This window comes from Bacillus sp. PPSBB_11, assembly GCF_038023285.1.
GTDB lineage: Bacteria > Bacillota > Bacilli > Bacillales > Bacillaceae > Bacillus > Bacillus altitudinis.
The window spans coordinates 2878763-2936433 of record NZ_CP150633.1 but is presented as its reverse complement, the minus strand read 5'-3'; the positions used below and the strand labels follow the sequence as shown (position 1 = coordinate 2936433).

Sequence of the window (57671 nt, the reverse complement as noted above, 5' to 3'; positions counted from 1 at the left end):
ATGCAGGAATGATTGGATTTTTTAAAGATAAGCCGGGTAATTCGATGTTTAGCATGATAGCGCCACCTCCTCCGCTTTAAAAACAGGTCCATCCAGACAAACTTTAACGTACGGTTTCTCGTGCTGATCGGTATGACAGACACAAGCAAAGCATGCACCGATTCCGCAGCCCATTCGTTCTTCCATTGAAATATAGACAGGCTTATCGGGATAAGAGTCTTTTAGTGCTTTTAACATAGGTGTCGGTCCACAGGAAAGCAAGACATCAAAGTCCAGCTCATTCTCTTCAATGACATTTGTCACGAAACCTTTCGAGCCATATGTTCCATCAACGGTTGCGATAAATGTATCTCCGAGCGCTTGAAACATCTCCTCATAAAATACATCCTTTTTCGATTGAAAACCGAGAACATGTTTTACGATGACGCCTTTTTTCGTTAACCGCTTAGACAGTTCATATAACGGAGGCACACCGATTCCTCCACCGACTAATAATGCGGTCTGTCCGGCCTGAACGACTGTAGGGTCATAGCCGTTTCCAAGCGGTCCTAACACATCGACTGACTCTCCCGCCCGCTTTTGGGAAAGGAGCTTTGTGCCCTCTCCCTCTGCGCGGTAAATGATGGTTGCTTCTTGCGTTTCGGCATGAATGTTGGCAATACTGATCGGTCTTCTCAGCAGCGGTGTCATGGATTCACTGACCTTTATATGAAGAAACTGTCCAGCTGTTTGAAAGGATTCAACAAGATCACCTTTTAATGTCATTTCGTAAATATGATCAGCGATCTCTCGGTTTGAGACGACCGTCAAGTATGCTTTTTTCATATCGTTACTGTCACCTCAGCATTCGTTTTCACTTCTGGCATTTCATCTGCTCTAAATGTCATGCTCTCTAGCACTCTTAAAATCGCTTCCGCTGTATCTAGTGACGTTAAGCAAGCGACACCATTTTCAACAGATTCACGTCTAATTCTAAAGCCGTCTCTTGCCGGCTGTTTTCCTTTTGTTAAGGTGTTGATGACAAATTGGGCTTCACCATTTCGAATGACATCCAGCAGATTCTTTCCTTCTTCTCCTATTTTGCCGACAACACTTGATGGAATGGAGGCTTGTTTTAAGTAATTCGCTGTTCCTTCTGTTGCTAAAATATGATAGCCGATGGAATGGAATCTTCTTGCAATCTCAAGTCCTTCTTCTTTATCTTTATCAGCCACTGTCAGGAGAACCGTTCCGTCTTTTGGAATTTGAATGCCTGATGCAATCAACCCTTTGTAGAGGGCTTTTTCGATTGTGACATCTTTCCCCATGACTTCACCTGTTGATTTCATTTCAGGCCCTAGTGTAATATCTACTCTTCTTAGTTTTGCAAAAGAGAAGACTGGAACTTTCACATATACGCCTTCTTGCTCAACATGAAGCCCTTCTTGGTAGCCATAGTTTTTCAGTTTTTCTCCTAAAATAACCTTTGTAGCTAAGTTCGCCATTGGAATGCCTGTAATTTTACTTAAGAATGGGACAGTCCGGCTTGAGCGCGGATTCACTTCAAGTACGTACACTTCTCCTTTTGATAGAACAAATTGAATGTTCAAAAGCCCAATGATGTTAAGGCCTTTTGCGAGTTTAATCGTGTATTCTGCGATTTTCGCTTTGATGTCCTCTGACAAAGTTTGCGGCGGGTAGACCGCAATGGAGTCTCCAGAGTGAACTCCGGCTCTTTCAATGTGTTCCATAATGCCTGGTATGACAACCGTTTCTCCGTCAGACACAGCATCTACTTCAATTTCTTTTCCTGTCAAATACTTGTCAATGAGCACTGGGTGCTGCGGATTGACTTTCACCGCATTCTCCATGTAGTGAAGGAGCTCAGCTTCTTGATACACAATTTCCATTGCACGGCCGCCTAATACATAGGAAGGACGGACAAGCACGGGGTAACCTATTTGATTCGCAATCGCTACTGCCTCTGGCACAGACGTTGCTGTCTTACCTTTTGGCTGCGGCACACCGAGAGTTTCTAATGTTTGTTCAAACTTGTCACGGTTTTCCGCGCGGTCAAGGTCTTCAAGCGATGTTCCAAGTATCTTAACCCCTCTATTTGATAATTCATCTGCTAAGTTAATCGCTGTTTGTCCGCCAAACTGAACAACGACACCTTCTGGTTGTTCAAGGTCGATGATGTGCATCACATCTTCTACAGTGAGTGGTTCAAAGTAGAGCTTATCTGAAATACTAAAGTCTGTTGAGACGGTTTCAGGGTTGTTGTTAATAATAATGGCTTCATAGCCTGCTTGTTTGATTGCCCACACTGAATGAACGGTCGCATAATCAAATTCAACCCCTTGTCCGATTCTGATTGGACCTGAGCCTAGCACGATGACACTTTTCTTATCTGTTCGTTCGGATTCATTTTCATCTTCATATGTGCTGTAGAAATATGGTGTTTCTGATTCAAATTCTGCCGCACATGTGTCCACCATCTTATACACAGGAACGATGCCTGCTTCTGTTCTTAGGTTATAGACATCTGCCTCATTCATATTCCATTCGCGGCTAATATAAATATCTGAGAAACCTTTTTCTTTCGCTTCTTTTAAAACGTCTACATTGCCTTTGTTTTCTTTTAGTGTCTTTTCAAATGCGATAATGCCTTCCAGCTTATGAAGGAAGAAATAATCAATTTTCGAGAATTCATGAATCTGTTCGACGGTATAGCCTCTTCTTAGCGCCTCAGCGATATAAAACAGACGCTCATCTCCTGCTTTGATAATCCGCTTTTCAAGCACTTCGTTTGTAATGTCCGCTTCGTCTTTTAATTCAATGTGATGCACATCCGCTTCAAGTGAACGAACAGCCTTTAAAAGAGACTCTTCTAATGTGCGGCCAATCGCCATGACTTCACCCGTTGCTTTCATTTGTGTTCCAAGTCGTCTGTTGGCAGATTCAAACTTATCAAACGGCCAGCGCGGGATTTTTGAAACGATATAGTCGAGTGCTGGTTCGAACGCTGCATATGTTTTACCTGTGACTGGGTTCATCATTTCATCAAGTGTTAGGCCGACTGCGATTTTCGCTGCAAGTTTTGCAATTGGATATCCAGTTGCTTTAGACGCAAGAGCAGAAGAACGGCTCACGCGGGGGTTTACTTCGATAATATAGTATTGGAAGCTGTCTGGATCAATCGCCAGCTGTACGTTACATCCGCCTTCAATGCCAAGTGCACGAATCAACTTGAGTGACACATTACGAAGCAGCTGATATTCACGATCACTTAGCGTTTGACTTGGAGCCACAACGATACTGTCACCTGTGTGGATGCCGACAGGATCAAAGTTTTCCATGTTACAAACCACAATGGCATGATCTCCGCTGTCACGCATGACCTCATATTCAATTTCTTTAAAGCCTGCGATACTTTTTTCAAGCAAACATTGTGTCACCGGACTTAACTTCAGTCCATTCTCGACGATTTCTTTTAATTCTTGCTCATTTGTACAAATTCCGCCGCCTGTTCCGCCTAGTGTATAGGCTGGTCTAACAATGACCGGGAAACCGATTTGATCTGTGAATGCCATCGCTTCTTCAAGGTTATGGATAATTTCACTTTCTGGTACAGGTTCATTTAATTCATTCATTAGATTACGGAATAAATCTCTGTCCTCTGCTTTTTGAATAGCTGACAGCTTGGTGCCTAGTACTTCAACACCACATTCAGCGAGTACACCAAGATCTGATAATTCAACAGCAAGGTTCAATCCAGTTTGACCGCCAAGTGTCGGCAAAATCGCATCAGGACGTTCTTTTCGAATGATTCGTGTTAAAAATTCTGGTGTCAGTGGTTCGATGTATACCTTATCGGCCATTTCTGTATCCGTCATGATCGTCGCAGGGTTAGAGTTCACAAGAACGACTTCATAGCCCTCTTCTTTTAGCGCTAAGCAAGCCTGTGTGCCTGCATAGTCAAACTCCGCTGCCTGACCGATGATGATTGGACCTGAACCGATCACTAAAATCTTTTTGATATCTACGCGTTTTGGCATACTTCTTCCCCTTCTTTCTCAGTTGTATGAATCATGTCCATGAACTCGTCAAATAAGTAGTTCGCATCTTCTGGACCCGGTGATGCTTCTGGGTGATACTGGACAGTGAATGCTGGTGCTTCTTTATGTTTTAATCCTTCAATGGTGTTGTCATTTAGCGCAATATGTGTGACTTCAAGCACGTCTTCATTAATGGCGCTAACCGTGTAGCCATGATTTTGAGACGTCAAGGTTACCTTGCCAGTTGCTAGTTCTTTGACTGGATGGTTGGATCCTCTATGCCCAAATTTCATTTTTTCTGTACTTGCGCCGCACGCAAGCGCGAATAACTGGTGTCCTAGGCAAATACCAAAGAGTGGTACCTTTCCAATCAACTGCTGAATCATTTCAACTGCTTCTGGTACATCGACTGGGTCTCCAGGTCCGTTTGAAAGCATGATGCCGTCTGGTTTTAACTGTAATACTTCATCTGCCGTGATATTGTATGGCACCACAATGACATCACAGTCTCGCTTATTGAGCTCGCGCAAAATGCCATGCTTCATGCCGAAATCGACAAGCACAATTCTTTTTCCTCTTCCTGGGCTTGGATACGCATTTTTCACAGATACTTGGCTTACTTGATCTGTTGGTAGCTGCATCGTTTGAAGGCGGCTCACAACGTCTTCTACTTGTTCATCCGGTCCTGCAAAAGCTCCTCTTAATGTACCTGCACTTCGAATCATGCGCGTGAGCTTGCGTGTATCAATGCCGCTAAGACCCGGGATATTTTTCATTTTTAAATACTCATCAAGTGAGTATGAAGAGCGCCAGTTTGAAGGCTTTTCACAAAGCTCTTTCACGATCAGCCCTTTCACAAACGGTGTGATCGATTCAAAATCATCACGGTTAATGCCGTAGTTGCCGATCAGCGGGTAAGTGAGTGTGACAATTTGTCCACAGTACGACGGGTCAGACAAAATTTCTTGATAGCCTGTCATCCCTGTGTTAAAGACGACTTCTCCGACTGACGGTTCTAAGCTACCAAAGCCTGTTCCTTCGAATACTGTTCCGTTTTCTAGCACTAAGCGTCTCTTCATTTTACTAGTCTCCCCTCTTCATAAACGACTTTCCCAGATGCAAGTGTCATGACCGGCCATCCTGATACAGTCAATTTGTCAAACGGTGTATTTTGTCCTTTAGATAAGAAGCTTTTTTTGTCAATTGCCATTTCTTTGTTTAAATCAATCAGTGTGATATCAGCGATTTGACCTTCTTCCAGCTTTCCGTATGGAAGAGCAAAGGCTTCTGCTGGTTTGATGGTCATATAATCAACAAGTTCTTTTAATGTCCATTCCCCTGTTTTCACAAAACGTGTGTATAGAAGCGGGAACGCTGTTTCAAGTCCGACAATCCCAAAAGGTGCCCTCTGCATCGTTTCGTTTTTTTCTTCTTCTGTATGCGGTGCATGGTCTGTGGCAATAAAATCAATCGTGCCATCTAAAAGTCCCTCGATCAGTGCCTCGCGATCTTCTGCTCCTCTGAGCGGCGGATTCATTTTATAGTTTGTGTCAAGACCTGGGATGTCTGCATCACATAAGAGAAGGTGATGTGGCGAGACCTCAGCCGTCACACGAATGCCTGCTTTTTTTGCATCGCGTACCACTCGGACGGATTCCTTTGTGCTGATATGGCATACATGATAATGACAATTCGCTGCTTCTGCTAAGAGGACATCTCTTGCAATATGCACCGATTCACAAATTGACGGTATCCCGTTTAACCCATTTGCTTTTGAAAAGTCTCCTTCATGAACGCATCCTCCATAAATGAGTGAGTTATCTTCACAGTGCGCCACTATGGCTTGATCAAGGCTTGCTGCCTTTTTCATTGCTTCGTACATCATGCCTGCGGTTTGAATACCTACACCGTCATCCGTAAAGGCAAAAGCGCCCGCTTCTTTTAACGCTGCAAAGTCTGTCATCTCTTCGCCAATTTGTCTCGTCGTGATGGAAGCGTATGGCAGTACTCTTACAGATGAGGTCTCTTTGATTCGATTCATCAGCCATTCCATTTGTTCTTTTGTATCTGGAACTGGCCGTGTATTTGGCATCGCTGCAATGGTCGTATACCCGCCTCTTGCTGCTGCCTTAGAACCTGTTTCAATGGTTTCTTTTTTCTCGCCGCCTGGCTCTCTTAAATGCACATGCAGATCAATCAAACCTGGTGATACAAATAGCCCTGCTGCATCAATGACTTCTTCTCCGTCTTCTCTTTCTAAGTGACCCATTGCTTGAATCACTTTTCCTTCTACCCTAATATCCTGCTGCACTCTTTCCCCTGTGCTTGTTAAGATAAAACCGTTTTTAATGAGATATGACATAGACAGAATCTCTCCCTTTTTGATGTAGTCTGCTATTTTGAAAAGCTCTTTTTAACACAGCCATTCGGATATACACACCATTTTCCATTTGTTTAAAAATCCTTGACTGTTTTGACTCTACTAATGAATCATCTATTTCAACACCTCTATTTACTGGTGCTGGATGCATAATAATCGCTCTTTCTTTCATTTTGCTTGCCCTGTCTACTGTTAATCCATAAGTCGATAAGTAACCCTCATTGCCCATCTTTTCTGAGTGCCTTTCGTGCTGAATTCTCAGCAGCATCACCACGTCAGACCGCTTCATGGCTTCGTCCACTTCGACATACGTTCCATGAGGGTTTTGTTCATCTTGGAAGGATGCTGGTCCTGAAAAGAGCACTGTCGCTCCTAGTCTTGCGAGGACTTCAGCATTGGACCTTGCCACCCTGCTATGTTTGATATCACCATGAATCGAGATCGTTAAGCCTTCAAAACCGCCAAACTCTTCGAAGATCGTCATCAAATCCAGCAATGATTGGGTAGGATGCTGACCGCAGCCATCTCCCGCATTAATGATTGGAATCCCGACCTTCCCAATCAGCTCTTTGTAATATTCGTCGGTACTGTCTCTGATGACACATGCCTTGACTCCGATGGATTCAAGTGTTTTCACTGTATCGTAAAGGGTCTCTCCCTTTTGAACAGAGGTACTTGCTCCGTCTAGGTTCAGCACATTCATTCCAAGTTTCTTCTCTGCCACCTCAAAGCTAAAACGCGTTCTTGTACTTGGTTCAAAGAAGAGGTTCGCTACAAATTCACCTGCTAAACCATGTTCCTGTTTCCCTTTTTTCAATGCACATGCTTCTTCAATCAGCTGTAAAATTTCTTCCTTTGACAAGCTGCTCATTGTCGATAAATCATTCATTTTTTCTGCCCCCTCTAGTTTTTCATCACTTTCAGGTTCAAAAAAACCCTAAGCCTAGGCAGCTTAGGGTTCTCCAAAAGAAGCAGGGGTGCTTTCGCACGTTCTGCTCCGTTTAGAACCCTTGTCAGCCTCACTGGACTTCTTTTAAAAGGTTTTCGGTATTCGATTCATTTGACTCATCATCTTCTGCCTTCTGATGCGGCAGAATCAGGTTTAACAGGACGCCAGTAATGGCAGCGAGTGCCATTCCTGACAGCGTCAGATTGATTTGTTTCACCTCAATGAATGCCCCGCCAATTCCAATGACTAAGATGACTGATGCGATAATGAGATTGCGCTTTTCTTCAAAGTTCACTTTATGATCAATCAGGATTCGCAGTCCGCTTGAGGCTATGATTCCAAAGAGCAGGAACGAAACGCCCCCCATAACCGCGGACGGTACTGTACTGATTAATGCTGAAATTTTCCCAACAAAGCCGAAGCAGATCGCAAACACCGCTGCTCCGCCGATGACGAAGATACTGAACACTCTTGTGATCGCAAGGACGCCAATGTTCTCTCCATAAGTCGTTGTTGGAGGTCCGCCAATGAGTGATGCAAAGATCGTCGCTGCACTGTCTCCTAAAATGGAGCGATGAAGACCTGGTTTTTTAATAAAATCTTGTCCAACAACTTTGCTTAACACGACTTGATGGCCGATGTGCTCAGACATCGTCACAAAGGCAACCGGCACCATCACTGTGAGAATGCTTAAGGTCACAGAAGGTGTATAGTCGACAAATGGCACAACAAAGTCTGGTACAGCAAACCATTTTGCGTCAATGACCGGCTGGAAGTTCACAATGCCTTGTGTTAAAGCAAAAAGGTAGCCGCTGATAATGCCGATTAAGACTGGAATCAAGCTAAGGAATCCTCTTAGGAAAATCATACTAATAATGGTGACAGCGAGTGTGAAGCCTGCAACCATTAAGTGCTTCAGGCTGTAAACAAGCTCCTTTGCATTCGGATCCACGTACATCGCCATGTTAACAGCTGTTCCAGCGAGTCCGAGTCCGATGACCATAATGACGGGTCCTACAACGACAGGCGGCAGAAGCTTCATTAGCCAGCCTGTGCCGAGCCATTTGATAAATAATGCGATGAGTGCATATGCCACACCCGCCATAAAGGCACCTACCATTGCGGCTCCAGGGCCGCCGGTGGCTTTTACATTCAAGATAGGGGCGATAAAGGCAAAGGACGATCCAAGATACGCCGGAATTTGCCCTCTTGTGATGATTAAGTACACAATGGTTCCAACCCCGCTTGAGATGAGCGCAACGGCTGGGCTCATATCAATGATCTTTGGTACAAGAATGGTTGCACCAAACATGGCAAACAAGTGCTGCAGGCTGAGTGAAAGCCATGTGAACGGTTTTGGGATATCTCGAATGCCTAAATTGGCTTTTTGCTGACTCATGATTTTCCTCCTAGATGTGTCCTTTTTCATTAAAAAAGCCTCTTTGCGAGTATGCGCAAAGAGGCCTAGAAAAACCGTACACGTCACTTTAGTCGTGTGCTCGGTGTCTCTGTTATTGCCCTCTTTGCAAACTCTCTGGAATGCATTTAAAAAGGTTATTTTTCATATATAGCGACAAGGTCGTTTTGATCTACTTCATTGAGCTGAACCATGACTGTCTCTGCTTTTGATGTCGGGATGTTTTTCCCGATATAATCTGCCCGAATCGGCAGCTCCCGGTGTCCCCGGTCGACTAGAACAGCCAGCTGAATGGAAGATGGTCTTCCTACATCCACAAGCGCATCCATAGCTGCTCTCACCGTTCTACCTGTGAACAGCACATCATCAACGACAATGAGTGTTTTGTCATTAATGTCAGCTGGGATGTCTGCACCCTTGACAAGCGGGTCTTGGTTCTCTGTCTTTTTTGTCAGGTCATCACGGTATAGCGTAATATCAAGTTCACCCACAGTCACTGGGTTTCCTTCAATTTGCTCGATGCGCTCTGCAAGGCGCTTTGCAAGATGAATACCTCTTGTCTTGATCCCGGCTAGGATGACATCCTTCATCCCTTTGTTGCGCTCAATCATTTCATGTGCAATACGGGTAAGCGCTCGTCTTATCGCTTGTTCATCAAGAATGACTGCTTTTTGTTCCATCTTTTACACCTCTTTTTGACAAATAAAAAGCCCCTTCTGCAAAGGGCAGAGAGGGGCGCTCATTTGTGCATACTCGTGCACAAATTGATCCGTTATCCTTCTCAGCCTCTCTGGACTGTTTTAAAGAATCTCAATTTCTTCGTTTATTATTTCAAAAAAAGAACGGTCTGTCAATCGTTATTTCTTAATGAATCGATAAAGCCTCTCATATCAGCTGGAATTGGAGCTGTAAACTCCATATATTCTCCTGTTCTAGGGTGATCAAATCCTAACACGCCTGCATGTAGCAGTTGTCCATTGAAATCAACCGTTTTTCTCGGGCCATATTTTGGATCTCCTGCAAGCGGATAGCCAATGTATTTCATATGAACACGAATTTGGTGGGTTCTTCCTGTTTCAAGGCGGCATTCTACAACGGTAAAGTCTTTAAAGCGCTCCATCACATCAAAATGAGTGACTGCCTGCTTTGCATTTTCTTTTGTGACCGTCATGCTTTGGCGATCTTTTTTGTCTCGACCAATTGGTGCATCAATCGTTCCAGTATCATGCTGAATGATGCCATGAACAACGGCTGTGTATTTTCTAGTGACCGTTTTCGCCACCAGCTGATTGACGAGTGATTCATGCGCCATATCATTTTTTGCGACCATTAAAAGCCCTGACGTATCTTTATCAATTCGGTGGACAATTCCAGGGCGCATGACACCATTAATGCCTGACAAATCATTGCAATGAGCCATGAGGCCATTGACAAGAGTACCTGTCACATGTCCTGGTGCTGGATGAACGACCATTCCTCTTGGCTTATTGACCACTAGTACATCTTCATCCTCATAATAAATATCAAGATCCATTGATTCCGCTTCTACATCTAGTGCTTCTGGATCTGGAATCTCTACTTTGATTTGATCTCCAGCTTGTACTTTATAATTGGCCTTCACTTGTTTTCCATTTACTTCGATGAGCCCATCTTTCACCCACTGCTGGACTTGAGTTCTTGACCATTCTGGTTCAGTTGTGCTTAAAAATTTATCAAGCCGTTCACTCGTTTGTTCTTCTGAAACGGCAATGTTTACTTGATTCATGTAGTTGACTCCTTATTTTTCTTTCCATCTAACAGCATTTGAATAAAGAGCAGAATGACCCCCACACATAGAGAGGAATCTGCGATATTAAAGATTGGATAATGATAATCCCCAAATACGAAATGAGCAAAATCAACCACTTCTTGACGGAAAATACGGTCAATAAAGTTTCCAATCGCTCCGCCAAGCATTAAGGCAAGCGCTACGCCAAGTAGCTTGTCCTTTTGTCCATGTTTTTGCAAATAATAAACAATTCCTGCAATAACAACGAGTGTGATCACATAGAAAAACCACATTTGTCCTTGGAGAATCCCCCATGCGGCTCCTGAATTTCGGTGGGATGTGATGTAAAAGAAGCCATCAATCACAGGAATAGAATCACCGAGCATCATATGTTTGACAATGAGCCATTTTGTTAATTGATCTAAACAAATTATCACGAATGCGATTATGTAATAGAACACACACGTTCCTCCATCTTCATACTTTGGTCTTTAAGCATTTTATCAAGAAAACAGGATGGAGTAAAGAAACTTTAGTTGACAGACAAAAACCTCCCTACATGTGGAAGGCTTCAAAATGAGAATCGTTTGATTCATAAGGATAAGGGGTGAATGCTTTTTTCTCGTATTGCTTATGATATAAAAAGTCGTCAGTCGTACGAGCAGTCGGAAGAATACTCATTTGTTCAATGGGCATTGTATGCCCAGTCGCCTCACATATGCCATAAGTTCCTTGTTCAATTTTTGCAATCGCGAGCGAAACATCTTGCAGTTCTTCTTTGATGTGATAAAGAAGCGTGGTCGTTTTTGCTTGATCGAAAGTGACATGTTCAGCGGGTGAACGCAATGATGCATATTCAAACAGTTTCGATTGCAGTTCTTCTCTCATTTGAAGGAGTTCCATGTAAATCGTCTCTAGATCGCCATTCATGTCGCTGATTCAACTCCTGCCCTGTCGTGATAATCATATTGTTGCCCCGCCTGTTCACTTTAAAGCCATAAGATTTTTCCTTTCGTTCTAAACGCTGTCATTTTCTCTATATCAAAAACGCCCCGCTATATGCGGGGCGCTAGTTGGTGATATCACGCTGTTAATTCTGGTAATATTTCTCCACGATTTCAGCATTTTTGAGCGACAATGTTGGGTATTTTGGATTTGCGCCAACATCTTTTGAAATAATGCGGGAGCGTTCGCACAGTTCGCCTTCTGCTTTTTGAACAACAATACGTCCTGATGTGTATTCAGGCGCTGATGCGTCTGCATGTTTCTCATCTTCTACTGTTAATTCAGAAATGATGAAGAGCTGCTTCACATCTTCTTTAATGGATGCAAGAAGATTTTTCACTTCCTCTGTTGCATAAAGGGTCACACTTGCTTCAAGTGAACGTCCGATGACTTTCTCATTACGCGCAATTTCCAGCGCTTTTAGCACATCGTCACGTACTTCCATAAAGCGGTCAAACTTCACTTCTGTCGCTTCTGCTTGAGGAACAGCTACACCTTCTGGCATATCTGTTAACTGAACACTTGGCTCTTCAACAAAGCTTAAGTGGCTCCATAGTTCATCTGCTGTATGCGGAAGAATTGGTGCTGTCAGCTTCACTAACGCCATTAATGTTTCATAGAAGACCGTTTGCATGCTGCGGCGGTCTGGATGATCCGCATGCTCAATGTATACCACATCTTTTGCAAAATCGAGATAGAAAGAGCTAAGCTCGATCGTACAGAAGTTGTGGATGGCATGATAGACAACCGCAAATTCGTAATCATCATAAGCTTTTTTCACTTTATCAATTAATTTGTTTAATTTGATTAAGATATATTGATCCACTTCGCGAAGCTCTTCGACTGGTACTGCATTGACTGCTGGATCAAAGTCAAACAGGTTACCATGCAAGAAGCGGAACGTGTTACGGATTTTACGATAAACTTCTGCGACTTGTTTTAAAATGTCGTCAGACACTGGATGATCGGCTTGATAGTTGACAGAAGATACCCAAAGTCTAAGAATCTCCGCACCAAGCTGCTTCGCCACTTTCGTCGGATCGATCGTATTGCCTAATGATTTACTCATTTTGCGTCCTTCTTTATCAAGCGTAAAGCCATGGCTGAGAACACCTTTATATGGCGCCTTTCCTGTGACAGCAACTGCTGTAGATAAAGATGAGTTAAACCAGCCGCGATATTGATCAGAACCTTCAAGGTAAAGGTCTGCCGGACGAACAAGGTCATCTCGTTCTTCTAATACCGCTTGGTGAGAAGAACCAGAATCAAACCATACATCCATGATATCTTGCTCTTTTGTAAATTCACCGTTCGGGCTGCCTGGATGTGTAAAGCCTTCAGGCAATAATTCTTTTGCTTCTTTTTCAAACCAAATATTTGAGCCATGTTCTCTAAATAATTGAGAAACGTGCTGAATCGTTTCATCTGTGATGATTGGCTCACCATTTTCAGCATAGAAGACTGGGATTGGAACGCCCCATACACGCTGTCTTGAAATGCACCAGTCACCTCTGTCACGCACCATATTGAACAGGCGCGTTTCGCCCCAAGCTGGAACCCATTTCGTTTCTTTAATATTATCTAATAGCGCTTCTCTGAAATCTTTAATGGAAGCAAACCACTGAGCAGTTGCACGATAAATTGTTGGTTTTTTCGTTCTCCAGTCATGCGGATAGGAGTGCGTGATAAAGTCGAGTTTTTTTAATGCGCCTTTTGCTTCAAGCTGTTCTGTGATGGCTTTATTGGCATCCTCGTAGAATAGTCCTTCAAAACCAGGTGCTTCTTCTGTCATCACACCTTTTTCATCTACTGGACATAACACATCAAGACCGTACTTCATACTTACGATAAAGTCATCTTCCCCGTGACCTGGCGCTGTGTGAACACAGCCTGTTCCTGCATCTGTTGTGACGTGATCGCCAAGCATCACAAGAGAATCTCTATCGTAAATTGGATGTGCTGCAACGACCTTATCTAATTCTTTACCTTTTAACGTTTTCACAACTTCGTACTCTTCAAAGCCAAGTGTTTTTGCCACTTGTTCAACTAGCTCAGATGCGATGACATATCGCTCAGCACCCACTTGAAGCACGCTGTACTCTAGGTTTGGATGAACACAAATGCCAAGGTTTGCAGGAAGTGTCCAAGGTGTTGTTGTCCAGATGATGAACTGTTCGCCGTTTTCAAGTACGCCTTTGCCATCTTTCACTTTAAATGATACGTAAATCGATGGTGAACGTTTGTCCTTGTATTCAATTTCTGCTTCAGCAAGTGCTGATTCACTTGATGGAGACCAGTTAACAGGCTTAAGACCTTTGTAAATATAGCCTCTTTTCGCCATTTCACCAAATACAAGGATTTGCTGCGCTTCGTATTCAGGCTTCAATGTCACATATGGATTGTCCCAGTCTGCTCTTACGCCCAAACGTTTAAACTGATTGCGCTGACCTTCGATTTGTTTCCAAGCATACTCCTCACATAGTTTACGGAATTCTGCTGTCGACATTTCTTTGCGTTTGACTTTTTTATTTTTCGTAAGGGCTGTTTCAATCGGTAAGCCATGTGTATCCCAGCCCGGTACGTACGGTGCATGGAATCCATTCATTGATTTAAAACGGACAATAAAATCTTTGAGGATTTTATTGAGTGCGTGCCCCATATGAATGTCACCATTCGCATATGGAGGTCCATCATGCAAAATAAAGGTTGGGCGTCCTTTTGTCCGTTCTAAAACCATTTGATAGATGTCTTTTTCTGCCCATTCCTCTTGGATTTCAGGCTCTTTGTTCGGCAAGTTCCCTCTCATCGGGAATTCTGTTTTTGGCATTAATAAGGTGTCTTTGTAGTTCATACCTATTCCTCCACATGCAAATTCGTATTAAAAAACAATAAAAAAAGCCCTCTCATCCCATAAGGGACGAGAAGGCTTGTCTCGCGGTACCACCCTTTTAGACAAGCGCTTTGAAATTGCCGCTTATCCACTCTAAAATCGTAACGTGATCTGACGCCTTTTCTTACTCATTCATTTCAGAAAAGGAACTAAAGGGGTGATCTCATTGCAGCGTTTCGTAATGTCAGGCTTCCACCGTCCCTGATTCGCTTTATTACGCATGTAACCGCTGCGAGTGTCCCTTTCAAACGTTTATCTCTTGTTAATTTATGATGGTATTATATGCAACATGAGCACGTCATGTCAAGGTGATGCGCTTATTCTTTTTCGTCAAAGACAGCGTCAACTTCATATTCCAGCAAATGATCCCAATCATCATTTTTCAGAAGATCAAGCTGAGCTTCGATGAGCATTTGGAAACGAGTTCTAAAGACTTTCGACTGTTTCTTGAGCTCTTCGATTTCCATTGCAATCTTTCTTGATTTTGATAACGCTTCGTTGATAATACGGTCTGCATTTTTCTCAGCTTCACGAATGATCAATTTCGCTTCTTTATCAGAATGACGCTTCACGTCTTCTGCTGCTTCTTGCGCCACAAGAATGGATTTGTTTAATGTTTCTTCAATTGTTGCAAAATGGCCTAGTCTTTCATCAAGCTCGTTGACTTTGTCTTCAAGCTCGTTCTTTTTGCGAAGTACGATCTCGTAATCTTTACGTACTTGGCTTAAAAACTCATTTACTTCATCTTCGTCATAGCCGCGAAAACTTTTTGTGAACGTTTTATTATGAATATCATTAGGTGTTAATGGCAATTTTGCCACCTCCAGATTCAAATTCGTTATGTCAGAAGCTCAAATGTTACTTTGAATTTATCTTTTTTCGTCTTCCCATCAATTGTTTTTAAGCTAAAGCGGCCAAATCCCCTGACAGAGAGCTGATCACCTTCACCAATTGTAAAGGAAGGGTCTTCAGTGACTTTCCAGTTTACTTTGACAAGACCATTTTTGACCAAAAGCTGTGCTTTTTGCCGAGACTGACGGCTGACAGCAGCACATACAGCGTCAAGCCGCAGTGAAGAAATCGTATCTTCTTTGATATCGGTTTTGCTGATGACTGGCTGAAGATCTGTCTTGCTGATTTCCTCTAATGAAACAGATGCTCTGCCGACATGCGTCAGCTGAGCCCGAACAAAATCGGCAACATCGCTTGTACAAATAAATTGCACGTTGTCCTCTGAAAACAACAAATCACCGAATTTTTGACGCTTCAGGCCTGTCCCAATGAGCGAACCGAGAAGGTTGGGGTGTTCTATCGAAATAAACTTTTTCGCATAGTTCACCTGAAAATAAGTCAGTTCAAAATCCTGTATGGTCGGTGCTAAATAGTCAGGATAGATCAAAGCCCTTTTCCGCTCTGCTTCCTCATACCCGCCAAAAAACATGAGACCCAGTTCATCAGAATGCTGAATCACGGACTGGGTAATGAACTGCTCACGCGGATCAAGAAAGTCTGTTAATTTCATTCGATATTGATCGAGTGCGATGTTTTTCCAGCCTAATACTTGGTCGACAAATGGCTGTTCGTCTTTTCTAAAATGTTGATAAATATCGCTCATTTTGTTCCCCTTTTATGTAAAAGAGCCTGGCAGATGCCAAGCCCGGCAGCCTGTTTACATGAATCGTACAATCATATTATAAAGACCAGTTAGTCCATACGATGATGCGAAACGAATTACAAGCAATGCCACAATCGGCGAGATGTCAATCATGCCAATTGGCGGAATAATTTTACGGAATGGTTCTAAATACGGTTCGCAAATGTTTGTCAAGAAGCGGCCAATCGATGTTTCTCTTGCAGATGGCACCCATGACATAAAGATGTAAATAATGATCGCGAATGAGTAAATCGTTAAGACCGTACCCAAAATATTAAAAATGAAATTTAGAATAATTATGATTTACCACCTCTGAGGTTCTTCCTCTGTCAATAGCTCTGATATTGTGCCAGATACATCCACATTATCAGGTGTGCAGAGGAATATATTCGAGCCAATACGCTGAATGTCTCCACCGATTGCATAAACCGTTCCGCTTAAGAAGTCGATGATTCGCTTTGCTTGATCGTGCTGAATGCGCTGCAAATTGACGACGACTGCACGCCGATTTTTAATATGATCTGCAATCTCTTGAGCCTCTGCATAAACACGTGGCTCACTTAACACCACTTTAGAGGATTTTTGCACGCTTTGCAAGCTGACGACATTTTGTTTTCCTGCCTGAGGACGCTCTTGAAATGCTGCTTTATCTTTTGTGTTTTTTTCTTCTTGTACTGGTTCTCTTTCTTCATCAATATATTCGTACTCATACTCTTCATCATCGAGTGTGAAGAAGCTTTTAAACTTATTTTTTATGCTCATGTCACGCACCTCCTGTTTCATTTCCAACAAGTGAAGAGCCAATCCGAACAAATGTCGCACCTTCTTCAATTGCGATTTCAAAATCGTTTGACATGCCCATCGATAAATGCTGACAAGGTGCATTTACTTGGTTCAGTTTTTTTACCTCTTGTTGAAGGCTTTTTAATGTTTTAAAACAGTTTCGTATCACAGTATGATCATCTGTAAATGGAGCCATCGTCATGAGTCCAGCAATTTCAATATGTTTGAAATCAGCGAGCTGTTTGACAAATGGAATCACGTCTTCGCTTTGTAAGCCGTGTTTTGACTCCTCAAGTGATGTGTTCACCTGTACAAAACAGCGAACCGTGTGATCCGCTCTTTTTTCAATTTCATTCGCAAGGGACATTCTGTCTAGCGAATGTAAGTAGTCAATGGTCTGAATGACAGATTTCACTTTTCGCGTCTGTAAACTGCCGATGAAGTGCCAGCTAATGTTTTCATCGGTTATAGCTGCCTGTTTTTCAAGTAACCCTTGGTCACGATTTTCACCAAGGTGCAAAATTCCGGCATCCTTTGCTTCTAATGCTCGTTCAATCGAGACATATTTTGTGACAGCGACAACCGATACATCGTCTGGATGTCTACCTGCTCTTTTACATGCTTCGTTGATTTGTTCATTTATTTGTCTGAGATTCTCTCGTACATTCAATTGCAGTTATGCCTCCTTAAACCCGACAAAAGACATCATACGTCCTGTTTTCCCTTGATCACGCCGATGTGAGAAGAAATGCTGCTCATTGCAACTTGTGCACATCGAACTGACATGTATGTTTTCTTCTTTTAATCCTGCATGAAGTAATACGTTTTTGTTTAGTGTTTTTAAGTCAATTTTGTATTGTCCTTGTGACATCTCGGAATACACATCCTCTGTTGAAAAAGGAAGCTGTTTCACTTGATCTATGACAACATCATCTACTATGTAGCAGCAGCTGCCAATGGATGGTCCAATGACGACTTGTATATGATCGGCATCAGCGCCTTCTTGGCGAACCCATGCATGAACCATGTTGGCGCCAATTTGTTTGACGGTTCCTTTCCAGCCGGCATGAGCCGTTCCAATCAGCCCAGATTGCGGCGCTAGAAAATAAAGCGGAACACAGTCAGCGAAACAAAGAGCGAGCATGATGTTTGGTTCAGAGGTGTATAAACCATCTGTTCTAGAGAGCGCCTCATCATACTGAAGACTTCCTCTTCCCTTTTGTTCCTTTGTGACTTTCATGATGCGATCCTCGTGTGTTTGGTCAGCAAACACCCAATTAGAGAGCGGCACAGCAGTAGCATCTGCAATGACTTGACGATTCATTTGGACACTAGAAGCATCATCTCCTACATGGAGTCCAGTGTTCATTGATTGATATGGAGAAAGACTAAAGCCGCCATTTTTTGTCGTAAAACCGGCCAATATCTCTTTTCCAGAACATGTCATGTTCGTCCAATCATGGATCAGCATTGCATAAGGTGATTTCTGCTGAAAGGGGTCATATTTGTCTATCAAAGCTGCCTCCCACCTTTCATTCATCTCTCTTTATATCGCTCCTAATATCGCTCCTATTTTACCACAAGACGTGCAAAGACAGTTAGTGGGATTCATTAAATATTACACTCAAATGTGCCCTTTCTACAGGTTTTTTTTCAAATTGATATGAAAACGTAATCTTTTTACCCGAAAAAGACATTGATTGCTGAGAATGGAGAGCTTGTTTCAAGGAAAATTTGATCTATTGATTGAGGAGTTTACACGAATTAAGAAGACAATCGGACAAGTATCACATCTTCGCCAATTTTTACTATATTTCGCCACGGGACAATCATTTCCTCTTCTTTTCCGAAAAATCCCATCATTTTACCTGTACCGCCTATGATAATCGCTTGTATTTTACCGCTCGTGACATTAATATCGATGTCTCCAATGGTACCTAATTTTTTTCCGCTGGACACATCGACGACATCTTTGATTTGGAATTCAGAAATACTGATCATCTGTCCTTCCCCGCCTTTCGTTTTCTACTATAATATGTATGATGGAAAAGCAGGGAAGCAGACCAATAGTTTCTCTTATCTACAATTTACTTAAGTGAGGACGGCCGTTTTGCCACATGACTTCGACTGGACATTCAAAAAAGGAAGAAAGCAAGTCACTTGTCATCATCTGCTTTGTCTCCCCTTTATGAAAAACAGTACCTTCTTTTAATAATAAGGTGTGCTGAAAAATCGGGAGAATCTCTTCTGCGTGGTGGGTTGTATAGAGCAATGTGGGCGCATCTGGTTTTGATGCAATCAATGAGATCGTCTCCAGAACTTGTTCTCTTGCTAAAAAATCAAGACCTGTCACAGGTTCATCTAAGATCAGAAGCTTCGGATCATTCATTAAAGCTCTTGCGATCAGCACTTTTTGTTTCTCCCCTTGCGACAGGGTTTCATACGTGCGATTGGCATATTGAAATGAGCCAAATGTTTTTAATAAATCAATTGCCTTCTCTCTTATCTCATCTGTCGGTGTTTCATAAAGTCCGATGGAAGCAAATGCCCCGCTCAAAACAATTTCAAATGCATTGTCATCTCTGTGCAGCTTCTTTTCAAGACCAGCAGAGATGAGACCAATTTTCTTCCTTAGTTTTTCACCAAGCGCTTCCTTGCCAAACACATGACCTAACACCGTCATCTCACCTGACGTTGGAAAATAATATGAGCAAAGCATATTTAATAAAGCGGTTTTTCCCGCACCATTCAATCCATAAAGCACCCAGTGTTCCTGGTTTTTCACCTGCCAGTCAATAGAACGAAGCAGCCATTTTCCATTTCGTTTTAAAGAAACATCCTTCAAGTCAAGCGACACGATCTTTTCCCCCTGAATAAAAATTCTGAATAAACAAATAATAACGTCTACAGCATATCGCAAATGTTTCAATCAGTAAACCTAACGCAAAAAAGCTGCTCCCTATTAAGGAACAGCTTTTTTGCATGGTTACGAAATTTCAATTCGTACGCCCTCTTTAATGTCAGGAAACGTATGCGGGGATGCAAAGACAGCTCCCGGTAATACATCATCAAACGGCTCTTGGAAGTAGATCGAAATATGGCCGAGTTCCTTAAAGTTGTCATTTGCTTTATTGCCTAAAGCAGTAATGGTATAAGTTTGGTCGCCCACTTGAATCGTTCCGCCTAATTTCAGCGGCTCTTCTTCTAAGTGTTCAAACTCATGAATGACAGACATATCTCTTAATTCCTGCGGCGCTGCTGGTCCAAATAAAACAATCAGCTTATCTTCTTTAAACTGCGGGACTAAGATCCCAATTTCTTTTACGACAGATTGTGTTACCATGTATCTCGATTCCTCCTTTAATACGTTTAATACATACCGAAGCTGGCAACGTATGCGATCACAACAGATAGAACGCCTGTAATGAGACGGCTATACAAAACTGCTGGTACCCCATATTGTACCGTTTCCGGCTTCGCTTCACCAAGTGATAGCCCCACCGGGATAAAGTCACACCCTACTTGACCGTTGATCGCAAACAGTGCTGGAAGAGCAAATTGAGGCGGAATATTCCCTAGTGCAATTTGACTACCAATGAGAACACCGATGACTTGTGCAATGACTGCCCCAGGTCCTAAGACAGGCGATAGGAACGGTAAGGTACAGACAACAACGAGCAGTAAGAGCCCCCATAAAGATCCTGCCAAAGGTGAAAGGAAATGGGCAATCAGATCACCGATTTTTGTATAATTGATAATTCCAATTAACATACTGACAAAGGCCATGAATGGAATAATGTTTTTAAGGAGCATATCAACTGAATCACGACCAGCTTGATAGAATGTGCCGGTTACTTTCCCGATTCCTCTTGAGAATCTCATGAGGAAATTCCCTTTTTCTTGACGTTCGATATTTTCCTCTTTCAGTTTTGAATAGGTTTCTTTGAAATTCTCTTTGTCAATTGGGCCGCTGCTTTCTTGACCTTCTACAGTCCCTTCACTATCAGATGCTTCCGCAAAGGAAATATCTTTTTCTGTGACACCTGATACGAAGATATCCTCTGTAATGTGTTTTGCAAGCGGTCCAGAAGGAGAGGATGCCAGCACATCGACAGTTGGAATGCGTTTCATTGGATAAAGTCCGATTCGCGCTGTTCCTCCGCAGTCAATGACAACACACATCATTTCATCTTCTGGTATAGAATTTTTAAAACCATCACATGCTTCTGTCCCTGTCATTTCTGCAATTTTACGTGCAACTGGGTGAATGCCTCCTCCTGTAATGGAAACGACCTTTCTTCTTTTACCGGTTGGTTCAAGCTCTAATCCTTTTCCCCATCCGCCAGCACCTTTTGCAACAAATACTTTGTGGTTTGTCATGTCTAACCCTCCCCTATTGTGAATTCGCTTTCATTTTTCCTGCTAAGTATTTTGTGATCCATTCCGTAATGATTCCGCGAAGTAAAATGACAACGATCCCGACTAAGAAGTAACGAACAGCCAGCTCTGACATAGAGTATCCAGCTTCTTTAATCCCGTTCGCAATTCCTAAGTAGACAAACAGTTCTCCTGCGTTGGCATACGGGAACAGCGATGTCACCGGATGAACAAATGAAACAGCTGAATCATAGAATGCTGGTTTTTGTTTTTCAGGTAAGAAGCGGCCAAACGTATAAGCCATTGGGTTTGTCAAAATAAGAACGGATAAGATCGGCATTAACGTATAGCGCAAAATGGTATATTTCGCTGCAAACTGAATCGCTCTATTCACTCGCTCTTCTCCAATAAACTTCATGACAGCATAAGTGAAAGTAAGTAACACAACAAGCGTTGGAACGATACCTGTAACAAGACCCATGAATTGCTTTCCGCCGGCTTCAAACATCCCGATAAAGTGCTCTCCAAACCATTGAATCCATTCCATGTTTCATCTCCCCTTTCTTAGTTCACATTTGTTATATTTTTTTTAGAAATCGAGACAAGCGCCTGCTCCGCTGCCATGGAGAGTGCTTGCATGACAGCTGGTCCCCTTTTGCGCTTTTTCAATGTTTGTTTCATCATGTGATGCTCATCAAGCACAGCCCCCACATGTTTTCCTTCATAGGAAGGCAGTTCCTTAAATTTAGACAAAATCGAGACGCCACCCAGCACATGACACTTTTGAATGATGTATGATTCATCGACAATGATGAGCGCAATGGCTCCAGGGCCAAATTTGCGCCGCTCCATTCCTGAAAACAAGTGATAGCCTTGTTTCCCTTTATAGTCGTCAATCAGTGAATCCATGCTTTTGCGGTAGTACTTGATTTGAATAAACGATAAACCATACTGCACAATCAGAATGATACAAAGTACGATTGCTAATTTTTCCATAGCCTCACGTCCTTATGATTGAAATAAGTGATCTTGTAATGAACGCAGCTTCCAGACCGTTGTGTTTGAATCAAGTTCTACATCATCATGAGATAGGAATTGCCCCAATTTGATATCTTTTTTCGCTACCACTTTTCCGCTGATTAAGCCAATTGGGATGTGGCCGTTCGCTTTCATGTCTTGATGTGTTTCAAGTACACCTCTTACGGAGTATCCGCCAATACCATCAAGTGTTTCTCCTGCTTTAATATCTCTTTTCGCCACAGCGACAGTTTCTGATACTGGTACACCAATTGGATGGATTGAAGAATCGTGTTGTAAGACTGCTTTTGCGATCGTCACTGGTGTTTCAAGGCTTGCTAAGTGGAAAGGACGATACAGTGTGTAGTGAGGACCTTTTCCAACTTTTAAGTAACGAAGCTCTTCATCTACTGGCTCAAGATCACTCTTGACGATGACAAAGACACCTGGTGCCAGTCCGTTTACATATTCAACGACTCCGAAGTTATCCAGTACGCCGCCTTGCTGTTTTTGATTTAATTTATCTGCTACATTTTCTAAATTCGCTTCTACTCCGTGCATGCCGACTTTATCAGGCAAAAGTCCTGTTGCATTACTTAATAGGTTCATTTCTGCCATCGTTTTTGTTCCGTCTTGGAATGCTGCCAGCATGTGGGCACTCATATGTTTACTATCTGCTTCAGCTTTACACGTATCTGGGTTTGCTTCTGGGAAGAATGGGTTGTTCTTACCTTTCCCAGCAACCAATACTTCAAGCCCCATTGTTTTTGCAAATTCATATAGTTCTAGCGTTGCTGCTGGTTCATCTCCAGCTGATCCAGAGTAAACAAGTCCTGCATTCGTGAATAATTTATGCATGACCAAACCGATCGTAATATCGACTTCTACATTTAAAAGAACGAGATGTTTTTTTGAATTAAGCGCTTCCAAAGAAATGTTTGCTCCGACCTCTGGAACACCTGTTGCATCCACAACGACTTCCACGGAATCTGATTGAATCACTTCTCTGTAATCATTTGTGACGACCATTTGATGTGGTTTCGCATGTTGCTTGTAAAAATTCGCTGCTTTCTCAGCTGCACTAAGATGAATATCACAAACACCTGCGACAATCATGCCTGGAATTTTAGAAATTTGTGAAATGAGTCCAAACCCCATTTGGCCTGCCCCGATTATCCCAACTTTGATTGGATCTCCGCTGCGTTCTCGTGCTAACAATTGTTGATAAATTGACATCTAAATCATCCTTTCAGGTTTTCTTGCTTCACAATAGATTGCTAGAAAAATAATCTGAAACTTTTAACAAATGTTATAAAAATTAACAAAAATCTGTTTCTTGTAACATTTGTTATTTTATTTATCATTTGTTATGAACTTAGTTTATATGATGTGTCAACTTTGTGTCAAGATAAAATCGATAAAATTTTCAATCTTTTTGAGTCTAAAGACTCAAAAAAACTACCTAATCGGCTTAGGTAGTTACTTTAATAGGGCATCTCCGGTTTGTTCATCTGTAATTAACACATGAATTAATCCACCTTCTAACGCTGCCCTGATCGCTTCAATTTTTTCTTCTCCTCCAGCGACACCAATCACAAGCGGGATCTCTTTCAGTTTTTGAGGACTGATCCCCATCACCCGGTCGTTCCACGGATGCGGATACACTTCACCTTTATGATCAATAAAGTTATAACAAATGTCACCCGCGACATCTTTCGCTTGCAGGATATCTTCCTCACCACTTGTCATATAGGATTTCACCATCGTTGAATGTTGCGGAACCCCGCCTATTCCTACGACCGCGATATTTGATGATTCTCCTAATTCAATGACTTTTTTGATCGACGGCTGTCTAATGAGTACATCTTTCGCTTCTTTCGTATCAAGCATGACAGGCACATGTAAAAACTCACATTTGGATTTGAGTGCTTCTGAGCATCTTCCAATAATATAGTTGGCATGAATATCAACATCTTCATTTCCGACGCCTCCGACTAGCGGAACAAATGTCACAGACGGAAAATGCTGAACAGACGTAAGCGCTTTCGCCATTTCATGCAAGGTTGTCCCTGATGAAAAACCGATGACTTGTCCATCCTTCATGACTTTTAATAAAAAGCCCGCAGCCGCAGCTCCTATTCGACTTTTTGTTGTTTCTTGACTGAGAGATTCCACACACACGACTTCTCGCAGCCCGTATTTTCGCTCTATTTTTCTTTCTAACGAACCATATTGTTGATTCACTTCATCATGAATAATGATTTCCACGATTCCTGCTTCACGTGCTTTTGCCAAATATTTCGATATGAGCGAACGGCTAACCCCAACAGCTTCTGCAATTTTAGATTGAGTGGCGCCTTCTTCATAGTACATATGCGCAACCTTAATGAGCAGCCTTCTTTCATCATGGAATGTCATAATAACCCTTCTTTCCGCTTCTCTATTCCCTCACAAATGATATTTCAAATAACATTTGTTAAAAACAGATTAAATGAAAAAAATAACAGAGTCAATACTAGAGATGGGTTCTCTAAAAAGAATGAAAAAAGCCGCACATTAGCGGCGGCTTTAAAAAATATTTTTATTCATTTGTTTGATTGCTGCTTTTTCAAGCCTTGATACTTGTGCTTGAGAAATGCCGATTTCTTCTGCCACTTCCATTTGTGTTTTGCCTTGGAAGAAGCGTTTGCGAAGGATCATTTTTTCTCGATCATTCAATCTGCGCATTCCCTCTTTTAAGGCCAATTCTTCTACCCATTGTGTATCTTTGTTCCGTTCATCACTAATTTGATCCATCACATAAATCGGATCTCCTCCGTCATTATAAATCGGTTCAAACAAAGAAACAGGATCTTGAATGGCATCTAGGGCAAAAACAATTTCCTCATGAGGGACTTCTAACACTTTGGCAATGTCTTCTGCCGTTGGTTCCTTGCTTGTCTCACTAATCAGTCTCTCACGGACTTGAAGCGCCTTATAGGCAATATCTCTTAGTGAACGAGACACCCGGATAGGGTTGTTATCGCGCAAGTATCGACGGATTTCTCCTATGATCATAGGGACCGCATAAGTTGAAAATCTGACATTGTGGCTTAAATCAAAATTATCAATTGATTTCATTAATCCGATACAGCCTACTTGGAAGAGATCATCAACATACTCGCCTCTGTTGTTAAAACGCTGAATCACACTTAAAACCAACCGCAAATTGCCATTGACTAGCTTTTCTCTTGCTGTATCGTCACCTTCATCTTGCAGCTGTCTGAATAATTTTCTCATCTCGTCGTTTTTCAGAACAGGCAGTTTGGAGGTGTCGACTCCGCAGATTTCCACTTTATTTCTGGACACTTTTTTCCCTCCCTACAGGAGCTGTTGTACAAAGTTCAGTATCTCCGTGGGATGGAAAAATATGCACGGTCTATGACGAGAAAGATGTGAAAAAATGGTGATCCCTTTGACAGTACAGGGATAAAGCTTTCAAAAAAATTTTTTTAGACCATCTTATTAAATTCTTTTTGCAATCGTTTAATAATTCTTTTTTCGAGCCTTGAAATATAGGACTGAGAAATACCAAGCATGTCGGCAACATCTTTTTGTGTTTTTTCTTCACCGCCAACTAAACCGAACCTCAGTTCCATGATCTGTTTTTCACGATCGTTTAATTGTTCTAACGCTTTTTTCAGTAATTTTTTATCGACATTTGCTTCAATATCCCGGGTGATAATATCATCATCTGTCCCAAGTACATCTGATAAAAGCAATTCATTGCCGTCCCAGTCAATGTTAAGCGGCTCATCAAACGATACTTCTGAACGGATTTTATTATTTCGACGCAAATACATCAAAATCTCATTTTCAATACATCTAGACGCATATGTGGCCAGTTTGATCTTTTTTTCTGGATTAAACGTATTTACTGCCTTTATGAGGCCTATCGTTCCGATACTAATCAAATCCTCAATGTTAATGCCTGTGTTTTCAAATTTTCTTGCGATATAAACGACCAATCGCAAGTTTCTTTCAATCAAAATGGCTCGTGCTGTTTGATCACCTTTTGGTAATTTAACGAGCAATTCTTGTTCTTCATCCTTTGATAATGGCGGAGGCAGTGCCTCACTTCCACCAATATAATAAATCTCATCACTCTTTAACCCTAGCTTCATGAGGAGTTTATACCAGTAGTAAGTGAGTTTAAATTTTAATTTTTTCATCTTCTTCTCCCTTCTAAATGTCCAGTTGACTTCGTAAGATAAAAGACATCACAAAAAAACTACGACACCCCTTGTATCATTTTTCCGTCTAACATCTCTGGATGAATGATGGATTGAAATTCCTGATCTGCTGATAATCCACTTAGACTCATCCCAACAAAACACTTCGCTGGCTGGATCATATGCGTTTTTGTATAAAGGACGACCGTATCTGGTTTAAAGCATAGTAGAAACCCGTGATCATGACCGACTGCGCGATATGGAACGAGTCTTAAACGATCAAGCAGCGGAAAATGGTCATCAAGCTTTTGCATCACTTCAACAGGATGAAACTGTTTCATTTTTTCTATAAATGGCTCTCCGAAAATAGATGTGAGCTGATCGAGCTGGACGATCATGACAGGTGTTTTCGTCAATGGATCATACAGCTGATTTCCAGAATCGACCAGACCATTTAAGCGGATCGTTTCTCCTTGAATGTGTATCTCCACAAGTACTTGTTCGTCATATTGTCTTTTTTTCGCACCAACCTCTCCTAATCGTTTCTTTGAAAACAGCCAAATGGCCGGAAAGCCAGTGAGAACAAAAAGCCAGCTAATGGGATCACCAAATCCATCATTTTGTGAAATAAGCAGTCCATCTTGAATGACTGTATTTGTCTGCAAAAACGAATGAACCCCGATCATGCCCCCTCCCATCAAAAATGTGACAAAGTAAAAAGCAAACAGGTTTTGAAAAAAGGAACGAAATCTTTGAAAGCCAAAGGTTCCAAGCACGATCAAGACAGAAAAAAGCAGTTTGCCTAAAGGGTGCGACACAATCATTGCAAATGGCGTAAAGAGCAAGAGAACAATGCTCGATCCAATGAGAGCTCCTAACATATATCGCCTTTTTTTCACTTGTCGTTTGAGAATAAATGCCGTGAGTAAGAGCAGCAATAGATCAAAACAAAAGTTTAACAGCCAAATGACATCTAAATAAATGACCACCTTCTGCTCCTTTCATCTGAAACAAAGAATCAAAAGCAGTACTTGCACTTGTTTGTACCAGTATAAAACAGTCATCGGATGGAAGTCTGTCAATTCTTGTAGGGGATGATAGAGAACTTTTGGTGGATTGTTATCGTTTTTGTCGACGTATGAGACAGAAAGAACATCAGAATGATTTGTTGGACAAGTGTCTCCTCTATCAATTGCACAAAAAAAGACACGCTCCGAAGAGTCGTGTCTTTTTCGCTGTCATTCTTTCTCATTGATGGTGAGTGTTCCTTCTGCCTTCTGTCTTGTGACATTTCCATAATCATCTTTGACAATGACTTCAATCACTGCACCTTTTGCTTTTGCAATAGATGTCGCCGTCCAGTAGCCTTCATACGTTCCCGGTGCTACTTCACGAATCGGCAGTTCAGTTGTGTTTTGAAGTTTTGATCTAGCATTTGTCAGCGGCATATGAAGAATAAAGGTGGCATCTAGCTTTTCCCTGCTTTTAAATGAAATCTTAACCGATTCACCTGATGATAGATTCATATTCTCTTTTGGCGTTAATTCAGAAATGACAGGTGCATCATATTGTACATCGATGTCGACCTTTTTAGTCGTTTTGTTTCCAGCCGCATCTTTTGCTGTCACTTTGATTGTATTTTTCCCATTTTCAAGTAGCACCCTTGCAGAATATGCCCCATCCTTTACGGTCGCTTTTTTTCCATTGACTGTGACTTGGTCTAGATAATCATCCGCTACTTTCCCTTCCACCGTGAGTGATTCTCTATTAGACTTGTCACCTTTTTTCGGTGTATCAATGGTCAACGTCGGTGCTGTTTGATCGATGATCACCTTGACTGGCTTGGAATGTTTTGTTGAGCCTTTATCCGTTACAGTCGCCGCCGTGAAGACATGCTCTCCACTTGGAACAGATACATTTTCTTTGAAAGTACCCGACTCATCTGATTTGACTTTGGCCACCTCTTCATCATTTTGATAAATGGCCACATCGAGACCCGGAGAGGCCGTGCCTTCAATCGTCAATTCACCTTGATTTGTAATGGTTCCTGCCTTTGGAGAAGTGATTTCTGGTACATCTGCTTCATAGTTTACGAGCGCACGAATCATATAATTCCCCTCTTCTTTCGGAGAAGGAGAAAAAGCACCGCTCGTCAGCTGCCAGCTTCTTTCAGCATTAGGGCCATCTTCATCTGTGGCAAGTCCCGGAGATTCGGTATTCTTTTTCGTTTGAATATAAACAAGATAGAAATCGCCATCCACTGTAATGGCTTGATCTTCTAAATCTACTTTTGTCCATTCACCATTACGCAGTGCATTTGCTTTTAAAGGTCCTGCGATTTTCTCACCTGGTGCGCCACCCTTCCCAGAAGCATCATATACTTCAACAGCAAATTCATCGCCTCCAGGAGCTGGCCATTCTGATGTCCAAAACCGGAAAAGGCCACCTGTGACTTGTGCTTGTTTCTTTCCTTTTTCTAATGAAAACTTCACAGCCCAACCATTGCCAGGATCGTAGAAAGCCCGTGCATTTTCAGCCGTTCCATCATCATAGCCAATCTCTCCCGGAAAACCGATAAAAGGCTCAAGTTTCACTGACTTTTCAAGCGGCTTTTCCGTCACATCCGCTGTAAACGTATAGCCTTTAAACCCTTTTGCAAAAATTTTGACTGTATAGACACCGCTTAATGCCTCTAGAGAAAATTCACCGGATTCATCTGTTTTCACCGGCTCAATTTTTGCGTCCTCCACAAGATAAACAGTTGCATTCTTCACCTTTTCACCAGTTGTTTCATTGACGACCGTGCCGGAGATCGTTCGTTTCTCTAGCGGCTGTAAGGAGAAATTCGCTTCTGCTGTTTCTTTTGATGCCACTTTGACTTTTTGGGACCGTGATTCAAAGCCGTAAGCTTCCGCTTTCACTGTCCATTCTCCTGCTCCTTGAGACAGCTGATATTTCCCTGTCGCTTCATCGGTGGAAGTTGATTTTCCGCTTTCTAGAACACTGATTTGCGCTCTCATTGGAAGAGCTTGAATAGACGGAGCATCATGACTGTTTTGCTTTTGAATGTGTACATGTTTATTTTTTACTTTAGCAGGCTTTGCCTTTTTTGGATCAACTGATTTCTTATTCTGGCTTGTGGATTTTTCTTTTTTGATCACACCTAGCTGGTTCTTGGCTTGTTGAGACAAAGCCTCATCTGTGATTTTCACATCATCTAAATAAAAGCCATCTTTTGTGACACTGCCATCTGTTCTTATCTGAAACAGGACTCTCACTTTTTGACCTTTATAAGCAGATAAATCAACTTCGCCTGCTGTCCACGCATTTGTTTTCCCCGTATAAGCGGACGCTTGAACGGCGTCTTCACCCTCTGGCTGTACATAGACATGCACATAATCATAATTGGCTTCGAGATCATGCCAGTATTGATATTGCAGGTAGGAAGAACCTGAATCTGGTACAGCAATGAGCGGCATAGACAAATTGGCGTCCGTTTTATTTTCATAAGGACTGTCTAAATTGGTGGCATAGACATGTTCCCCGCTAAATGCTTGTTTTGGACCTGTGGACGGTCTTCCCCACTGCCACGGATCTTTTGTTCCACCACTGAACCATCCACTTGGCCATGCTTCAAAATCTTGTGAGTAGCCAGTGGTGATGGATGTTTTAATTGGAAGTGTATAAGAATCTGATGCCGCTTCATTTCCTCCAAAATCTTTCACAATCCATCGGTATGTCACGTTTTCCCCCTCAAGTTCAGGGAGCTGCACCGTATAGGTTCCTTTTAAATGATTTCCATCCGTGCGGTTGGCTTTCAACGTCTCCCACTCACCTTGATCTACTCGGTAAGTCAAAGAAACATTTGTCACTGCTATCCCATCTTCTGCAGTGATGGTTAATGGGGTTGGCGTTGCAGCAAAAATTTCATTCGGACCTTTATGTGAAAAAACAGGTGGTTCTGTATCTTCTCCCTCTTTTGTCACCTGACCTTCAATCGTACCGATTCCATTGGTTAAAGCCGTAATCGCCTCTCTTGCATCAACTAACCCTGCCCCATAGCCGTTGTTAGGGGATTCAGGAAATTGCTGATCTGTCAGTGGTTTCGCTGTCTCAATGAGAATTTGCTGAATTTCATCCACAGAAAGGTCTGATTGCACTTGGCGAAGAAGAAGAACAACAGCTGAGACATGCGGACCTGCCATCGATGTACCATTCCACCCATCCTCATATCCTTTTCCCGGGATCGAAGAACGAATGTTTACTCCTGGAGCCGCAATATCTGGTTTCATTACGCCATATGGAGAAGGACCCTGAAGGGAGAAAGACCCTAACTTGTTGTCATGATCTGTTGCGCCTGTAGCAAAGGCTTCTTGATAGTTAGCAGGATTTGCAATCGAACCCGCACCGCCTGGATTGAATAAATCGGTATTACCGGCTGAAAATTCTGGAAAGATGTCTGCTGCTCTCCAAGCATTCACTACATCTTTATACCAATCATCAAGACCTGGCCCACCGCCCCACGAATTATTCACAACATCAGGTGCCTTTTCTGGGTGAGGATTTCCGTTACGATCTTTCGGTGCTAAAATCCACTCACCGGCATCTAACAGATCAGCATCTGTACCGCCATCTTCTGAAAAAGCTTTCACTGCAATCCATTCTGCTCCCGGTGCGACCCCAATTTGATTCTGTCCATCTGGCTCAGAACCAACCATTGTGCCTGTCACATGGGTCCCGTGCTCCAAGTCATCATAAGGGACTTCAGAGCCTGTTGTGGCATCATACCAATTCAGTTCATGAGATGGTTCGTTCGGACGAGCAGGATCAAACCCGCGGTATTTTTCTTTTAGCGCAGGGTGATCCCATTCGACACCTGTATCAATACTTGCCACAACGGTTCCGGTCCCGTCATAGCCTAAATCCCACGCTTCTGGTGCATTCACCTGAGCAATATTCCATTCAACTCCATCTACTGCTTTGATTTGTTTGTTTGGCTTAGCATGCTTCAAATCAACAGGACGATGAAGTTGACGTGTTTCATTCGGCAGCACTTGAGCTACTTCTGGAAAAGAAGCAACCTTTTCCATCACTTCTTTTGTTGCCGTCACAGCTAGACCATTCACAATATAGTAGGAATGAATATCTTTCACTTGCTTATTCTTTTTTTCCTTTTGTAAATACGCTAGGAGCGCTTGCTGCGTTTCATCAGATGTTGCTCTCAGCTCAGATACAACGGCTGATCTTTTTGTGTACTGCGTTTTAGCCGCGGTTAATTTTTGTTTTTTTGCTTTTGATACAGCTTCTTTTGCTACTTTTTGTACATTCGTTTGTTCCTTCATTTTGACTAAGAAGGTCACCTTATCTTCCTTTTGAAACTGCTTCTTTAATCTCGAAGAAATCTTGGCTTTTGTTGTCTTAGAGGAAACAGCTTCCTCCTGATATGAGGTAGAAGTCGATTTTGCTTGAACCATCCCAAAGCTTGTCATCGTTAAAGTACCAATCACCAAAAGACTCATCAAACGATAGACGGCGGTTTTGCGAAACTTCACTTTCAATAAAATCCCTCCTCCTCAAATGGTCAAACAGTGTGTATCCTGCCCCCCTTCTTTTTGATCATGACAAGATTCATGGTGTTCTCATTAATGTAGTCAAATAAAGTTCAACATTTTGTCGTTTTTTGTAAAGGGAATTAAAAATGATTCTTTTGACTTAAAAGACTCAAGCCGAAACACATACGATAGTTCCAATTAACACACAGAAACAAGACTTTTATATCAATCAGGCTCAGGATCTTCTCACCATACAGACATAAAAAACCCCTTCCAAAGGAAGGGGTTGAATCGTGCTTGCTTATCGTTTGTTGCGGTTACGTAAGAACGTTGGGATATCCAATGTATCATCACTTGACTGTGTATTTTGTCTTGGTTGTGATGATGTTTGCTGATGTTCCTCACGTTTTACTTCACGCTTTTGTGGAATAGATTGATTCTGCTTTAATCCTTGTCCTAATGGATTTCTTTGAGGTTTTGTCACTTCCGGCTCTTGCTCAATAAAACCGGTTGCGATGACTGTGACCACAATTTCATCCTTCAAGTTATCATTAATGACAGATCCAAAGATCATGTTGACATCTTCATCAGAGGCTGATGCAACAATATCCGCTGCTTCTTGTACCTCATAAAGACTAAGGTTCGTACCACCAGTAATATTCATGATAACACCTTGTGCTCCATCAATCGCTGTTTCAAGAAGTGGTGAAGAAATGGCTTTTTTCGCTGCTTCAGCAGCACGGTTTTCGCCTGTTGCGACACCAATTCCCATAAGAGCTGAACCTTTGTTAGACATGATCGTTTTCACGTCAGCAAAGTCAAGGTTAATTAAACCTGGTGTTGCAATGAGATCTGAGATCCCTTGAACACCTTGTCTTAACACGTTATCTGCTGCACGGAATGCTTCAAGCATTGGCGTGTTTTTATCGACAATTTCAAGCAGGCGATCGTTTGGAATCACGATTAACGTATCAACTGCTTCTTTCATAGAAGCAATTCCTTCAACTGCTTGAAGCTGACGCTTTCTTCCTTCAAATGTGAAAGGACGAGTCACAACTCCAACTGTCAAGGCTCCTGAATCTTTTGCGATTTTCGCAATGACAGGTGCAGCACCCGTACCAGTTCCACCGCCCATACCGGCTGTCACAAAGACCATGTCAGCGCCTTTTAGGACTTCTTCAATTTGTTCTTTGCTTTCTTCAGCAGCTTTTTTACCGACTTCAGGATTCGCACCTGCTCCAAGCCCTCTTGTCAGCTTAGCACCGATTTGCATTTTTGTTTCTGCTTTTGATAAGTTTAACGCCTGTGCATCTGTATTCACTGCAATAAAATCGACACCCTGTACGTCATTTTCAATCATTCGGTTGACTGCGTTATTTCCGCCGCCACCTACACCGATTACTTTAATTGATGCTAGGCCGTCTATATTTGTTTCAAACTCCAACATGCTGAATCCTCCTAATCCGTCGAAAATCTAGTTCTATTCCCAGAACATATTAAATAGTTTTTTCATTTTGCCCGGTTTTTTATTTGTCTCTTGTTGCGCTTTTTGTTTCACTTTCGGTCTTGGCTGAGCTTCTTTTACTTGTGATGTAGAAGAAACCGGCTCCATGGACGCGCCTACTTCATGAAATGCTTCATCCGGCATTTGGAATCCAACCTGTCTGCCCTGAATCTTTGCATTGCGATAAGCAAAATGGATCAAGCCCACTCCTGTCATATATTGAGGTTCCCTGACCCCAATATAATTAGGACTTGCGATTCTTACATTGTTTTGTAGGACCGTTTGTGCCAGAGAAAGGATACCTGGTATAGCTGCCTGTCCACCTGTTAGAACGAATCCGCCAGGCAAATCGTGGACACCCATATTGCGTAATTCCTCTGCCACAAAAAGCAGAATCTCTTCCAATCGCGCTTCGATGATATTGGCTGCTTCAAGTTGTGTATACGTCTGTTTTTGGTCCGTACCGATGACGGAAACTTCAAATGTCTCCTCAGACGATGCCTCATCATAGAATGCATGCCCAAATTGCTTTTTGATTCGTTCAGCTTCTTCAGTGGAAGTTCTAAGTCCTATAGACAAATCTTTTGTAATGTTCTCTCCGCCCAATGGGATACTGTGAGTAGAATAGAGATGCCCGTTTTCAAATACGGATATCGTAGTAGAGCCGCCGCCAATATCGACAAGAGCTACCCCTAGATTTTTTTCATCTTTCGATAACGCTGCTGAACCCGATGCGAGTGGCTGCAAGCAAATATCCATAATTTCAATACCAGCCCGCTCTACACATCGGAGCCAGTTATGTAGAATCGTTTTAGAACCTGTGATTAACGATCCATCCACTTCTAGCCGTACACCTAGCATTTTTTTCGGATCTGTGATCTCATCTCTTCCGTCGACGATAAATTGTCTCGGAATGACGTCTACTACGAGATGTTCTTGCGGAATAGATACTACCTGTGCAGCATCCAAGACACGTCTCACATCTTCAGCATGTATTTCTTTATTTTCACTAGACACTGCGACAACGCCGCTCGTATTCTGAATATGAATGTGGTTTCCGTTAATTCCGACTATCGCCTTTTGTAAAGGAAAACCTACCATTCTCTCAGCCTGTTCAAATGCTTGTCTAATAGAATGAACTGTTTCATCTATATCAACAATCGATCCTTTTTTTAACCCCTCTGAAGGGACATTTCCAACACCTATAATGTTAAGCGAATCATCCGCCATTTCTCCGACGATGACTTTTATATTGGATGTACCGATGTCAAGGCTGACGTAAATTTCATTGTTGTTCATTCTATGGCACCTCCTCACATATCAATACTTTCTATTCTATTATTTGCTGAACAACAATACAATGAATGTGTTTTTACAAGTGTGTAACAAAACTTAAAAAATCAACATTTTTTATTAGGATTACTGAAAATATTCGTTACATCATATGTATATCCTTTTTTATGACTCACTTTTTTTCTTTTTTTCTCTAGAAATTGTCCATTTTGTTAGTAGAATTCTTCGAATAACGGCGATATTTTGAAACAATCTAACACCGAATGCAAACATTCCGACTAAATACAAGTCTACACCAAGATGGACGCCCAGAAAAGCTAAACTTATTGCGAGTATAATATTAAAGAAGAAACCTGATACAAACACTAGTTCATCGTATGCCCCTTGCAGATGTGCTCTGATTCCACCAATCAATGTATCAAGCGCAGCAAGTACGGCGAGGGAAAGATAGTTAGAATACTCATTCGGTATCGTAAAATTCGTTAAGAAACCGATCGCAACTCCTATGATTAAACCAAGTACAGGAAGCCACATTAAGATTTTCCCTCCTTTACATCGTCAAGAGGCTTCAATTCATTTAATTGAATTGTACCGTCAAATGCTTTTAAATGAATTTTTTTCTTCGGCGGTCTAATACTCAAACTGAAATTTTCCTGAGCAAACAAATCACCAATATCTGATACATTTAAACGGCTGTATAACTTATCGGCCTGCTCGCTGACCATCTTAATCGTGACTGTATCACCATCTATGCTGTAACCATCCATTTTCGTCGTACCATTAATATCTCGAATAACACTGGTGTTAATCACCCGGTGTTCATTAATGGAAATATGTTTTGCCCCAAACATATTGGCTTCGTTGATTAATTTTTTTAGAAGATCAGGTGGTATATTTTTGACTTCTTCTCCGGTAAGTTCCTTAGAAAAAAGCTGAGTAATTTCTATTTCAACTCCTTCACCCGTTACCTCTGTAAAACCAGCCTTTTCTTTCAAATCCTTCAACGTTTTTGTTAATTGTGCTTCTTTTGATTGATCTTCTTGGTTGCCATACTTTTTTAGCATTTCATCATATTTATCAATTTCTTTCAATAAATCCAGTTCTTTACTTTTAGATGCAGATAAATCCTCTCTTAATTCCCAAACGTCTCGAGTATCGCGAACTTTAGGCTTTTGTAGAGAGTTAAACTGGATGGAGACCATGATGCCAAATATGACCATCAGGACTGTCAAACTAAGTAATGGCTTCTTTTTCCTCAACACCACTCACCTTTTCACATTTAATCTTTGTTTCTTAGAAGAGGATTCATACGAATATCCTTCTTTTCAATCGTCATGGAAATATGATCACTTGTCAGCTGATCAACCACCCCGCCTGCAATGTTTAATGCAGGAATTAAAACAGCTGGATCTCCAATAGCAGAAATGACAAATGGTGCTGGATGTTGAACACCATCAACCGTGACGACTGGACCGTTACAATGTATGTATGATTGGTGTGTGATTCTTTGTCCGTTTATAGCTACAGCAGATGCCCCTGATATAAATAGTTCGTTTATCACATGGAAAATGTGGCTCTCATGCACAATGTAATTATTGACATTTTGTCCACTCGGGATATAAGATGCATCTTCAAGAGATACTTTTACCCCTTTCCCTTTTACACCTATTTCTCCTGTAAACATTCTGTATTTCTCAACATCTTCCAAAACATTGAAATACTGCTCTTTTTCATTTTTCAAACCAAACTCTGTTTCTTGGACTTTTGATTGAAGACGATAAAGTTCTTTTTCAAGTTTTTGATTCGCCTTTTCTTGTTTTGTTAGCTGACTTTTCAAAGAATATTCTTTTTTCCATTGTTCGGTTCGATTGACATCTGCTTGATGCTGCTTCGTATATTGGTATGAAAAAGAAATCAGAAATCCAAGAACAAGCATTACAATTGAGAATATGACGGTTTTGCCTCTCAACGTTCATCTTCCTTTTTCTTAGATTTAAAAGCTTCAAAATACGTAGCTACTTCCATATGAATCGTACCTTTCTCAGAGGACGAAAGCTCTTTGACAATGGCAGGGTACGTCGTCATTTTATCTGCGAATGTTTTAATTGATGCAATAACGGTGTTTCCATCATTCATATAAAATTTAACGAGCCACTGATTGGAGCTAGTCGGTACGTAATATACTTCTGAGATTAGTTCCTGAATAGAAGCCGGCAGTTGATTTAGAGCTTTCACTGTTTGCTTCAATTTCTCTTTATTGTCCCAATCGACAAAAATAGGTCCTGCGTGACTTGGTGTTACTTCATCTGGCAAAGCCGTCCCGTTTTCAAGAAGCTCATAATAAAAATGTCCCTTTTGCAGATACGCAATATTTGCATACTCTTTGACAGCAATACTGACTTTATTAGGGAAATGTTTTTTGATATTGACACTTTTAATCAATTTATTTTGCTTTATATGGTCTGCTGTCATATCTTTATTTAAATTCCAAAACTCTGTCTCGCCTTCTTTAATTTGCGAAAGTTTAACGAGCTGTTTTGTTGGTACATGTTCATTACCGGTAATGGTTAAAGAAGAAATTTTACTGATTGGTGTTTGCAAATAGACAATAATTAAAACCATGATAAAAAACAGCAAAATAAAAGAGATTAATCTCCGATTCGCTTTCTGCTTCCTTTGTTCTTTAATTTTAGGGATTCGCTCTTCTATATTGACGATCTTTTCATTTTCATGATCAGGCCGCATATATACTCTTCACCTCATTCAAAGCTGCTTGTCCGCACCTTTGGATCATTCTTTATCTCATATTGATTAGAAAACAAACGGCATGAAAAAATGCCGTTTGTTTTCCTGTGATACCATCATTCATAAGTAGTAGCCTTTAATTTGCTTCACCAATAATTTCTACTTCTGTATGCATCTCTACATTGTAGTCATCTTTGATTTTCTTTTGAATGTACTGAATTAAGTCGAGCACATCTTGAGCCTTCGCCCCACCAGCGTTGACAATAAAGTTTCCGTGCATATCAGAAATTCTAGCCCCGCCAATCTGATATCCTTTTAAATTCGCCTTTTCTACAAGCTGTCCTGCATATTCAGGTAATGGATTTCGAAAAATACTGCCGGCGCATGGTTTATTATACGGTTGTGTTTCCTTACGATAATCTTTATTTTGCTGCATTTTCTTTGTGATTTTCTCACGTTCGTCCTGTTTAAGCTTGAACACTGCTTCGAGAACAATTCCAGGGCGTTCCTTTTGAAGCACAGAAGTTCGATAGCTAAAGTTCATTTGCTCATTAGTTAACCACTCGATCGTTCCATCTTCAAATAAGACTCTCGCTTTCACAAGAATCTTGCTGATGTCAGATCCATGTGCCCCTGCGTTCATATAAACAGCGCCACCAATAGAACCTGGAATACCAGCTGCGAATTCCAATCCTGACAGCCCCTGCTTACTAAGAGACGTAGCAAGTCTTACAACTGAATAGCCTCCGCCAGCTGTAATTTCTTCATCATTGACAGTTAAGTGATCAAGCCCAGCGCCCAGCTTTAAAACGACCCCACGAATTCCTTTATCAAGAACAAGTAAATTGGACCCTCTCCCAATGACCGTCCATTGAGTATCATGTTTTTTCACCTGATCCATAATTGTTTTGACAGCATCGACATCTTTAGGGATGACTAATAGATCGGCCGGTCCGCCTATTTTCATTGTCGTATGATTTGCAAGCGGTTCATTTTCAAGTACTTTACCAACTTGCGCTTCTAATAATTCATTCTTCAAGTTCTCCATATTACCCTCCGCCTTACCTCATATCATTCATCATGAAGTCGTAATTTCTTTTAACACATTATATAAACGTGTGGCCGCATCTGGTACTCCGAGTTCTTTTGTTAAACGGCTCATTTGATGTAGTTTCTCGTCATTACCAGCAATTTCATCAATTGCATGAAGCAAGCGATCTCCAGAAAGCTCTGATTCTCTTAAAACGATCGCAGCATCATGTTTTTCAAGTGATCTTGCGTTAATTTCCTGATGATTTGCGGTCACGTATGGACTTGGAATGAAGATGGTCGGAATTCCAAGTGCCGTCACTTCAGCAATCGTTGTGGCTCCCGCTCTTGCAACAATGACATCAATTGATTTTAAATACTCCGGCATTTGATGCAAGAAAGGCTTTGTGATCATATTCGGTGCTTCACCTTTTTCTTTTAATTCGTTCAGCACTTTTTCATAATGAACCTCACCTGTAATATATAAAAGCTGATAGTTCTTTGCCTTTAATTCATCTTGCATGTCAATCACTGCTCGATTGATTGGAGCTGCACCTCTGCTCCCGCCAAAAATGAGAACTGTTTTTTTCTTCTCATCCAGCCCAAACTCTTGAAGAGATTTTCCCTTTTTAATAGAGACGACTTCAGAGGCTCTTGGGTTTCCCGTAAAAACAACCTTTTCTGAAGGAAAGTGTTCCTTTGCTTCTTCAAAACAGATGGCTACTTTATTCACATACCGTGCCAGAAACTTATTTGTGATGCCTGGCAGGCTATTTTGTTCGTGAATGATCGTTGGGATTTTTAGCTTAGACGCAGCATAAACAACTGGACCACACACATAACCACCTGTTCCAATAACAGCATCCGGCTTAAATTCTTTTAAATAAGATTTACTTTTTTGGACGCCCTTTAGAAACCTCATCACTGTTTTTACATTATCAAAGGAAAGCTTTCTTTTAAAACCTGAAATTTCAATTGATTTAAAAGGGATATTTTCTCTTTCTACAATTTTCTTTTCAAGCCCATTCTCAGTGCCAATATATAAAAATTCCACATCAGGATGCAGTCTTTTCACTTCTTTAATAAAAGCTAGAGCAGGATAAATATGCCCGCCTGTTCCGCCTCCACTAATAACTATACGCATTATACCATTTCCCCTCAATTTTTTTCTGCTCTGAACAAAGTATAAACCCTGTTTTAAACAACAGGGCTCCGTCAAAACCTGTAAAGAAGAGTCAATCATCATGTTTTCGAAACAGAAACTGCCATTTTCACTCTTCAAATCATTTTTTCATACTTTTGCAAAATAAAAGTCTATATGGTTTCATGAACTATCAGCACATTAATATCTAGCATACCTGCTTACATTCAAAAGTACGCCAATTGCCATCAGCATTAATGTCAGTGATGAACCGCCATAACTTAAGAATGGGAGTGTGATGCCCGTCACAGGGATGAGACCAGTGACAACTGCGATATTAATCATTACTTGAATGGCAACCATTGAGATGATACCCACTGCCAAGAAACTTCCATATAAATCTGGTGCCCCGAGGGCTATTCTAATGCCTCTCCACAATAGAACACTAAAGAGCAGCAAAATGAGTGATCCACCTATAAATCCAAGTTCTTCAGACAATATAGCAAAGATAAAGTCTGTTTGAGGCTCAGGCAAATAGAAGAATTTTTGTCTACTCTGACCTAGCCCCATTCCAAACAGACCGCCTGGACCGACAGCGTATAAGGATTGAATAATTTGAAACCCGCTGCCAAGTGGATCCTCCCAAGGATTTAAATAAGATGTAATTCGTTTTATTCGATAGGGTGCTGATAAGACAAGTGCGGCAAATCCGCTAAGCCCTAAAAGACCGAGAAAGATAAAGTGAGCGATTCTCGCACCTGAAACAAATATCATAATAATACAAGTTCCAACCATAACCGTTCCTGTACCTAGGTCCGGCTGCAGCATAATGATGGCAAATGCAGAAAACACAATGCCTAGTGCTGGGGCGAAACCTTTACGAAAGGATGTGATATTCTTTTGCTTTTCAGATAAGAATTTTGCAAGAAACGCAATCATCGCAAGCTTCATAAATTCAGAGGGCTGAATACTAAACGCACCGACACCAATCCAGCTTCTTGAACCATTTCTCTCCATACCGATACCAGGAATCAAGACAAGCACGAGGAGGAGAAAACACACTGCAATCAGTATCTTTGACCAAGTCCGCCACGTCCAATAATCGACCCGCATAATGAAAAACATTGCGATAACTCCGATTCCGGCAAACAAAAGCTGTCTTTTTGCAAAATAAAACGAATCATCAAATTTATACGATGCCCACACAGCACTTGCGCTGTACACCATAATTAAACCAATCGTCAATAAAAGTAACGTAATGACAACAAGCAAAAAATCCGGAGAAGTTTTCTTATTCGTCAAGAGACCGACACCCCAAGCATAATTTCATTTGGGCTGTCAGTCATATGAGAGACAAGCCCTTATTTAAGCATATGCACGGCGTTTACAAACATGTCTCCACGTTCTTCAAATGTTTTATGCTGATCCCAGCTTGCACAAGCTGGAGACAATAAAATCACGTCTTCTTCTTCAGATATGCTAAACGCCGCAGGTACTGCTTGTTCAACATTATCGACATGTTTTACGTGATGTATTCCCAGCTCTTCACCAAGCTTCACAAACTTAGGCGCAGTCTCACCAAATGTAATCATTCCTTTTACATTCTTCATAAAAGGTTTTAATTCATCAAATTCATTGCCACGATCCAGTCCACCTGCTAGTAAAATGGTCGGCTGCTTGAAGGCAGACAAAGCTTTACTTGTTGCCAGTATATTGGTCGCTTTACTGTCATTATAAAATTTTCTATTTTGAATCGTCTCCACAAATTGCAAACGATGCTTCACTCCACTAAATGTAGTAAGAACTTGTGCAATCGCTTCGTTTGAGCAGCCTGCATTTTTTACAACACAAATAGCTGCTAGAATATTTTCTTGGTTATGCTCACCAGGAAGAACAACATCCTTTAGGTCAATGACATGTTCATTCATATAGTAGATGGCACCATCTTTAATAAACGCTCCATGTGCTACCGGCTCTTTAACAGAGAAAAACACTTTTTGCGCTTTCGAATCTTCTGCTAGTTTGACAACAGATGGATCATCTAGGTTAACCACAGCTATGTCATCTTCCAGTTGATGTGCATACACTTTCTGTTTTGCTTTTTCGTATTCTTCACGCGTGTGATGATAGTCTAAATGTGCGTCAAAAATATTTAATATTAAGCTGATTTTAGGTCTGAATTCAACGGTTCCCATTAACTGAAATGAAGAGAGCTCAGTTACGATCCATTCATCGCCCGCTGCACGCGCGGCAACTTCACTTGCGACCGTTCCGATATTACCTGCTACCAATGTTTTTTGGCTGTCTTTTTTCAACATTTCATAAATCAAAGTAGTCGTGGTCGTTTTTCCATTTGATCCGGTAATCCCAATAAAAGGAGATGAGGTCAAATGATACGCCAATTCTATTTCAGTCCAAACTGGAATTTTTCGGCGAAGCGCCTCTTGGACCATCACATTCTCATAAGGAATTCCAGGGTTCTTAATTAAAATCGTAATTTCTTTATCGTCGAACACACGAAGAGGATGACTGCCACAAATGACATCAATCCCCTTTTCAGAAAGTAACTGAGCAGGCTCGTTTTCTTCAAAAGCTTTTTGGTCATTGACCGTCACGTTTATTCCGTGCTCGTGAAGAATTGAGGCTGCCGCATATCCGCTTTTTGCAAGGCCTAGTACTAGTACATGTTCGTCTTTTAACATTTGCATCCTATTCAATTATAACCACACCTCGATGTAAATTCCTAAAACAGCAAGCAATAAACCAGCTGTCCAGAAGGTGACAACTACTCTCCACTCAGACCAGCCAACTAACTCATAGTGGTGGTGAAGCGGGCTCATCTTAAAGATTCTTTTTCCAGTTGTTTTAAAGGAGATGACTTGAAGGATAACGGATAACGTTTCAACAACAAATACTCCTCCAATAATGACGAGTAAAATCTCAAGTTTCGTTAAAATGGCAATGGCCACTATGGCACCGCCTAAAGCAAGCGATCCCGTATCACCCATAAATACTTTTGCAGGATGCGCATTAAAGACAAGGAACCCAAGGACAGCGCCTGCTACTGCTACCGAAAAGATCGCCACATCATACTGAGATTGATTCCAAGCCAATATAGCAAAAGCTCCGAATGCAATAGCAGCTGTTCCAGATAATAAACCATCAAGTCCATCTGTAAGGTTTACCGCATTAGAACCACCGACAAGCATGAAAACGACGAGGATAAAGTATGCCCATCCTAAGTCAAAGCTGACATCTGTTCCTGGAATGCGAATAGTCGTTACAAACTCATAATAATGGAAGACTGCATAGAAAATCACAGCAATCACAATTTGCCCGATCAGTTTTTGTTTCGATGTTAAGCCAAGATTTCGCTTCATCGCTACTTTAATATAATCATCTAAAAATCCTAATAATCCGTAGCCAAGGGTGACAAATAACAATAAAAACATTTCTGGACTAATCTCAGAGAATTTGTTAATCATCACGATCGTTGTAATTGTAATAGAAAAGATAATCATAATTCCACCCATTGTTGGGGTACCAGATTTCTTTTGGTGAGACTGAGGTCCTTCTTCTCTAATACTTTGACCAAATTTAAGCCTTCTTAAAAACGGAATAAAAATCGGGGATAAAAGAACACTGATTAAAAATCCCATTATGATTGTAAACAATATCACCTGTTCAAGCATTGTTCTTTACTCCTTCCGAATTTCCAAAGCCGTTTTCCATTAGAAAATAGCATTCATTATTATGATATTCATTCGTGTCTTTCGTATGTTGTTTTTGTACAAAATGCTTCATTTCATTACACTCTTTTCATCATTTTTAAGATTTGTTTAGATCTAAAATAGCGTCCGCTGCCACCTTGGCATCATCAAAGTCATAGACTTGATCACCAATGATTTGGTACGTCTCATGGCCTTTTCCAGCTATTAAGACTGTATCGCCCTTTTTTGCATTAGCAATGGCAAAAAAGATGGCCTGTTTCCGGTTCACAAAGCTGTGATAATAGGCGTTTGGCACGCCATTTTCCATGTCTTTCAAAATGGCTGATGGATCTTCACTTCTTGGATTATCTGATGTAAAAACAGGCTCATCTGCATATTTCACAGCGATTTGGGCCATCTGAGGGCGCTTGGTTTTATCACGGTCGCCCCCGCAGCCAACTACACAGAAAATTCTACCTTCTGTTAATTCTCTGCACGTAGTCAGTACATTTTCTAAACTGTCAGGTGTGTGCGCATAATCAACGATGACTGGGAAGTCTTGATCAAAATTCACAAGTTCGAATCTTCCTTTGACTCCCTCAAGTTCTTCAATGGCACTAACGATCGTTTCAAACGTTAAGCCTGATACAATTCCTACTGATACAGCTGCTAAAATGTTATACACATTGAATTTCCCAATAAGGGCAACCGTCACATTTTTTGTGCCGATTGGGGTGATCAAATCAAATTGTGTTCCCTTTGGTTTTATTTGAATGTTCTTTGCCATTACATCTGCTTCTTGCTCTAAGCCATACGTCATAATTTCAGCAGCTGTGACTTTTTCAAAATCACTAGACGCTTCATCATCTGCATTTAAAATGGCATGCTTCGGCTTATCATGCTGAAAGGCACTTCCGAGCTGGGAAAAGAGCAAGCTTTTTGCATGTTTATATTCTTCCATTGTGTTGTGGTAGTCCAAGTGATCTTGGGTAAGATTTGTAAAGACGGCAATATCATAATCACATCCATGAACACGCCCAAGATGCAAAGCATGTGATGATACTTCCATAATGGCCGTATCTACATCTTGATCAAGCATCTGCTTAAAGGTCTTCTGAAGGGTGACACTCTCAGGTGTTGTGTTTTTCACTTCGAGAATTTCATCGTTTACCTTCATATACATCGTACCGATTAAACCTGTTTTTTTATCGGCTTTTCTCATGATTTGCTCAATCATGTGTGTTGTGGACGTTTTCCCGTTCGTTCCTGTAATACCAATTAGATTGAGTTGATGAGTTGGCTGTTCGTAAAAAGCATCTGCTATTCTTGCAAGTGCTCTTTGAGAGTGTTTTACAATAATGACTGGTACATCTGTTATGTGAAGTCGGTGTTCTGCTACAATCGCTGCAGCCCCGCTTTTCACTGCTTTTTCAGCGTAATCATGTCCATCTACTGTATAGCCTTTTATACAGACAAAAAGACTCCCTTTTTTCACTTCTCTTGAATCCATTTCAATGGAAGTAATCTCCGGATTTTCGTTTATCAGTTCATTGTTTTCACTTTTAAAGTATGTAAGGAGTTCTTGTAATTTCATTTCATATCAAACCTCTCAAATTCGTTCACGTGCATGTCTTGTGAAAAAAACACACAGTCTATATTTTATCGTAAAAAAAAGGATACATCCAGCGTATTCCTTAAGTTTCTCTTGGAAAAAGCACACTTTATGCTCTTTTTTTAAAGCGACCCTTCTCTTTCAACAAAAAGAGGCAGCCGAATGAGTGCGGCTACCCTCTGTTCATTCTTTATTATTCATCATTTAAGTATAATCGGATCGTGGAACCTTCTTTGACCTTTGTGCCGGCAGCAGGCGATTGCTTCACCACTTTACTGCCAGTTCCTGAAGCATCAATCTTTAGATTAATCAGGAGTGATTCAAGGTCAGAAACAGATCCTCCTACAAGATTCGGTACCTCAATGGTTTTTGTGTCCAGCCATTGGTACTTCTTTTCAATTTGTCCTTTTCTTTTTTTCACGCCCATTTCAGGCAGACTGTCTCGCATAATATGGCCCACAATAGGTGCTGCTACTGTCCCACCAAATTGAATCGTGCCTTTTGGGTTATCTACTGCTACATATACAACAATGCTTGGATCATCCGCAGGTGCAAACCCGATAAATGACACAATGTGGTTATTTTCCATGTACTTTCCGTCTTTTACTTTCTGTGCTGTTCCTGTTTTTCCGCCCACCCGATATCCTTCAACGAATGCATTCCGACCAGTTCCTTGAGCGACTACGCTTTCAAGGGCATACCTGATTTCTTTAGACGTCTCCGCTGAAATGACTTTCTTCTTGGCAATTGGTGATTGCTTTTTCACTACCTCTTTTGTAATTGGATCGATCCATTCTTTTGCAATATACGGCGTGTAAAGCGTTCCTCCATTTACTGCGGCTGCCACTGCAGCTACTTGTTGAATCGGCGTAACAGATACACCTTGACCAAAGGCTGTTGTTGCCTGTTCTACAGGACCAACACGATCAAGCGGGAACAAAATTCCTCTACCTTCTCCTTGAAGGTCGATTCCTGTCTTTTGACCAAAGCCGAAATTTTTAATATAAGAAAATAGTTTATCTTTTCCAAGACGGTCGCCTAGCTCGACAAATCCTGGGTTACAAGAGTTTTGTACCACTTCTAGAAACGACTGTGATCCATGTCCTCCCTTTTTCCAGCACCTGAGTCTTGCGCCATCCACTGTCACAGATCCGCTGTCAAAAAAATGATCACGTTTTAAATTTACTTTATTTTCTTCCAGGGCAGCTGCCAGTGTAATGATTTTAAACGTCGATCCTGGCTCATATGTGCTCCACACCGGTAAGTTTCGGTTAAATACTTTTGAATCAACTGATTGATAGTCAGCCGGATCAAAGTCAGGTCTGCTCGACATTCCCAGAACCTCACCATTTTTCGGATTCATGGCAATGGCAATCATACCATCTGGGTTATATTTTGCCTGAGCATTGTCTAGCTCTCGTTCGATGATGGTTTGTACTTTTGAATCAACGGTTAATTTCATATCAAGCCCATCTTTAGGCGGTGTATAATCATCTGCTTCATCTGGCATCTTTTGCCCTTTTGCATCAGAATAAAATTTCACAGAGCCTTTTTCACCTTTTAGGTCATCATCATAGTACGCTTCTAGCCCAAGTAAGCCTTGATTATCAATTCCAGCAAAACCTAATACATGAGATAAGAAACTTCCAAACGGGTAATGTCTAATGCTGTCCTCTGCTACATAGACTCCATCTAAATCAAGCTCTCTGACTTCTTTTGCTTTTTCATGAGATACTTTTCTCCCCTCTGGGGAAATCCGCTCTATAGACGTTTTCTTGGTGACATGCTTGTACGCTTTCTCCTCAGACATATTCAGCACTGCTGCTAATTTTTTGCTTGTTTCTGCAGGGTCTTTCACCTGCCGCGGCACGACTAAAATAGAGGGAGCACTTTTGTTCGTCGCCAGCTCCACCCCATTTCGATCCAAAATATCTCCTCGTTCTGGTTCAAATGGAAGGTTACGGCTCCATGAATCTTTCGCTAAACTTGTCAGCTTCTCGCCCATAATAAACTGCACATATCCTAATCTAGTATCTATGATGAAAAAAATGATCACCCCAAACAGCAGCACGAAAAGCAATCGTTTTCTCACTGTTACACTTGACACTCGCACGCCCGGTTCACTCCTTACATATGGCTTGTTTTCATCATATGCAGGCTCGTCTTTTTATAGAACGATCTCGTCCATCGCTCAAGCAAAAGAAAAAAACCTAGCAAATGATTTGCTAGGTTTTCAAGTTAATTTGGACTTTTGAAGGTCACTGTGACGACTTTATCTGAAATCTCCGCTCCACTTTTCACGCTTTGTTTGACAGCATATCCTTGTCCATTTGTTTCAATATGCACACCTGAAATAGACGCATATTGAAGAACTTCCCTTCTGGACCAGCCTGTCATATCAGGCATTTTAATGGTTTTCCCTGCTGTTTTCAAAAAGACTTTCTGGCTTTCAGAGAATTCAGAGCCCGCATTTGGCCATTGGCGTTTAATGGATAGACCGTCACCAATGACAACAGGTGATAACTTTTTGTTTTTTGCTTCTGTTTCTGCCTGTTTCACTTCTAAATCTAGGAATGACGGCATTGTTTCTTGTTTTATTTTCTGTTTGCCAGATTTTTTATCATCTGTTTTTGTTGGTGCGATATTTAAATAGAGCAAACTATTTTTCATCACAGGGTTAAAGATTTCTGAAACAGGGGCAGAGCCTGTTTGTGTTTCAGATAGCTGAGGCTGTTGGACAGCCACATAAACGAGCAGCTTCGGATCATCTTTTGGTGCCATTCCCATAAATGAAAAGACGTAATCGTTTCTCCCTTGAAGGTAGCCGCCAGCACCGCCAATTTGTCCTGTACCTGTTTTCCCAGCGACATCAAAACCTTTGATTTGATATGGCTGTCCTGTGCCAATTTTTGAGGAAACGACCTCACCTAAAATGTCACGGACTTGCTTCGCTGTATCAGAAGAAATTGGTTTTCCAGCTACTGTTGGTTCGTGCTGTAAAATTGTTTTGTTTGTGTTCGGGTCTGTAATATGATCGATTACATATGGCTTCATCATCGTTCCACCGTTTGCAATGGCTGTCGCCGCTTCAATTTGCTGAATTGGGGTAATCGCGGACGCCTGACCATAAGCAGTCGATGCTTTGTCATATTCGTATCTGAAATTGATTTTACTAGACGCTTCGTTCGGCAAGTCTATGCCTGTTTTGTCATAGAAATGGAATTTTTGCAAGTATTGTTCGTAGCGTGTGAAACCTAACTTTTCTTTTGCCAGTTTCGCAAAAGCTACGTTTGAAGAACGAAGAACACCTTCATGAAAATCAATTTTCCCCCAGCCATTTCCGTTGTTATGGTCTCTTACAAGACCGCCGCCTACTTTATAAGTACCAGACTGATACTTGTCACTGCCTTGGTACACTCCTTCTTGGATAGCAGCAGCGAGTGTAAAAATTTTCATCGTTGAACCTGGTTCAAATGCGTAAGAAATGACATCGTTGTTATAATTCGTAATGTCGAGTTCATTTAAATTAAAGCTTGGCCGCTGTCCCATTGCAAGAACTCTTCCAGTTTTCGGATCAACGACTGTCGCAATGATTTTCTTCGGCTTATATTTTTTAGCGACCTGCGTCATACTTTCTTCAAGAAATGCCTGAATTTTTTGGTCGATGGTCAGCGTGACGTTTTTCCCGTCTTTCGGGGCAACGATGTCTTCTTTACTATTCGGAAGTGCCCATCCGCTTCTGTCGCTGTTATATGTTACATAGCCATCTTTTTCTTTTAAATATTTATTCAGAGCCTTTTCTAGACCCATTGCGCCTGACATGTCCTTCGTTGCTTCATCTAATCTAGCGTAACCGATTAAGTTCGAAGCAAACATGCCGTTTGGATAATACCTCTTTGTGTCTTTTTCAAAGGCGATCCCAGGAAGTTTTAGCTTTTCAATTTTTTCCTTTGTTGAAAAACTAATATCCTTTCCGGCTTTACCAAACTCAACTTGGAACGCATCCTTTGTATTCAGACGCTTTAAAATTTCACTCTCACTCATATCAATGACTTTTGACAGCTCTTTTGCTGTCTTTTCTTTGTCAACGACATGCATCGGATGCTTTGGATCGACCGTCATTTTCTTGCTCATGATTGCAATTAGCTTATACACAGATGTATCTTCCGCAATCACATTGCCATTTCTGTCTAAAATGGACCCTCTTTTGGCTTCAAGTGTTTTTTTCGATTGATATTGTTCATTGGCTTTTGCAGCTAACACTTGTCCATCGACGGTTCCCGTAATCTGAATATAAATAAAACGTGCAAGGATGATAAAGAAAAACAGGGCGAAGCAAATACTCGCAATTGCCGCGCCTCTGTTCATCATTTTATTCTTTTTAGGCATCGCCATGTTAATCGACCTTCTTAACATCTTTCGATATGCTTAAGCCCGCTTTTTTAGCGGCTTCAATGATTCTCTCTGGTTCACTTAGTAAGTCTTTTTCCTTTTGCAGTTCAGTGATCTTTTTCGATTCTAAAGACACTTGCTGTTCTAGTTTCTGCACTTCGATATTTGCGTGATAAACAGCAAAGGCTTTCGAAATGATGAGGATCGAGCTGCACATGAGAGCCATGACAAACATGACAAGTAAGATTTTTTCACCAAGTGTAATAGAACCTCTTCTTCTAATAACAACCGATTGACCTTGCTGCTCGGTTTGATGTTGCTTTACTTCTCTTTGGTAAGCCAAATTACTCATAAGAAACCTCCTTTTTATCATCATCTATGGTGTCGTTTACTTTTTTTCTGCAATTCGGAGCTTCGCTGAACGGGCACGGTTGTTATATTCCAGCTCTTGTTCTGATGCAACGATTGGTTTTCTCGTGATCAGCTTCAGTTTTGGTTCAAGTCCTTCTGGAATCACTGGTAGTCCGTGCGGAAGTTCTGGAAGAGAAGACATTTCTTTAAATGTACTTTTACAAATCCGATCTTCAAGTGAATGGAATGTAATGACAGAAATTCTCCCCTTCGGATTGAGTAACTCTATTGCTTGTTCTAGTGCTTCTTCAAATACTTTCAATTCGTCATTTACGGCAATTCGGATCGCTTGAAACACTCTTTTCGCTGGATGTCCGCCTTTTCGTCTTGCAGGTGCGGGAATTCCTTCTTTAATAATGTCGACAAGCTCACCTGTTGTTTCAATTGGCGCTTTTTTTCTAGCTTCTTCAATTTTGCGTGCGATTTGCTTGCTGAATTTTTCTTCCCCATATTTGTAGAAAATCCGAACTAGATCTTCAAATGGCCATTCATTCACCACTTGTTTTGCCGACAAAGCAGCGGTTTGATCCATTCGCATGTCAAGAGGTGCATCATGGTGATAACTAAAGCCTCTCTCTGGTGTGTCAAGCTGAGGTGATGAAACCCCAAGATCAAAAATCACACCGTCTACGCTTGTAATTCCTTGTTCATTCAGACGTTCTTTTAAATATCGGAAGTTGCTTTTTATGAAAAGAATGTTCGCTTTAACATGTGCGAGCTTCTCTCGTGCATGATCCAGTGCAGCATCGTCTTGGTCAAACCCAATCAATGTACCTTTTTCTGATAATTGAGATAGTAAATATGAGCTATGACCTGCGCCGCCTAGCGTGCAGTCCACATATGTACCGTCTTCTTTGACGTTTAAACCGTCAACTGTTTCTTTTAATAATACTGTCTCATGTTGAAACATGATGATATGGTCCCACCTTTTTCAAATAGAAATGAATGTGTAGAAAGCTTGCTGCACAAGGGATTATTATATATCAAATCCAATCATGTTTTCAGCAATTTCAGCAAAAGAATCTTCTTGCTCTTCTGTATATTGTTCCCAGATCGACTTACTCCACAACTCAATTCGATTTGAAACGCCGATGACCACACATTCTTTTTCGAGTTTTGCATATTGGAGTAGATTGGATGCGATGTTAATGCGCCCCTGCTTGTCCAGATCACATTCAACTGCGCCGGAGAAGAAGAACCGGGTAAACGCACGTGCATCTTTTTTCGTTAGCGGCAGTGCTTTGAGTTTCTCTTCAATTAGTTTCCACTCACTCATAGGGTAGCCAAATAAACATTGATCAAGCCCTCTCGTCAGCACAAACTGTTCTCCGAGACCGTCTCTAAATTTAGCAGGGATGATCATGCGCCCTTTTGTATCAATCGTATGTTGGTATTCACCCATGAACATGATATCAGAGCCCCACTTTCTCACCCATACTCTCCACTATCCACCACTTCTCTCCACAAAACTTATTTTACACTGTTTCTACATAAAAAAAAACCCTGAACTAGTCAGGGTTCATTAAAACTTTATTTCAAAGTTTGACAATTTGTTGCTTGTTTTGAAATGAAAATGGCAGATTTTTGAACGTTTTGAAGAATTCTGGACCATATTTGTTTAAAAAGTACATGATATTCCAAATTCTTTCTTGTGGTGCTTCGAGTGGTTTTAAACTATTTTCAATCCGTTCAAAATCTCGAAGGATGTATCCTTCCTTCTCTTCCACACGCTTTGCAACCTTTTGATAAACAAATTGAAGCTGGTCTTCTATAAATTTGGCATTTTTATCTAATAGCTGTTCAAAGCTTGGTTCGATCTCTAGCGCTTCTTGTCTCATTGCCTCGTGAACATTCGCTAATTCACGTTTGGCATGTTGAACCGATTGAACAAAGCTGTCTGGAAGACTTTGCTGAAAGTGCGCATCCTTCTTTTCTTTCACGCCTTTTGTCAGCACTTCTTCAACCGACAATTCTCTTATCGGCAGCTTCTTATCAATGTGCCTTTCAAGAATGGTGACGTGCAGTCTTGGAAGAACGGGTGCCATTTTGACATCGAAGTACTCGAAGATGCCTTTCAGCTCACCCCAATAGTTCACTTCACCGTGTCCAGCCATAAAAGCAAGCGTTGGAAGAAGGGTTTCCTGCATCAATGGACGTGTCACCACATTATTGCTAAACCGCTCTGGGTGCTCCTCGACTTCCTGCAAAAGCTCATCTTTTGTCCAAGTAAGCCCCACTTCAGATATAGAAAATTGGCCATTCTCTTTTTCAATGAGGAAACGTTCATCATCATATTCGTAAAACAAGTTGGCTTGATGGTCACCAGCTTCAATAATCGGCTGATACCCCGCTTGTTTCATGGCAGCCTGCGTGTTATTTAAGCGAGCCACGATCGCATCACTCGACTCCACAATTTGCTTGAATAACGTACGTTCAAGTGGCTTCACGCCGAAGTCTCCTGAATTCAATAACAGCAGTCCATCTTCTTCAAATAGATCACAAACAATCCACTCAAAGAAATCAGTAAACGTTTCTGATTTGCGTAAACATCGAAGAAGCTGATCAAACAAGTCATTGGTGTAAGCAGATTCCTCATAGGTTGAAAATACATCACGAAGCCATCTCTCTGTTTTCTCTTGGTGGAGAGGTGTTCTTTTCGCAGCTGTTTTTTTCACATGATGTAATGGAAGCTTTTGTTTGACTGGGCCTTTTTCGCCAGACGTGTACACAAAGTTAATTTCGTCTACGTCGTGATCTTCACCCGCTACCCAAAAGACCGGAATAACAGGAACGCCAAGCTCTGATTCTTTTTCTTTGGCAAACTGAATAATGGAAATGATTTTATGTATGGTATAAAGCGGACCTGCCAGTAAGCCTGCCTGCTGTCCTCCAACCACCATGACGCTCCGTTCATCACGGATCTTCTCAATATTCTCACGCATCGCAGCCGAATCAAATTTTGCATGATATGCGCTCATATAATCCGCTAAAGCCTCGCGCGGGAAGCTCCTTTCCATGAGATCGTCGTATCTCTTTTTCCATGTGTGCTCAGAATGTATATCATAATCAAAAAAAGCAGTCATCTCTTTTTTTTCTTCTATATAATCACGTATGAATAAATTCTGACTTCGGATGGAAAGTTCAGTCAATTGCATGTTTAGAACTTCCTTTCTTCAATAAATAGTTAGTTTCCCGAAAAAGTATAGCATGTAAATGAGCTCACTCAAAAGATTTTGTTTGCTTTTTTTCCAATACTTCCAAGCTTCTATTCAAGAAAGTGAGGAATGGCGGCGTCATCCCTTGACCTTGAGCTTTTTTTAAAAGGTAGCCAATGATTGCTTTTCTTTCAGTTTGGCGGCCTTTGACGATATCTTGCAGCATCGACGATTGATTGGCAGCCGTTTGATGGCAAATTGATTTCACATGAGCCCATAGACGATCTTTCTCAAGCAACCCTAGAATGGAAACCGCTTCTTCAAATGCACATGTCATCATATGTTCATATGACGGGTTCGATACCAATTCCCCATTATTCACATGTAATAAAGCCGTCAACGGATTAATACACACATTGACGAGCAGTTTTTCCTCCAGTATCTTTTTCCATTCATCTGTATAAATCATTTGAAAATCGTCCGATGACAATCCATTACTCATAGGTCCTTTTTCCTCATGCAGAAATGCTCCCCACTTGATGACACCAATTCCTGTATGATTTACTGCGCGATCAGACACCTTTATTGCGCCATGCTCTACTACACCAATATATAACTGATGTGCCGCTTTCCAGTTCTTTAAATCGAATAAGTGGGCCATTCCGTTCTGCAAAAATAAGATCCGCTGACGAGGCAGTCCTGATAATTCACTTAGAACATCTTGCAGGTGATGATACTTCACTGTCACAATCAGCAAATCAAATATTCCTTTGACTCCCGTATCGGCCCCAACAGCTGATTGAATGGTTTCCCCTCTTACCATTCGTTCAATGCCTAATGCTCGAATTTCTTCTGCCTGCTGTTTTCTTCTTGTAAAGAGGGTGATGTCATGATGCTCTGATAAATAACTGGCACAAAGCAGACCAATCGCACCACCGCCAATGATTCCAATTTTCAATTGCCGCACTTCCCTTTTTCTGTTTACTTCATGTTATCAACTATTTTACCAGTTTCGTGCTACGATGCAAAAAGCAGATAACGCGCTATGATTGAATTTTTTTAATTAAAAAACTATAATAATAAGTGTAAAAACTTTTTTAGGCGGATGGGATGAAAACGCCTTCAATGACATCACTGTCGACATTATGTGTGTAAGGGGGAAGATCACATGACACAAGTAAAACGTCTTCTGATTAACTACAAAACATTAGAGGAATTTAAACAATTTAAGGAATATGGCATACAAGAACTTTCCATGCTTGAAGACCTAGAAAGTAATATGATTGAAAATGACAGCAACTCTCCATTTTATGGGATTTACTTTGGAGATAAGCTTGTGGCACGTATGAGCCTCTATCAAGTAGATGGCTCGACGACGACGTATTTTGACCATAATCATGATTATCTAGAGCTGTGGAAGCTAGAAGTGCTGCCAGGATATCAGCGTAAAGGATACGGCGAAGCGCTTGTTGATTTCGCAAAATCTTTCGGCCTTCCAATTCGAACGAATCCACGCGTCAAATCTGCCAGTTTTTGGGATAAAATGGGCTTTGAAGCGGTGAAATATGATATGGAACGCGATAAAGGAGAAAACCCACTCATTTGGGAGCCTGCACATATTCAAAAGAACACAGGTGAGTCCGCTTAATCATTTTAATCAATAAGAAAACGCCCCTCTTTCCATCTGTGAGGGGCGTTTTCTTATTTTGCGTAATCTTTTAAGCTGATATTCTGTTTGACTCTTTCAACAATACCAATAAGTGCCCGGTAATCTTCTTCTGTCATTTTTAATTGACGCTTCAGCTGTTCATTTTCTTCGGCGAGTGATTTTAATTGATGCTGTGCATCTTTAAGCTCCTCCCGTAAATAAGCTGGACCAGATGGTTCTTTCTCAAGCTGCTCTAGAAACCGAATTACTTCTCGAAGCGTCAGTTCAGTCTGATCAGAAGATGCCTTCTCCTCTATGGTGAACGCATGCTGCGGTAAACCCGAAGAATGGATACCAATTTTTTTACGCAGTTCTTTTCGCTGTTTTTTGGCAAGCTCAATGCCTGCCTGGTACTGCTTTCTGACGTAAGAATTCCACCTGAATCCACATGCTGCTGCTGTTCTTGACAATGCTTTTCCAACCTCTTCAAATGCTGAAAGCTGGGTACCGCCATCTCGGATATGCCTTAAGACAACTTCTGCTAAAAGTAAATCTTCATCTTGTGTCCATGCGTCCTGCCGTGTAATCGTCAACTCATCATCCCCCCTGAATCTGAATACCACATCATATGCGCTTACTAGAGTAGATAGACTATTTGCAGGAGAGAAACCTAAAAAATAGATCAATAAAAAAACGCAAGGGAAGATTCCCTCACGTTTTTTTATCAAGCATTAGTTGCTTTTTACGTCTTTGCCTTTGTATGTTCCGCAAGATTTGCAGACACGATGAGAAATTTTCATTTCACCGCATTCTGGGCAAGCTACCATACCAGGTACTTGTAGTTTGAAATGCGTACGACGCAATCTTTTTTTCATTTTAGAAGTTCTTCTAAAAGGTACAGCCATTATTCCCACCTCCTTAAAGAGTTAAGATTCATTATTTTCTTCTAAGAGCTTCTTCAAGCCTTCCAGACGAGGATCAATTCGGTTTTGATGTGCATCTTCCGAAATGACCGCCCAGTCATTCCCTTCCTGTGGTGCAGCACCTTTTACATCAGCTTGGTCGCAAAAGATTTGCATGGGCACTTCAAGAAGAATTTCTTCCTTGACTATAGGCGTTAAGTCGATGATATCGTCTTCTACAACAGATACGTCTTCATCTTCTATATCGTCTGTCTTATGAAGTACAAATAGTTCTTTTGTTGAAATCGCAAATGGATAATTTACATCAACAAGCGTTCTTGAACAAGGCAATGTCATTTCACCTGTGATGGTTAAATCAAATGCGACTTGCTTTGATTCGATCACTCCAGTCCCTTTCACCTCTACTGGTGAAATACGACGTATATCTGAATGAAGGCTAGTAAGTTCATTTAAGTCAACCGTCTCATGAAAATCGAAGCTGTTTTTAGCTTTTTGATGTAACTGATAAACTGTCCATTTCAATTGTATCACCTCTAAGAGCAACAAACATGATTATAGCTTTCATCATGCTATTTGTCAATATTTTTTCTTTACAGTCCTTCATGACGTCAAAGGGCTGTTTGACATCAGTTCTCGGAATGCCTACACTGAAAAAAATGGTCTTCATTTTTCCCTTATGCTACTGTAGCACAGACCATTTAACCATAGCAAGAAAGGCGGAACATCTATTGAAAGCAGTGGGAGTCGTTGTCGAGTACAATCCATTTCATTATGGGCATGCCTATCATGTGAACCAGGCGAAAAAACAAACCTCCTCAGATGTTGCCATTGCCGTCATGAGCGGTTCTTTCCTCCAGCGCGGGGAGCCTGCCATCGTTTCAAAATGGGCACGTACAAAAATGGCACTGCAAAACGGTGTAGACATTGTGTGTGAGCTTCCATACATATATGCCGTACAAAAGGCAGAAACCTTCGCCAATGGCGCTGTGTCCATCCTCGATGCATTAAAATGCCATTCTCTTTTTTTCGGCAGTGAGGATGGAGAGATCAAAGCATTTGAGCGCACAGCACACGCTTGGCATGAAAAAAAGGCAGAGATTGACCTTTTAACAAAAGAAAAGGTGAAAGAAGGTCTTAGTTATCCCGCAGCAGCAGCAGGTGCGTTTCAAGAGGCCATTCATTCTGAACACTTACTGGATTTGTCCAAACCAAATAACATTTTAGGCTTTCATTATGTTAAAGCCATCTTAGAGAGAGCTCCTCACATGCAGCCTTTTACGTCTCAAAGAATTGCATCTGATTATCATGATGAAGAACTACCTGACAACCAAAAAATCGCAAGCGCCACAAGTATCCGAAAAGCTTTAAAAGAACAGAGCTCATTTCAAGCAGTCACGCCCTACCTCCCGGACGCTACTTTAAAGCAATTACACGACTATCATTCTTCATATGGTCTTTTACATACGCAAGAAGCCTATTTTCGCTTTCTGAAACATGTTTTTCATACAATGGATACGAGTGAACTAGAGGGCATCTATGAAATTGAAGAAGGCATTGAACACCGCATGCAAAAAGCCATGACACATGCGTCTTCCTACGAAGAGTATCTATCACTTGTCAAAACAAAACGATATACGTGGACAAGGTTACAGCGGATGAATACGCATCTATTAATGAACGTGAAGAAAAAGACGATGCACGCGCTGCTTGAAGAGAAAAAAGCGCCCTATATTCGTTTACTTGGAATGACAAGGAAAGGACAACAGTACTTGTCTCTTGTAAAAAAAGAGTTGGATGTACCACTTGTGAGTAAACTGTCTTCCTTTTCACATCCCGCCCTTGATCTTGATATTCGCGCTTCAAGGGTGTTCAGCCTTCCCATCTGTGAACCCATGCAAACAGAGTTAACAAAAGCAGAGTTTAAAACATCACCGATTCGATATGATGAAGAGAGCGGACTCTTTTCATCTCGATAAAAAAAAGCAGCCTGATTTGAAGTGACCCCCTAAATTTAGACGCGGTTTTTTATGAGATAGCTTTCGAGGCATGAGTTCGATATTGTATCGGA

54 protein-coding genes (1 of these 54 cut by a window edge) are annotated in these 57671 nt (G+C 41.3%); 2 read left to right on the top strand and 52 right to left on the bottom strand.

Annotated elements, in window-relative coordinates; genetic code table 11:
• The 49 genes from V7L95_RS14380 to V7L95_RS14140 all read right to left on the bottom strand — a co-directional run.
• Positions 1–55, bottom strand: partial view of a dihydroorotate dehydrogenase gene (locus V7L95_RS14380; protein ID WP_017359348.1) — the start only. It extends 878 nt beyond the left edge of the window; only the first 55 of its 933 coding nucleotides appear in the window; the start codon lies at positions 53–55; its stop codon lies off the left edge, out of view.
• On the bottom strand, positions 49–825 hold the full coding sequence (locus tag V7L95_RS14375) for a dihydroorotate dehydrogenase electron transfer subunit (protein WP_144740274.1): 777 nt from the start codon (positions 823–825) through the stop codon (positions 49–51). The genes V7L95_RS14380 and V7L95_RS14375 overlap by 7 nt, the downstream gene beginning before the upstream one ends.
• Complete coding sequence (gene carB / locus V7L95_RS14370; protein ID WP_007499710.1) at positions 822–4037, bottom strand: carbamoyl-phosphate synthase (glutamine-hydrolyzing) large subunit; 3216 nt, start codon at positions 4035–4037, stop codon at positions 822–824. The genes V7L95_RS14375 and carB overlap by 4 nt, the downstream gene beginning before the upstream one ends.
• Positions 4022–5116 (bottom strand): carbamoyl phosphate synthase small subunit, encoded by a 1095-nt coding sequence (locus V7L95_RS14365; RefSeq protein ID WP_019743288.1) that lies wholly within the window; start codon positions 5114–5116, stop codon positions 4022–4024. Before V7L95_RS14365 ends, carB begins: the two co-directional genes overlap by 16 nt.
• Positions 5113–6399 (bottom strand): dihydroorotase, encoded by a 1287-nt coding sequence (locus V7L95_RS14360; protein WP_035392124.1) that lies wholly within the window; start codon positions 6397–6399, stop codon positions 5113–5115. Before V7L95_RS14360 ends, V7L95_RS14365 begins: the two co-directional genes overlap by 4 nt.
• The gene (locus V7L95_RS14355; protein ID WP_212356394.1) at positions 6383–7306 is read right to left on the bottom strand and encodes an aspartate carbamoyltransferase catalytic subunit; all 924 of its coding nucleotides are present in this window, start codon (positions 7304–7306) and stop codon (positions 6383–6385) included. Before V7L95_RS14355 ends, V7L95_RS14360 begins: the two co-directional genes overlap by 17 nt.
• Positions 7307–7436: 130 nt before the next feature.
• Positions 7437–8765, bottom strand: a complete 1329-nt coding sequence (locus tag V7L95_RS14350; RefSeq protein ID WP_265785764.1) for a solute carrier family 23 protein — start codon at positions 8763–8765, stop codon at positions 7437–7439.
• Between the two features lie 155 nt (positions 8766–8920).
• A complete protein-coding gene (gene pyrR / locus V7L95_RS14345; RefSeq protein WP_007499718.1) occupies positions 8921–9463 on the bottom strand; it encodes a bifunctional pyr operon transcriptional regulator/uracil phosphoribosyltransferase PyrR in 543 nt (180 codons plus the stop codon).
• Between the two features lie 170 nt (positions 9464–9633).
• Positions 9634–10548, bottom strand: a complete 915-nt coding sequence (locus V7L95_RS14340) for an RluA family pseudouridine synthase (RefSeq protein WP_007499719.1) — start codon at positions 10546–10548, stop codon at positions 9634–9636.
• Positions 10545–11012, bottom strand: coding sequence for a signal peptidase II (gene lspA, locus V7L95_RS14335; RefSeq protein ID WP_008344942.1), 468 nt, complete (start codon positions 11010–11012; stop codon positions 10545–10547). The genes V7L95_RS14340 and lspA overlap by 4 nt, the downstream gene beginning before the upstream one ends.
• A gap of 94 nt (positions 11013–11106) precedes the next feature.
• Positions 11107–11481 carry a hypothetical protein gene (locus tag V7L95_RS14330; RefSeq protein ID WP_008344944.1) on the bottom strand — a complete coding sequence of 125 codons (375 nt, stop codon included), beginning with the start codon at positions 11479–11481 and terminating at the stop codon, positions 11107–11109.
• Positions 11482–11641: 160 nt separating this feature from the next.
• Positions 11642–14407, bottom strand: a complete 2766-nt coding sequence (gene ileS, locus V7L95_RS14325; protein ID WP_008344945.1) for an isoleucine--tRNA ligase — start codon at positions 14405–14407, stop codon at positions 11642–11644.
• A 356-nt stretch (positions 14408–14763) separates the two neighbouring features.
• Positions 14764–15258, bottom strand: a complete 495-nt coding sequence (locus tag V7L95_RS14320) for a DivIVA domain-containing protein (protein ID WP_008344947.1) — start codon at positions 15256–15258, stop codon at positions 14764–14766.
• A gap of 26 nt (positions 15259–15284) precedes the next feature.
• Entirely contained in the window at positions 15285–16061 is a 777-nt protein-coding gene (locus V7L95_RS14315) for an RNA-binding protein (protein WP_340966940.1), read from the bottom strand.
• A 54-nt stretch (positions 16062–16115) separates the two neighbouring features.
• The gene (locus tag V7L95_RS14310; protein WP_060596198.1) at positions 16116–16397 is read right to left on the bottom strand and encodes a YggT family protein; all 282 of its coding nucleotides are present in this window, start codon (positions 16395–16397) and stop codon (positions 16116–16118) included.
• Between the two features lie 6 nt (positions 16398–16403).
• Positions 16404–16862, bottom strand: a complete 459-nt coding sequence (gene sepF / locus V7L95_RS14305) for a cell division protein SepF (RefSeq protein ID WP_268389734.1) — start codon at positions 16860–16862, stop codon at positions 16404–16406.
• Position 16863: 1 nt separating this feature from the next.
• On the bottom strand, positions 16864–17553 hold the full coding sequence (locus V7L95_RS14300; protein ID WP_235673232.1) for a YggS family pyridoxal phosphate-dependent enzyme: 690 nt from the start codon (positions 17551–17553) through the stop codon (positions 16864–16866).
• 6 nt (positions 17554–17559) lie between these two features.
• Positions 17560–18423 carry a peptidoglycan editing factor PgeF gene (gene pgeF / locus V7L95_RS14295; protein WP_136944394.1) on the bottom strand — a complete coding sequence of 288 codons (864 nt, stop codon included), beginning with the start codon at positions 18421–18423 and terminating at the stop codon, positions 17560–17562.
• A 224-nt stretch (positions 18424–18647) separates the two neighbouring features.
• Positions 18648–18884 (bottom strand): YlmC/YmxH family sporulation protein, encoded by a 237-nt coding sequence (locus V7L95_RS14290; protein WP_008344958.1) that lies wholly within the window; start codon positions 18882–18884, stop codon positions 18648–18650.
• A 79-nt stretch (positions 18885–18963) separates the two neighbouring features.
• Positions 18964–19740 (bottom strand): ABC transporter ATP-binding protein, encoded by a 777-nt coding sequence (locus V7L95_RS14285; protein ID WP_019743283.1) that lies wholly within the window; start codon positions 19738–19740, stop codon positions 18964–18966.
• 129 nt (positions 19741–19869) lie between these two features.
• Positions 19870–20226: a PTS glucitol/sorbitol transporter subunit IIA gene (locus V7L95_RS14280; RefSeq protein ID WP_007499733.1), complete on the bottom strand. Its 357-nt coding sequence runs from the start codon at positions 20224–20226 to the stop codon at positions 19870–19872.
• A gap of 26 nt (positions 20227–20252) precedes the next feature.
• Positions 20253–21263 carry a PTS glucitol/sorbitol transporter subunit IIB gene (locus V7L95_RS14275; protein WP_008344962.1) on the bottom strand — a complete coding sequence of 337 codons (1011 nt, stop codon included), beginning with the start codon at positions 21261–21263 and terminating at the stop codon, positions 20253–20255.
• 13 nt (positions 21264–21276) lie between these two features.
• Positions 21277–21807 (bottom strand): PTS glucitol/sorbitol transporter subunit IIC, encoded by a 531-nt coding sequence (locus V7L95_RS14270; protein ID WP_003210918.1) that lies wholly within the window; start codon positions 21805–21807, stop codon positions 21277–21279.
• A gap of 17 nt (positions 21808–21824) precedes the next feature.
• Positions 21825–22256 carry a transcriptional regulator GutM gene (locus V7L95_RS14265; protein WP_008354650.1) on the bottom strand — a complete coding sequence of 144 codons (432 nt, stop codon included), beginning with the start codon at positions 22254–22256 and terminating at the stop codon, positions 21825–21827.
• A 12-nt stretch (positions 22257–22268) separates the two neighbouring features.
• Positions 22269–23513, bottom strand: coding sequence for an SAF domain-containing protein (locus tag V7L95_RS14260; RefSeq protein ID WP_008344966.1), 1245 nt, complete (start codon positions 23511–23513; stop codon positions 22269–22271).
• A 243-nt stretch (positions 23514–23756) separates the two neighbouring features.
• Positions 23757–24695, bottom strand: a complete 939-nt coding sequence (locus V7L95_RS14255; RefSeq protein ID WP_007499742.1) for a sugar-binding transcriptional regulator — start codon at positions 24693–24695, stop codon at positions 23757–23759.
• 150 nt (positions 24696–24845) lie between these two features.
• Complete coding sequence (gene sigG / locus V7L95_RS14250; RefSeq protein ID WP_003211879.1) at positions 24846–25625, bottom strand: RNA polymerase sporulation sigma factor SigG; 780 nt, start codon at positions 25623–25625, stop codon at positions 24846–24848.
• Positions 25626–25768: 143 nt separating this feature from the next.
• Complete coding sequence (gene sigE, locus V7L95_RS14245; protein ID WP_007499746.1) at positions 25769–26488, bottom strand: RNA polymerase sporulation sigma factor SigE; 720 nt, start codon at positions 26486–26488, stop codon at positions 25769–25771.
• 59 nt (positions 26489–26547) lie between these two features.
• Positions 26548–27477, bottom strand: coding sequence for a sigma-E processing peptidase SpoIIGA (gene spoIIGA, locus V7L95_RS14240; protein ID WP_017367198.1), 930 nt, complete (start codon positions 27475–27477; stop codon positions 26548–26550).
• 249 nt (positions 27478–27726) lie between these two features.
• A complete protein-coding gene (locus V7L95_RS14235; protein WP_340966931.1) occupies positions 27727–32046 on the bottom strand; it encodes a S8 family serine peptidase in 4320 nt (1439 codons plus the stop codon).
• 295 nt (positions 32047–32341) lie between these two features.
• Positions 32342–33487: a cell division protein FtsZ gene (gene ftsZ, locus V7L95_RS14230; RefSeq protein WP_007499752.1), complete on the bottom strand. Its 1146-nt coding sequence runs from the start codon at positions 33485–33487 to the stop codon at positions 32342–32344.
• A gap of 33 nt (positions 33488–33520) precedes the next feature.
• Positions 33521–34843, bottom strand: coding sequence for a cell division protein FtsA (ftsA, locus tag V7L95_RS14225; RefSeq protein WP_073413426.1), 1323 nt, complete (start codon positions 34841–34843; stop codon positions 33521–33523).
• A 159-nt stretch (positions 34844–35002) separates the two neighbouring features.
• Positions 35003–35371, bottom strand: coding sequence for a small basic family protein (locus tag V7L95_RS14220; protein ID WP_003210988.1), 369 nt, complete (start codon positions 35369–35371; stop codon positions 35003–35005).
• Complete coding sequence (locus V7L95_RS14215; RefSeq protein WP_007499758.1) at positions 35371–36096, bottom strand: DUF881 domain-containing protein; 726 nt, start codon at positions 36094–36096, stop codon at positions 35371–35373. Before V7L95_RS14215 ends, V7L95_RS14220 begins: the two co-directional genes overlap by 1 nt.
• A 20-nt stretch (positions 36097–36116) precedes the next feature.
• The gene (locus V7L95_RS14210; RefSeq protein ID WP_035392136.1) at positions 36117–36806 is read right to left on the bottom strand and encodes a DUF881 domain-containing protein; all 690 of its coding nucleotides are present in this window, start codon (positions 36804–36806) and stop codon (positions 36117–36119) included.
• A complete protein-coding gene (locus V7L95_RS14205) occupies positions 36803–37582 on the bottom strand; it encodes a cell division protein FtsQ/DivIB (RefSeq protein ID WP_046527246.1) in 780 nt (259 codons plus the stop codon). Before V7L95_RS14205 ends, V7L95_RS14210 begins: the two co-directional genes overlap by 4 nt.
• 136 nt (positions 37583–37718) lie before the next feature.
• Positions 37719–38630: a UDP-N-acetylmuramate dehydrogenase gene (murB, locus tag V7L95_RS14200; protein ID WP_144625904.1), complete on the bottom strand. Its 912-nt coding sequence runs from the start codon at positions 38628–38630 to the stop codon at positions 37719–37721.
• A gap of 30 nt (positions 38631–38660) precedes the next feature.
• On the bottom strand, positions 38661–39755 hold the full coding sequence (gene murG, locus V7L95_RS14195) for an undecaprenyldiphospho-muramoylpentapeptide beta-N-acetylglucosaminyltransferase (protein WP_144625906.1): 1095 nt from the start codon (positions 39753–39755) through the stop codon (positions 38661–38663).
• A gap of 198 nt (positions 39756–39953) precedes the next feature.
• The gene (spoVE, locus tag V7L95_RS14190; protein WP_007499768.1) at positions 39954–41054 is read right to left on the bottom strand and encodes a stage V sporulation protein E; all 1101 of its coding nucleotides are present in this window, start codon (positions 41052–41054) and stop codon (positions 39954–39956) included.
• 59 nt (positions 41055–41113) lie between these two features.
• Positions 41114–42469 carry a UDP-N-acetylmuramoyl-L-alanine--D-glutamate ligase gene (gene murD, locus V7L95_RS14185; protein WP_048002853.1) on the bottom strand — a complete coding sequence of 452 codons (1356 nt, stop codon included), beginning with the start codon at positions 42467–42469 and terminating at the stop codon, positions 41114–41116.
• Complete coding sequence (gene mraY, locus V7L95_RS14180; protein WP_340966928.1) at positions 42470–43444, bottom strand: phospho-N-acetylmuramoyl-pentapeptide-transferase; 975 nt, start codon at positions 43442–43444, stop codon at positions 42470–42472.
• 136 nt (positions 43445–43580) lie between these two features.
• Positions 43581–45056: a UDP-N-acetylmuramoyl-L-alanyl-D-glutamate--2,6-diaminopimelate ligase gene (locus tag V7L95_RS14175; RefSeq protein ID WP_144625908.1), complete on the bottom strand. Its 1476-nt coding sequence runs from the start codon at positions 45054–45056 to the stop codon at positions 43581–43583.
• A 211-nt stretch (positions 45057–45267) separates the two neighbouring features.
• Positions 45268–47187, bottom strand: a complete 1920-nt coding sequence (locus V7L95_RS14170) for a stage V sporulation protein D (RefSeq protein ID WP_017359366.1) — start codon at positions 47185–47187, stop codon at positions 45268–45270.
• Between the two features lie 125 nt (positions 47188–47312).
• The gene (locus V7L95_RS14165) at positions 47313–49463 is read right to left on the bottom strand and encodes a penicillin-binding protein (RefSeq protein ID WP_024720306.1); all 2151 of its coding nucleotides are present in this window, start codon (positions 49461–49463) and stop codon (positions 47313–47315) included.
• Between the two features lie 7 nt (positions 49464–49470).
• Positions 49471–49818, bottom strand: a complete 348-nt coding sequence (gene ftsL / locus V7L95_RS14160) for a cell division protein FtsL (RefSeq protein WP_008344998.1) — start codon at positions 49816–49818, stop codon at positions 49471–49473.
• 36 nt (positions 49819–49854) lie between these two features.
• A complete protein-coding gene (gene rsmH / locus V7L95_RS14155; protein WP_007499781.1) occupies positions 49855–50787 on the bottom strand; it encodes a 16S rRNA (cytosine(1402)-N(4))-methyltransferase RsmH in 933 nt (310 codons plus the stop codon).
• A 66-nt stretch (positions 50788–50853) separates the two neighbouring features.
• The gene (gene mraZ, locus V7L95_RS14150) at positions 50854–51285 is read right to left on the bottom strand and encodes a division/cell wall cluster transcriptional repressor MraZ (protein WP_003211163.1); all 432 of its coding nucleotides are present in this window, start codon (positions 51283–51285) and stop codon (positions 50854–50856) included.
• 127 nt (positions 51286–51412) lie between these two features.
• Positions 51413–53032 carry a bacillithiol biosynthesis cysteine-adding enzyme BshC gene (bshC, locus tag V7L95_RS14145; protein ID WP_156060504.1) on the bottom strand — a complete coding sequence of 540 codons (1620 nt, stop codon included), beginning with the start codon at positions 53030–53032 and terminating at the stop codon, positions 51413–51415.
• Between the two features lie 64 nt (positions 53033–53096).
• A complete protein-coding gene (locus V7L95_RS14140; RefSeq protein ID WP_017367189.1) occupies positions 53097–53990 on the bottom strand; it encodes a 2-dehydropantoate 2-reductase in 894 nt (297 codons plus the stop codon).
• 210 nt (positions 53991–54200) lie between these two features.
• Here V7L95_RS14140 and V7L95_RS14135 point away from each other — a divergent pair, with 210 nt between their 5' ends.
• Entirely contained in the window at positions 54201–54680 is a 480-nt protein-coding gene (locus V7L95_RS14135; protein ID WP_008345006.1) for an N-acetyltransferase, read from the top strand.
• Positions 54681–54733: 53 nt separating this feature from the next.
• On the opposite strand, the gene gerR is transcribed toward V7L95_RS14135, so the two are convergent.
• The 3 genes from gerR to V7L95_RS14120 form a co-directional block, all read right to left on the bottom strand.
• On the bottom strand, positions 54734–55273 hold the full coding sequence (gerR, locus tag V7L95_RS14130) for a sporulation-specific transcriptional regulator GerR (protein WP_008345007.1): 540 nt from the start codon (positions 55271–55273) through the stop codon (positions 54734–54736).
• Between the two features lie 138 nt (positions 55274–55411).
• The gene (gene rpmF / locus V7L95_RS14125) at positions 55412–55585 is read right to left on the bottom strand and encodes a 50S ribosomal protein L32 (protein WP_008354700.1); all 174 of its coding nucleotides are present in this window, start codon (positions 55583–55585) and stop codon (positions 55412–55414) included.
• Positions 55586–55606: 21 nt separating this feature from the next.
• Positions 55607–56125: a DUF177 domain-containing protein gene (locus tag V7L95_RS14120; RefSeq protein WP_008345010.1), complete on the bottom strand. Its 519-nt coding sequence runs from the start codon at positions 56123–56125 to the stop codon at positions 55607–55609.
• 26 nt (positions 56126–56151) lie between these two features.
• Between V7L95_RS14120 and V7L95_RS14115 the strand changes: the two genes are divergently transcribed.
• Positions 56152–57579, top strand: coding sequence for a nucleotidyltransferase (locus V7L95_RS14115; protein WP_224559779.1), 1428 nt, complete (start codon positions 56152–56154; stop codon positions 57577–57579).
• Positions 57580–57671 lie beyond the last annotated feature (92 nt).

Excerpts from the sequence above, each read along its gene's own strand:
- V7L95_RS14275 (WP_008344962.1), bottom strand. The coding sequence starts at position 21,263 with ATGACAAACCACAAAGTATTTGTTGCAAAAGGTGCTGGCGGATGGGGA.
- ftsA (WP_073413426.1), bottom strand. The coding sequence starts at position 34,843 with ATGAACAACAATGAAATTTACGTCAGCCTTGACATCGGTACATCCAAT.
- V7L95_RS14205 (WP_046527246.1), bottom strand. The coding sequence starts at position 37,582 with ATGCGGCCTGATCATGAAAATGAAAAGATCGTCAATATAGAAGAGCGA.
- V7L95_RS14375 (WP_144740274.1), bottom strand. The coding sequence starts at position 825 with ATGAAAAAAGCATACTTGACGGTCGTCTCAAACCGAGAGATCGCTGAT.
- ftsZ (WP_007499752.1), bottom strand. The coding sequence starts at position 33,487 with ATGTTGGAGTTTGAAACAAATATAGACGGCCTAGCATCAATTAAAGTA.
- V7L95_RS14365 (WP_019743288.1), bottom strand. The coding sequence starts at position 5,116 with ATGAAGAGACGCTTAGTGCTAGAAAACGGAACAGTATTCGAAGGAACA.
- murG (WP_144625906.1), bottom strand. The coding sequence starts at position 39,755 with ATGCGTATAGTTATTAGTGGAGGCGGAACAGGCGGGCATATTTATCCT.
- mraZ (WP_003211163.1), bottom strand. The coding sequence starts at position 51,285 with ATGTTCATGGGTGAATACCAACATACGATTGATACAAAAGGGCGCATG.
- V7L95_RS14265 (WP_008354650.1), bottom strand. The coding sequence starts at position 22,256 with ATGGAAAAATTAGCAATCGTACTTTGTATCATTCTGATTGTGCAGTAT.
- V7L95_RS14315 (WP_340966940.1), bottom strand. The coding sequence starts at position 16,061 with ATGAGCGATATTTATCAACATTTTAGAAAAGACGAACAGCCATTTGTC.
- murB (WP_144625904.1), bottom strand. The coding sequence starts at position 38,630 with ATGGAGAACTTGAAGAATGAATTATTAGAAGCGCAAGTTGGTAAAGTA.
- V7L95_RS14165 (WP_024720306.1), bottom strand. The coding sequence starts at position 49,463 with ATGCCTAAAAAGAATAAAATGATGAACAGAGGCGCGGCAATTGCGAGT.
- pyrR (WP_007499718.1), bottom strand. The coding sequence starts at position 9,463 with ATGGAACAAAAAGCAGTCATTCTTGATGAACAAGCGATAAGACGAGCG.
- V7L95_RS14260 (WP_008344966.1), bottom strand. The coding sequence starts at position 23,513 with ATGTCAATTTATCAACAATTGTTAGCACGAGAACGCAGCGGAGATCCA.
- V7L95_RS14340 (WP_007499719.1), bottom strand. The coding sequence starts at position 10,548 with ATGAATCAAGTAAACATTGCCGTTTCAGAAGAACAAACGAGTGAACGG.
- mraY (WP_340966928.1), bottom strand. The coding sequence starts at position 43,444 with ATGCTTGAACAGGTGATATTGTTTACAATCATAATGGGATTTTTAATC.
- V7L95_RS14255 (WP_007499742.1), bottom strand. The coding sequence starts at position 24,695 with ATGACATTCCATGATGAAAGAAGGCTGCTCATTAAGGTTGCGCATATG.
- V7L95_RS14220 (WP_003210988.1), bottom strand. The coding sequence starts at position 35,371 with ATGTGGCTTCCTGTACTTGGTTTAATCATAGGAGTTGCGATCGGTTTC.
- V7L95_RS14270 (WP_003210918.1), bottom strand. The coding sequence starts at position 21,807 with ATGGAATGGATTCAATGGTTTGGAGAGCACTTTATCGGGATGTTTGAA.
- V7L95_RS14175 (WP_144625908.1), bottom strand. The coding sequence starts at position 45,056 with ATGAAATTACAAGAACTCCTTACATACTTTAAAAGTGAAAACAATGAA.
- V7L95_RS14350 (WP_265785764.1), bottom strand. The coding sequence starts at position 8,765 with ATGAGTCAGCAAAAAGCCAATTTAGGCATTCGAGATATCCCAAAACCG.
- carB (WP_007499710.1), bottom strand. The coding sequence starts at position 4,037 with ATGCCAAAACGCGTAGATATCAAAAAGATTTTAGTGATCGGTTCAGGT.
- rsmH (WP_007499781.1), bottom strand. The coding sequence starts at position 50,787 with ATGTTTCAACATGAGACAGTATTATTAAAAGAAACAGTTGACGGTTTA.
- V7L95_RS14360 (WP_035392124.1), bottom strand. The coding sequence starts at position 6,399 with ATGTCATATCTCATTAAAAACGGTTTTATCTTAACAAGCACAGGGGAA.
- sepF (WP_268389734.1), bottom strand. The coding sequence starts at position 16,862 with ATGAGCATAAAAAATAAGTTTAAAAGCTTCTTCACACTCGATGATGAA.
- V7L95_RS14115 (WP_224559779.1), top strand. The coding sequence starts at position 56,152 with ATGATTATAGCTTTCATCATGCTATTTGTCAATATTTTTTCTTTACAG.
- V7L95_RS14355 (WP_212356394.1), bottom strand. The coding sequence starts at position 7,306 with ATGAATGATTTATCGACAATGAGCAGCTTGTCAAAGGAAGAAATTTTA.
- V7L95_RS14280 (WP_007499733.1), bottom strand. The coding sequence starts at position 20,226 with ATGGTAACACAATCTGTCGTAAAAGAAATTGGGATCTTAGTCCCGCAG.
- sigE (WP_007499746.1), bottom strand. The coding sequence starts at position 26,488 with ATGAAAAAATTAAAATTTAAACTCACTTACTACTGGTATAAACTCCTC.
- ileS (WP_008344945.1), bottom strand. The coding sequence starts at position 14,407 with ATGAACTACAAAGACACCTTATTAATGCCAAAAACAGAATTCCCGATG.
- V7L95_RS14330 (WP_008344944.1), bottom strand. The coding sequence starts at position 11,481 with ATGAATGGCGATCTAGAGACGATTTACATGGAACTCCTTCAAATGAGA.
- rpmF (WP_008354700.1), bottom strand. The coding sequence starts at position 55,585 with ATGGCTGTACCTTTTAGAAGAACTTCTAAAATGAAAAAAAGATTGCGT.
- V7L95_RS14290 (WP_008344958.1), bottom strand. The coding sequence starts at position 18,884 with ATGATCAGTATTTCTGAATTCCAAATCAAAGATGTCGTCGATGTGTCC.
- ftsL (WP_008344998.1), bottom strand. The coding sequence starts at position 49,818 with ATGAGTAATTTGGCTTACCAAAGAGAAGTAAAGCAACATCAAACCGAG.
- pgeF (WP_136944394.1), bottom strand. The coding sequence starts at position 18,423 with ATGAATGAAAGGTGGGAGGCAGCTTTGATAGACAAATATGACCCCTTT.
- V7L95_RS14135 (WP_008345006.1), top strand. The coding sequence starts at position 54,201 with ATGACACAAGTAAAACGTCTTCTGATTAACTACAAAACATTAGAGGAA.
- bshC (WP_156060504.1), bottom strand. The coding sequence starts at position 53,032 with ATGCAATTGACTGAACTTTCCATCCGAAGTCAGAATTTATTCATACGT.